Source organism: Azospirillum brasilense (genome assembly GCF_005222205.1).
In the GTDB taxonomy this organism is placed as follows: domain Bacteria; phylum Pseudomonadota; class Alphaproteobacteria; order Azospirillales; family Azospirillaceae; genus Azospirillum; species Azospirillum brasilense_G.
In genome coordinates this window covers 57,672-115,342 of the sequence record NZ_CP032350.1, presented here as the reverse complement: position 1 = coordinate 115,342, position 57,671 = coordinate 57,672, and the positions used below count along the sequence as shown (strand labels likewise).

Here is a 57,671-nt window from a genome sequence, read left to right as displayed (position 1 = left end):
GGCTACATCAAGGCGGGCGGTCCGCTGGGCACCGGTGACAACATCCGCGTGGTCGAACGCTTCGTCGAGAAGCCCGACCTGGCGACGGCCCAGACCTATCTCGCGGACGGCCGCTATCTTTGGAACAGCGGCATCTTCCTGTTCTCCGCCGCGGCCTACGTCGCCGAGCTGGAGAAGTCCAACCCGGCGATCGTCGAGGCCTGCCGCCAGGCGCGGTCGCGCGCAGCGCGCGACCTCACCTTCTGCCGTCTGGAGAAGGAGGCCTTTGCCGCCTCGCCGTCGGATTCCGTCGACTACGCGGTGATGGAGAAGACCGACCAGGCCGCCGTCGTCGCCGTCGACATGGGCTGGAACGACGTCGGCGCTTGGTCGGCCCTGTGGGACATCGCCGAGAAGGACGAGAGCGGCAATGTCGTCCATGGCGACGTGGTGCTGCACAACGCCCGCAACAGCTACGTCCGCTCCGAGGAACAGCTCGTCGCCGTCGCCGGCCTGGACGACGTGGTGGTGATCGCCACCGACGACGCGGTCCTGGTTGCCGACCGCAAGCATGTGCAGGACGTCAAGCTCATCGTCGAGCGGCTGAAGGCCGAGAAGCGCGACGAGCACGCGCTCCACACGACCGTTTACCGCCCCTGGGGCAGCTACCGCGGCATCGACATCGGCGACCGCTTCCAGGTGAAGCGCATCACCGTGAAGCCGGGCGAGCGCCTGTCGCTTCAGATGCATCACCACCGGGCCGAGCATTGGATCGTCGTGCAGGGGACCGCGCTCGTCACCTGTGGCGAGAAGCAGGAGCTGCTGTTCGAAAACCAGTCCGTCTACATCCCGATGGGGACGACGCACCGGCTGGAGAATCCGGGCAAGGTGCCGCTGCACCTCATCGAGGTCCAGTCCGGTTCCTACCTCGGCGAAGATGACATCGTGCGTTTCGAAGACGGCTACGGCCGCGTGGCCGGCAAGTAACGTCAAGCCAGAAAACCCGGTTCGCAAGAACCTGAGAGAGACATGGGCGAAGCAGGAATTCCCTCCTGCTTCGCCCATTTCTTTTCAAAGCGCGCAACGGCGCTAGGCGACCGATGGATTGATGGGGCCCGTCGCGGAGGGGCTCCTGGCGTCCACAAGGATCGGCCTCCGGGTCGGGATGGCGTTGCCCATCGGCTTTTCCGGTGTCGGGGAGGCTCATGACCCGGACAAAAACTATTGTTGGTTTAGCGATTCGGTGATAGGTCATCCATCAAATTGTGCTGATTGCGTGCTCACAAGGCGTGCCACAATGCCAATGGCGCGTGGATTCCCATCCAAGGCCATGCAGAGCGCCTTGCGGCTACCGTTTATCAAAACTGGTTCGTTGAGAGCCTCTCCTCAACTGGGCAAAGAAGAACCCGGATCATCTCTTTATTTTGCGATAGTGCGGCGGAGAAATTTTTTGTCATAACTTTTCCCGTAATTTTATCATGATGTTTTTCGCTTTTCGAGTATAGCGAAGGAAAGAAAATTGGTTACTGATTAGTGCATTGGCTTGTTTTTCTCTTGAGGTTGCGAGACGGCGTATGAAGATCCTGGTGGACCACATTCGGAAAACGGCTGGAACATCTGTCGGCGACTTCTTCAGGGGGCTCTCGGGAAGCGAGCGCGTTACGCCGCTTCTTATGGACGAAAGCATTCTGATATCTGAGCATTTGTTCAGAGACCATGACGTCGTTATTGGGCACTTCGTTCTTAGTCATGATTATCATTGGCCGAAGTCCGTCTACCATACGACCATCCTGCGCGACCCGATTGAGCGGTTCATTTCTCACTACTCCTACGTTCGTGAGAGAAAAGAAGCCTCCGAGCCGTTTGCCCGGCTGGCGCAGACGCGCAGCCTTCCTGAGCTTCTTGACGAGTGCGATTTCCACGTCCGCGAAGCCAGCCAAAACTATTATTGCAATCACTTCATGGGTGGCATGTACGCAAAGGAAGAACTTGAATCGATATCCAGTTCTGGAAAGATAAACGCCGAAGACATATTTGAATTCATGAAGGAGAGCTATCAGTTTGTCGGCATCAGCGAGTTCCTGAAGCTGAGCCTGGGAGCGATCTGCTTCGGAAACGCGGTCAATGCGAACCTCGTGGACATTCGTTCACGGGTGACCGGGGATCGCCTATCGGTGGACAGCTTGGATCGCGCGACTCTTCGCAAGCTTCAGGATCTTACAGCCAACGACATGGACCTCTATCGGCTGTGCCGCGAGAGGTTCTTCAAGCATCTGGAGCGGGTGACGCAGTTCGCGCTGCATCGCATGCCGGCCCCGCATCGGAACGCCGAGGATATCACGCCGCGGATGGGCGTTCCGAACGCGTCCATGACCTTCGTTGGCGCCGAACTCATGTGTCCCGAGCGGCCGCGCAACGACGTCGGCGTTTCGTCGCAGGAATGCTGGCTTGCGACCAAGTTCCGCATGGAGAATTTCCCGCAAGACTGCTGCGTGTCCATCACGATCCGCAACAGCGTGAAGCAGGTCATGTACCGGGAGCGACGCCCCTTTGCCTTCACTCTGAAGGATGGCGGCTTCGTGGAGTTCCTGTGGTTCTTCAACTGCACGCTGGGGGCCGACACTTATGATGTTTCGCTGGACGTGCGAAGCATGGTGAACGGGCTGCCCGAGACCCTCATCGCATCCAGCGACAATTTCTATCAGTTCCAGATCGTTGCCGACGGCGGCCACGACGCCACGGGCCTGTGCAACCTCCAGCCCGAGTTCCGTGTCATCGAGCAGGCGTCGGCGTACGACGCGGCCCGCGGCTCGCTGTCCGTCGCCGCCGGCACGGTCACGGTGCGGCCGGGGGAGAGCGTCACGCTGCCGGTCCGCGTGAGGAACGAAGGGGCGGCGGCGTGGCAGCCCGCCGGATTCCATTGCGTCGCCGCCAGCTACTGGCTGGAAGGTGGACCGGCGGAGGGCCCGCGCGAAGGCCGCCGCACCTTCCTGCCGGAGGGGCTGCAGCCGGGTGAGGAGGCGCAGATCGCCCTGCGGGTCGATGCGCCGGGAGAGGAAGGGGTCTGGCTGCTCCGTCCCGCCCTGGTGCAAGAGCGGATCGCCTGGTTCTTCCGCTGCCCCGAACCGGTCACCTTGATCGTGACGTCGGCGGGCGTGGCGCCGGCCGGGGACGCGGAAACCCCGGCTTCCTGACGAACCGCCGCAGGAAAGGCGCCGGTGCCGGTTACGGCCGGCGCCGGGACCGGCCTTCCAAGATCCGCATCGTCCGGCGCTTGGCGGCGCAGAGGCGGATGAAGGAGACGGCGGCCCGCCGCAGATGCGGCAGCCAGCTGTCCGGCGACTGATGGCGCAGCTTCATCACGTCGCCGATGAAGCGCGTCCGCCGTTCGTGAAGGGCGATGTAGAGCGCCTCCAGCTCAGCGTCGCTCACGGGCGCCGTGGCGACCGTCTTCTTGAGATCGTCAGGCCGCATGGTGGACACCATTCTCGAGGAGGCGGGATTCAATCTTGCTTCGATGATCGAGGTGGCTGACGCCGAGATAGAGTTGGCAGCCGGGCGCGACCTCCAGGGACGAGCCGACCATGCCGGTGCTGTGCGGGAAGCGCAGCGCGTCCATGACGACCTGGGCGTTGATGCCGGTGACGCATTCCGTGGTCAGGCAGCCGTTCACCAGCCGGGCGCTGTATTGGCAGCAGGGCGAGCAGTCCAGGTTCATCGTCAGCAGCCGTGCCCAGGTCCCGAAGGGCGCGTAGCGCCGGAACGGGCTGGGACCGAAGACCGACAGGGTCGGGCAGACCAGCGAGCACAGGTGACCGGTTCCGCCGTCCGAAGCGACGACCCAGTCCAACTCATCGACCCGGCCCAGAAAATCCGCGAAATCCTTCCCGCCGAGGATCAGGTCGCGGACCGGGTCCAGCCCGATCTGCCGGAGCAGGAAGCGGGCCAGACCCGCCTCCGCGGGACCGCTGATCACGCTCACCCCGATGCCGGCGTCGCGCAGCTTGCGGCCAAGCGCGATCCAATGGCCGGGCGGCCAGGAATTCGCGTGGAAGCCGGAGCCGATGGAGAAGCCGACCTTTCCGGGAAAACGCGAGGCCTTCGCCCGCACGCGCTCCAGCCGGTCGGCGTAGAAGGCCTCTTCGATGTCGTAGTGGCCGACCAGGGCGGACGCGACCCCGAAATCGATGATGCTCTGGTGATCGTCGTGCGTGTCGACGGGCAGGACGAAGCGCCGGCATCGCAAGGACGCCCATTGCGTGTTGAGGATTCCGTCGGATCGCAGGAAGGCCACCATGTCGAAGCCGCGCAGATCCGGGTAGCCGCCCTGGGAGGTGTCGGCCTTGGTCAGATGGGGGAAATCGATGGTTTCGATGGCCACGTCGCCGAACAGATGCCGGGCCAGCGAGCGGTTTTTCCCCGCGATGAACAGCGTCGCGTTCGGATGGCGGCGCATGATGGCCCGGATGGCCGCCGACGACAGCACCAGGTCGCCGATGTGATCCGGCTTGATGATCGCAACGTTCATTGGTCTTTACCTTCAAGCCGGGCGAGCAGGAGGCGTTCGATCGCCAGGGCGGATTGCGTTTCCCTTTGCACGATCTGGAGCATTCTCTCGAACGGATGCGCGGTCTTGGCGAGCCGGGGCGCCTCGCCCTTCGCGAGCGCCAGCAGGACGTAATCGACGCTGGCGCCGTCGGGGCATTTCGGCTCCGACGGGTCGAGTTCGTGAATCGTCTTGGGGAACAGGACCGCGCCCGGATGTTCGAACAGCCGGCGGTTGGAGTGCGCCAGGAGCCATTCACCGAACAGATGGATGAACGCGTTCATCGCGGAGCGTTGAAAACCGAGCATGTTCCTTACCCCAGAACGGCGTCGCGGATGTTGGCGGCGAAGGCGTCGAAGCTGAACCGGTCGTTGACCCAGCCGCGCATGTTCGCGGCCAGGGCGGCGCGGGCTTGCGGGCCCATGGCGGCGATGTGCAGCATCGCTTCCGCCATGCCCTCATGATCGTCGGGATCGCAGTAGGCCACATGCGGCCCGCCGACCTCCGGGCAGGCGCCGGTCGTCGAGGCGATGCTCGGCACGCCGTACATCATGGCCTCCAGCAGCGGCACGCCGAACCCTTCCAGATAGGAGGGGTACAGGAAACCGGTCGCCCCCGCGTAGATCGAGCACAGGTCCTCGTTCGAGGCGTAGCCGTACAGGGTGACCCCCGGCGTGTTCTCGGCCAGCTGGGTGATCTCCGGAGCGCCGTGCCCCCGCCCGCCGACGACCAGGAGCTGGTAGCCGCGCTCATGCAGGCCGCTGCAACGGAAGGCGTGCATGGCGCCCAGGATGTTCTTGCGCGCTTCGAGGCTGCCGACGAACAGGAAGTAAGGCTTCACCGCATGGAGCGGCGGTGCCCCCAGCCCATCCCGCAGATGGCCCGGCGAGTACAGGTGGACCGTCCGCATCCGGTCGAGTGGGAAGCCGTAGTTGGCGTAGAAGGTGTAGGCGGTGTTGTCGCTGATGGTGATGACCTTGGGCTGGACCTGGCACAGCTTCTCGAACGCCTTCGCGTAGAGCGCCGCCACGGCGGGCGAATGCCATTCCGGCTGCGTGACGGTCGACACGTCCAGCACCGTGACGATGTCGGTCGGGTAGAGGTCGGAGAACAGGATGTAGAGCGGGTCGATGAAGAAGCGCCGTTCACCGTTCTTGCGGCTGGGGCGCAGGACATTCCCGAAATTCAGGCGGCTCTCGTCGAAACGCCCTTCGCCCGCCATGGACAGCGCCTGGAACAGGATGCCCTTCAGCGTGTCCGCCTCCTCCGCCACCGGGGCCTGCTTCACGGTCACGCCGAAGTAGTAGAGCCAGGGATCGACATCCGCGAAGATCCGGGCGATGTCGTTGCAGATGTTGAAGACGGCCGTCCGGTTGATGAGCGTCGGGCTCATGTCGAGGGTCAGGGTCATGATGGTCTTCCAGATTTCCGTCGCGATCGATCCGATGATTCCCGAAGGACAATCCGGTCAGGACAACATGGCGGGCTCCTGCGCCGGCTGCGTGGCCACGGGCGGCGAGGTCGGTGCGCGAAGGCGGGCGATCTCGTCGCCGAGGATGGCGATCAACCGCCAGGACGAGCAGAAGTCGATGGCGTGCTGCCGGGCCGTCCGGACCACCGCGGCGCGCCGGGAGGCGTCCATCGCGGCGAAGTCGCGCAGCCGGCCGGCGATCTCGCCGGGCAGGGGCAGATACCAGCTCGACGAGTAGGGATAGGCCGAAACGTTGCCCTTGAGGCCCACGCACTTGCGGACGGAGTTCACCGTCAGGGGATGGTCGGGGGGCAGCAGGTCGGCGATGCCCGTGTGGCGGGGGGCGATCACCGGGCGATGCGCGGAGATCGCCTCGATGATCGGCCCGCCGAAGCCCTCGCCGTAGGAGGCCGAGACGTAGGAGTCGCACGCTCCGTACAAGGCCGACAGCTGCGGGTCGGGCAGGTGGTCGTGGATGACGGCGATGCGCGGGTCGACCCCATCGAAGCCGATGGTTTTCAGGATGGCTTCGAAATGCTCCGCCGGGGCGGCGTTGATCCCATGCGCGTGCCGGAAGGCGAGGCGCAGGACCAGAATGTCCTGGCAGGACGGATCGTCGATGTGGTTGCGCCATTCCCGCAGCAGGATCGGCAGCCCCTTGCGCGGCGCCAGAGACTGCACCGAGACGAACAGGTTGCGGGCCTCGCTGCGGATCTTGCGCAACGACACCGTCTGCGTCGCGAAGCGTCCGGACGGCCCGGAACGGCCGAAATACAGGGCCTGGATCCCCTCCAGGGTGCCCGGCCTCACGGCGGGCGGCTGGTCCGGAAACTCGTGGGGCCAGGGCACGACTGTGACGTCGCCTGTGAAGCCCGAGGCGCGCGCGTAGGTGCCGAGGAACGACGTCGGCGCCCAGATCCGGTCCATGCCGGCAAGCCGCAGCGGCCAGTGGCGCTGGTGCACGAGCGTGTCCGTTTCCCAGTAGAAGGCGCCGATGTTGATGGCGCCGGGCACCTGGATGAAATCGTCGATCCCGGTGTAGTGCAGGACGATCGGCGTCTGCGTCGATTGGCGAACCACCTGCCACATCTGGGAGTCGTTGATCAGCGTGTGGGCGAAGTCGCCCCCGCAATCCGCCGGGTTGGGGTGCAGGTCGATGCCGAAGACGGCGATGTCCGGGAAGCGGGCGACCAGATTTGTCAGGGCGCGTGCGGCGCGTGCATACCCCGTTTCGCTGCGCAGGTCGCCCCGGACGATGAAGGGAACGGCGTGAGTGATGGAAGTGCTCATGGTCGCTCTCACAGCGGCGTTGGGTAAGCGGGGCGGCGTCGCAGGGATCAGGTGAGCCGGACGAGCAGGCTGCGCACCGCGACGCCCAGCATCCGGGTGTCATGGCTGCCGAACTCGCTTGGCGAGAACACGCGGTCCAGCCCGATCCCGAGAACGTGCACGCCCGGCCGGTACGGCAGGGTGGCCCTGACGGTCGAATAATGTTCGGGGGTCTGGATGGTCTGCAGTTCGATGTGCTCGAACACCATGCCGTCCAGCGTCAGGGTCATGCAGGTGCCGAACTGCTGGGACGAAACCTGCTCGTAGTGGAACTCCAGCTCGATCTCGAGGTGGCTGGCCGCCGCGGGCAGGGCGACCGCGCCGGGGTCCAGGGCGAAGCCGATGGTCGAGATCGGCTTGCTGGACCAGGTGTGGAACTGCTCAGGCAGGTTCCAGCCGCCGCTGATCAGCAGGGAGACCGCGCTGCTGCCGGTCACGAAATGGACGCGCTGTCCGTTCGCGATGCGGTAGCGGCTGGCGCTCAGATAGCCTTCCGGCCTGGCCGTCGTGGGACGCGGCGTCGCGCCGTTCTTGACGCGGTTCGGGAAGACGATCGCCTCGGCTCCTTGCGGCCCGAGCAGTTCGGGCCAGAATCCCCGCCTGCGGTGAAGGGCGGCGGCACGCTCCGTGACGGAGGAGGCGTCCTGATCGACCCCCTTTATGACGCCCTTCAGGAACTCCGGCAGGTTGGAGACGTCGGGCTTCGCCAGCTCCTGGCGGATCAGGCCGAGTTCGTCGGGGGTCAGGAGATAGGTGAGGTCATGTTCCCACAAGCCGTATTGCAGGAACCAGGACTCCAGGCGCTGCCCGCTCTCCGGCGTCTTGAGCGCGAAGGCCTCGCTGACGTCGGAACGCAGGGAGCGCAGCCACGCGGCGGCCAGGCAGGTCCAGACCCCGTCGTCGCCCGCCTGGACCGGCTGGCGCATCCTGGCCTTCTGCTCCCTGGTCAAACGGCTGGTCAGCCCGAGTTGAAGGACACCCTGGAGACAGAACCAGCGCAGAAGCTCATCGGCGTACCATGTGATCAGCGCATCGCAGGTCCTGACGCCCTGGAGATTGATCGGCTGATCCTCGGAGGCGAAGCAGGCGACCAGCATCAGCGCCGTCACCGGCAGTTCCTTGACCGAGGTCGGCCCGACCACGCTGTTGGTCAGGGCTCCCAGGATCGCCTCGATGTCTTGGATATCGGCCCAGCGCATGAGGTTCTTCGGCTGCGAGAGGCAGTACCAGCCGAGGAAGCGGAACTGTTCGGCCTCGGTCGTCTTGGCGATGGCCGAGGCGCTCCACCCGCGCGACAGCCACCGCGCCGTGGCCAGCGGGGTGAAGAAGGGGGCGGCCCGCGTTCCCGAGGCCGCGATCATCCGGCATGTGGCCAGGGCGTCGGCCGCATCGACCTCCGGAATCCATTGGGCCAGAAGATTCGCCTGCGGGAGGTCCTCCGAAACCACGATATGCTTCATCTTGTCTTCGAGCCTTGATGTCCGGAGATCGGCGGGGGAGGGCGACCGGCGCCCGGCCAGTGCGCGGCAACCCGCATCGCCTGCTTCAGGATGACGCCCTGGCCTTCAAAGGAATGCCGGCTTGATGGCGAGGCGGATGGTGATGATGGCGTCCTGCTTTCCGGGGAGGGGCACCCTCGCTGGCGAGACGGCCGCCATGGTTATTCCTTTCGTTCATTTCGCCCGAGACGCCCGAAGGGGGCGACGTCATAGGCCAAAATTGACTCTACTATATCTAAAAGGGGCGGAAGCCATTAAAAAAATATGAACATTCTTAGGATGAAGGATCTTCCGTGAAGGAATTTCAATGGTTGCGGGGTGTCTTTTCTTAATATTTTTCCGATATTTGGCCGATGGATTGACGATTACGGCAAATTTTTCCAATTTCACTTTTGAAATATTCTGATTGGGTGCAGGTTTTAATAAATAAACAGTCGGCGCTGGGTTCTTCTTGTATTTTTCAGAAATTCTGCACCGCAAAAAATCCGGCAAGGATCACTGCGTTTGGCTTAAGGCTTCCGGTGACGGCGCCGACAATGATTTCGGCCCTAAGGATAATAGGCCGAAAGGCTATGTCCAAAAGCCCCTGCGGTCCCAAGACGGATCGTCCTGGGACCGCTCAACCCCCTTGGCCGGAGGCTGCGGATCAGGATGTCGCGGCGACCAGATGGGCGACGGGGACGACGGCCAGGTCTGGGGCCCCCGCGAGGTGAGTCGTGTAGACGACCATGCGGTCATCGCATTGGAAGCTGGGATGCGGGTGCGGGTGATAGGGGTCGAGGCTGGGCGAGGCGACCGGCATCGCCGTGACGATGGGGACCGCCCGCTTCGTCTCCCGGTTCAGGAACAGCACGGAGGTGGATGGCCCGCGGTCCTGGGTGGTTCCGGGCAGCGTGTCGGCGACGAGATAGCGGCCGCAGCGGCTCGCACTGGCGTGCCAGTTGCCGGCCGGCCAGACGCATTCGGGGGCTTGTCCGTCCAGGCCGACCCGCATGGTGCCCCGCTCGAAATCGACATACCAGATGGCCCTGCCCGAACGGTCCCACCATTCGTGCCCCACCGTTGCGCCCAGCACGAGCGGGCGTGGCGGGTCTTCCCGCCGGCACAGCGCTATGCGGACCCGGGGTGGCGTGACGCGACCGGTCAGGGGGTCGATCCACTCCTCCTCGGCCAGAAGGATCAGGTCGGGATCGGTGGGCGAGAACTGGGCGTGGTGCCAGCCCCGGTCCAGCCGCTGCCAGATCCGGAGGTCGCCGCCTTCGGAGGGAATGCCGCCCAGGAGACGGTCGTTGCCGACGGTGATGTCGAGAAGGAACCAGGCGCCGTCGGCGCTTCGGGTCAGATGGGTCGCCAAACGCCAGACGGGGCGCTTGCGCAGCAGATCGTCCGGGATCTGTGTCAGGCAGATCGGCCGGTCTCCGGTCTCCCGGCCGCGCCGCCACACCGCGTTCCGTGTCGCCCAGACGACCGAGCCGTCGTGGGTGTCCACCCAAGGGGAGGCATCCGTGAATTGGGTTTCCGGGAAATTGGTGAGAGTTCCCGCCTGGAAATCCACCACGGCCAGCGTGCGCCCGTCGCGGGCCGAGCCTGACGGCGGATGGGCGCAGTACAGCCAGAGGAAGCGGCCGTCCCGGCTCCAGCAGGGCTGCGTGAAATAGAAGGATTGCTGCAGCGGCGCCGCCGACCGGCGCAGGAGATAGGAGGTCACGCCGCTGGTCGGGTCGGTCGACGGCACGAACAGCCCGTTCAGCCCGTCCCGCAGAAGCTCCGGCAGGTGCTCCGCCAAAGGGGTCCGCCCGTCGTGCGCTCGTCCGGCGGCGGGCGAAGGCTGTGCGCCCTCGGGCGACAAGGCAAGCTTCAGGTTGCCGTTGATGAATTCCTGCGACGTCATGAAGCGCCGGCGAAGGCCGGACAAGGTCTGGGCCGCCGTCAAATGGCCTGCCACCTGCCGGGGGCTTTCCGGCGAACGGCCGAGCAGGATGCGGTAGGCCGCATGGACGTCCAGCGCGTCGATGCTTTCGAAGTTGGCGGGGCGATCGGCTTGGAAGGATTGATAAAGCCGCAGCGACGCAGGCAGAGCGGCGTTTCCGTCGACCCGGATCGTCCAGCGCTCCTCGGTCTCGAAGGTTCGCAGCACGTCACCGCTGGCCGAGATCAGGACCAAGCGGGCGCTCACCTGATGGGTGCCGGGAGGCAACGGGCCAAGGAGGACGGAAAGCTGCGCCGTGACCGGCTGATCGGGCGCAAGACATTTGGGCAGCGGAAGCAGCGCGCCCGATGTCTCTCCTTGCTCGGTATGCACATGGACGGAAACATGCGCGGTCGCCGGCGCTCCGGAGCCGTCCATCCAAGGGTGACGGCTTTCGTTGCAGGCGTAGACATCGATCGGCATGACGCCGCCAGGTGAGACGGTGTCCGGCTTGTTGCGCAGTTGGAATGTGTGGGCGTACGGCCGGGTCAAGGCATCCGCCCGAGCCTCGGCGGCGAGCGCCAGCAATGTCTCGCGCACGGCCTTCGCGGCTGGAACCTCCGAGACCGGCGGCAGCAGGCACCAGAGCGTGTCGACGACAAGGATCTCCCGTTCCAGGCGCCGTGCGAGCCTGTCGACGCCGTTCCTCACATCGGGAAAGCGGGGTCGGTAATCATGCCCGCATGCGATCCCGGTCGGGGGCAGATGCCGGCTCCAGAACTCCAGATTCCGAGACAGGATGGGGTCGGTGTGGACCGAATCCTCGAAGAACAGATCCACCGGACGGTCCCAGTCCTGGAAATTGTCCGGGCTGTACCCTTGCAAGGCTTTCGCGTTCGGGCAGTCCGCCAGATAGGCCCGGAACTGGTCGATCCCATAGGTGATCCCGAGGGCTTGTTCCATCGGCCGGATGCCGTGATTCTCTTCCCAGGGGTCGATGCAGTGGACGGTGACGCTGGGATCGGCGCTTTTCGCCCAGGCCCAGCTCGATCGACCGAACAGAGAACCGATCTCGACGATGGTGCCGCCGGGTGGAACAAGCGCTGCGACAGCTTCGATTGCCTGCAGTTCCCATTCAGACATCTGGCCTGGAATGGAAAGATCGTAAGGCATGATCAGCACTCCAGTTTCAATTTATGCAGGGATGTTTTATTTATTGATCCGCCACATGATTGATCGATCATGCGCTGTTCATGGTGAGCCAATGATTTATCTTGGCTGTATTTTCCAATATATCTTCACACTCTTGCATATTCGTGGTTCTGTTGGTGCTATTGCAACGGTTTGTGTATGTGAATAGAAGTTATCCCAACGCCTATTGGCCGCTCGTCATTGTTGATACCACGCTGGGCCGGGCTCAAGACATGGCTTGCTGCGATTGTGATATCGAGAGAGGGGAGGTTAGCAATTTCTTTGCCTATGGGGATAGAGACCAAAAAATTACCAAAATGAGAAAATTCGCTTGTCACGGTTTCCGAGGCGCTTGTTGTGACAGAGACAGAAACACTGAATTCGCTTTTTAAACCTCTCAACGCTATATCGGCGGTGGCTCCATTTAGGAAGTTGTCGGTATTTGGCAAGGATATTTTTGCTTCTTTGTCTTTTGACCAGCAACCCCAATATTCTTGAAGGTGCCATCCCTTGGTTAGGTAAGTTGATCCAACTGCATATTGTCCAAAAAAGATGCGATCACCCAGGCGAGGAGGACTAACATTGTTATAATCCATACCTTGGATAAACTTGCATGGAGCATTATGACAGAGCGGATGAATCCGGTCTTGCCCGATGTAGCGGCGTAATTCTCTTATTGCTTCACCATTCCATATGTCTTCAATAGAATTATTTTGTAGACTCCCTATGTTTCTCTTTGAAAAACAGCATGGGCGAACAGATCCGTCTGTCATGATCTGAAGCCAAGTCCATGGAGCTGTACATTGACGCAGAGATGGCATGGGTTTACTCCAGATGCAGCTTTTTATTTCCACTAATGCTAAAACCTATCCTGAGTATTTCTGCATGAGACTTTGCTTCTTGGAGGTTCTTGGTTACATCGTCTATGATGTCTCCAATCATCTGCTCGGAGTACTTGAAAGTAAAATCTCCTTTTGTGACCGCCCAGCTTGCTAGAGCCTCAGGGTCAAAATCGTTTAGATCATTAAAGTGCGTATGATCAGCTCCAATGGCTTTCGCGAAATGTACAAAATGAACTATTTCTTTGTAATTCTCCTTCATGATTGTCATGTTTAGCCATACTTTAAGTTTTGAGTCTGGCCTCTCATTTCTTTTTTCGCACAATCTCTTAATGTTTTTTGCTACTTTTTCAAAGCTTTCCCCTCGTATCTTTTTATACATCTCACGGGAGCAACCATCTAGTGAAATGTTTATTGTTGAAAGGTTTGAATTAAGTATTTTTTCAATAGCAGTATCTGTAAGAAGTACAGCGTTGCTGTTTACCTCGATATGGGCTTGGTGGTTGTCTTTTATCGCCGACAAGAATTGCCAAAACGCTGGACTAAGAAGTGGCTCTCCAATGCCGTGCAGTTGAACATTCTTAGCACTCTTAAGGAAATTTTCTAGTTTCCCAGCAATCTCTTGGTCCATGTGCTTCGGTCGATGGACGGCACCAATTGCATGGGGGCACATTACACATCTGAGGTTACATACAGAAGTCGACTCTATTGATAATAGTACAGGGTTATTGGTGACGACTTCTTTTCCTTGCTCCCAAGCAAGAATTGCTTCTTTTTCATTGTCAAATGGAGAGGAAGCCACGCTGTTTTTTAAAGCGTACATATTTCTCTCCTTATTGGGGAAGCTATCTCATTGAAAATCCCTTTCAAATACCACAAAAGGGTTTTGGTGTCACTCTTAATTTTATTATATTTAATAGTTCTGCTACCTATGCAGGCAATGGGCGCCTGTGTTCCTTTGAGAAAAAGGATGCGGCAAGGCCGCATCCTGTCTGAATCCTGGTTTTACCCGTCCATCGCGCCGGTGAGCACCGCCGCCGGGCTGTTCGGATCGTTGGCGGCAACCTTGATCGCGGCGTAAAGGTCGGTGTAGCGGATGCCTTCCTCGGTTCCGGGGAAAAGAGGACCGGCCAAATCCAGCGTGATGGTGGCGAGTGGCCGGCAGCCGGCCGCGCGGGTGGCGGCATCCACATAGCCGGCCAGAACGGTGCGGGCGGCCCCCTGGGGGCGGTTGGCCTCGAAGGCCAGGATGTGCCAGTAGGCGGCGTCGGGGCCGAAGGGTGTGGGAATGGATTTGATGAGCGCCATGGTGAATGCTCCTCTTGAGCGTGGGGCGTCAGGCGATCACGGCGAGTTTTCGCAACGCGCCCGAACTGTCTCTGATCTCGATGAAGCCGGTGACGGGAGCATCGCTGCCGGCCGTGAAGGTCCCGAAACGGATGCGTCCGGCGCTGCCCTTTGCATACAGCGCCAAGTCGATGCTGGCGTCGTTCCCTTCGGCGTAGAGCTGCACCGGCTGTCCGGATGATTGGGCGCGGACGAGCAGGGAATTGACAATGGTTCCGCCGTTCCCTCCGAAGCGGGCGAGCGATCGGCCGGCCCCGTTCAGCAGCAGGATATCGGAGGAGTCCTGCATGCTTCCCTTGCTCATCAGGCGCAGACCAATGTTGGCGTCCGCGCCTTCCGCCGCGATGACCGGAGGAAGGCCGGACGCTCCGGAGAACACGGCCAGATTGTTCACCTGACCGGTAACGGCGGCGGCTCGGAGCACCGCTCCTCCGCCGGCGACCAACGTCATCTGGTCGTTGGCTGGCCGGCAGAGGCCGGTGTCGGCATCGCCGGAAAAGCTGAGAGCGGGGGCGGCGATACTGCCGGCCGCCAATTGCACGCTGCCTGCGAAGGTCGCCGTGCCGGTGAAGCTCGGGTCGGCTTTGGCGGCGTAGGGGGCAAGATTGACCGGCGGCGTGCTGATCAGGCTGAGCGTATAGGGCGCGGTCATGGCATCACCCGAAGAAGGTCAGGGAGACGGTGCAGTCGGACGGGGCGACCAGCCCCAGCAATGTCGTTCCGTCCAGTCTGCGCGCTGCCGGGGCCAGTTCGGGCGCCGCGCCGCTCACGTCGTCCGTCACCGGCAGAACCGCGGCGGCTCCATACTGCACCCAGAAGGGGCCGGTGGAGGCAAATAGGACTGTCTTCGCATCGTTGGGCACTGGCACCGTCTTCCCCATCCCAGCAGCGAGCATCAGGGCGTAGCGGGAATCGGAGACGCTGAGCACGGCGCTCGGTGTGCCCATGGCGTCCCTGTGAGTCAGCAAGTCCCTCATGGAAATCTCCTTTTTCGCGTGGCTTGGGCACGAAAAAGCCCGCCTCGGCGATGCCGGGCGGGCGTATCTCTTCTCTTTGCGGCGCTATCCTAAGCCATTCGCAATTCCGGTTTCAAGAATTTTTTCCTGCTTCCTGTTTTCCATAAATTTTGTTTCCCTGTGATATTTTTTGATTCACGGCTTAATTTGAAAAGTTGTTTACCGTCTGCATCGTCGAATGGTATGGAATGAATTGGACGGCATTTGTTTTTTTGTCGTCTTAAAGTCGATGAACCTTTGAAATTTGCCAGAAGAGAGTGTGATGAACCGCCTCGTTCACATCGTTTTGTCGGACCGTGGATGGATTCTGGAGCGCCTGGCAAATGAAATCGCGAAGAGACTTTCTTATGTTCGCTTTGATACTCTGCCTGATGCCTCGTCCCCTATTCAATATTACATAACTTATGGATGCCGTAAGGAGCGCGTCTCTCCAGTAGAGGTGGCGCTTTTCACGCACCAGGAACAGGACGCGGTTACGGCCGGGCGGTTCTTGGCCGCGGCGCGTGACGTCGACGCGGCCATTGCCATGTCGAAGGCGACCGGGCGAATCCTGGCGGACGCCGGCATTGCGAACACGGTGATTTCGCCGGGTGTCGATCTTGACCGCTTCGCCCCCACCCTGAAGATCGCCGTCGTCGGCCGCACCTATCACACGGGGCGCAAGGGAGAGGCGCTCGTCAACGCGGTCATGGACATTCCCGGGATCGAGTGGCACTTCACCGGCGAAGGCTGGCCCGGACCGGCGCTGAAGCTGACCGACGAGGAACTGCCGGCCTTCTACCGCTCCATGGACTATATTCTGGTGCCGGCCACCAACGAAGGCGGCCCGATGTGTGTCCTGGAGGCCCTGGCTTCCGGCGTTCCGGTGATCGGCTCCAACACCGGATGGGTTCAGGATTTTCCGCACATCCCCTTCGACAACGGCGATGCGCAGTCGCTGCGCGCGGTTCTATGCAACCTGCGCGAGAAAAAATTCGCCCTGCGCGGGGCCGTGTCCGGCATGACCTGGGACGCTTGGGCCGAAGGGCATGACGCGCTGTTCCGCCGTCTTGCGACGGAACGGAACCTCGTGCCGACCAGCGCTCCGGTCTCGTGCCGCCGGGTCCGTTCCGTCGCCCTGCTGAGCCATGGGCTGGAGAGCACCGTCATCGGGGGCCCCAGCGTCCGTATTCCGCGCACCGCCCAGGCCCTGCGGCAGAAGGACATCGAGGCGGCGGCGCTTCGCTATCCGACGGTCGACCTGCCCCGCTACGATCTGGTCCACGCCTACAATGTGTGGCCGCCGGTTTCGGCCGTCCGGATCGCCCGCCGGGCAGCGACGCTTGGCAAGCCGTTCGTCTTCTCTCCCATCATGCTCGACCTGTCCGAGGCCGGCCTCTGGCAGGCCGACATCCTGCGCGTCTTCCGCGGCGCAACCTCGCCGGAGCATGCGGAAGCGGCGATGGCCTGGGCCAGGGCCCGCCAGGCCATGCGGGCGGAGGACGGCCTGCGCGGGGAGCCGGAGCCCGGTTACCTCGACGCCCTGCGCGAATTGGCGGAGACGGCGGACGCCTTCGTCTTCCTTGGCGAGCGGGAACGCGCGCTGACGGCGACGCTGGTGCCCTCCCTGCCCGAGGTCAGCCGGATCGTCCGCAACCCGGTCGATGCCGCGCTCTTCTCCTGCGGCGACCCGGACCTGTTCCGCTCGGCTTACGGGCTGAAGGACTATGTGCTGTGCGTCGCCCGGATCGAGCACCGCAAGAACCAGCTCCTGCTCGCCCTGGCGCTGCGCGACACCGGCATTCCGCTCGTCCTCATCGGCCATCCCGGCGACGAGGAGTATCTGCGGCTGGTGAAGTCCTTCGGCGGACCGAACCTCCTCATCATCGATCGCCTGGAGCCGGGTTCGGAGATGCTGCGCTCGGCCATCGCCGGAGCCCGCGTCTTCACCCTGCCGAGCTGGGCGGAGGGGGCCCCGCTCGCCGCGCTTGAGGCCGGCGCGGCCGGTGCGCGGATGGTGCTGAGCGACCGGTCGTCGGAGCGGGAGTATTTCGGCGACCGCGCCCTTTACTGCGATCCCGCCGACCCGGCCTCCATCCGCCAGGCCGTTCTGGAAGCCTGGGAAGGCGGTTGGTCGGACGGCGACCGTGAATCCCTCAAGGATCATGTCGCCCGTTCCTTCTCCTGGGACGTCCACACGGCCGCCGTGACCGACGTCTACGAGGAGGTCGCCGCGCGCCGCGCGGCCGGAATTCGTCCGCCCGGCGTCGCGCGCGTCGCGCCGCTGCCCGTGCCGGTCCATGACGAAAAGGCCGCCGCAGAGACGGGCGAGGTCCAGGACCCCATCGAGATCGTCTTCGATCTGACCACCCTGGCCAACAACGCCAACACCCGGTCCGGCATCGTGCGGGTGGAGCGTTCGATGGCCACGGCTCTGCTCGCCACCAAGGGGGTGCGTGTTCGTTTCGTGGTGTGGAGATCGGTCGAGGTCGGCTTCGTCGAAATTCCCCAATCGATCGTCGCCCGCGACCTGCTGTCCGCCTATCTCCAGGCGACGACGGTGTTCCCGATCGAGAAGGGGACCTTCCGTCCGGGCTCGCGGTTCGTCGTGGTCGGCAGCAGCTGGATGCAGAACGCCTCCTACGTCCATTTCCTGTCGACCTTCGCCATTGAGCACCGGCTCGAACTGTCGGTGCTGATGCACGATCTGACCCCGGTGCTGTTCCCGCATTGGTTCCTGGACGGCTATTCCGGCCGCTTCACGGCGAACCTGAACACGCTGCTTCAGACGACGGATCGCCTGCTCGCCTATTCCGACAACACGCGTTCGGACCTTGAGGCGCTTGCGCTCGAAACGGATCTCGACCTGTGCTCGATCGGCAAGTTCCGGCTGGCCGACGCCATCGGCATCTTCGCCATGGAGATGTCCGAGAAAGGCCGGGCGATCCAGGCGAAATTCTCCAAGGTTCCCTTCATCCTCGCCACCGGCGGCATCCACGCGCGGAAGAACTACGGGCTTCTGTACGACGTCTGGACCATGCTCCGGACGACGATGGGCGATCGCTGCCCGCATCTGGTGATCGCCGGCGGGGTGTTGTGGAACGGCGGCGAGATGGCCCGGACGATCCAGGAGGATCGCCTGGTCAACCGGCACATCCATATTCTGAACGACGTCGACGACGCCCTTCTCGACTGGCTCTACCGGACCTGCCTGTTCACGGTCTACCCGTCGCTTTACGAAGGCTGGGGGCTGCCCGTCGGTGAAAGCCTCAGCTACGGCAAGATCTGCGTGGCGTCGAACCGCTCCTCGGTTCCGGAAATCGCCCCCACGCTCACCGATCTGCTCGACCCTCTGGATCGCAAGCTCTGGGCGGCGGTCATCCAGCACTACGCGACGTCGAAGAGCGCCCGCGACGCGAAGGAAGCCCGCATCCGCGACGAGTATGTTCCGACCTCGTGGATGGACACGGTGGCGGGGATGCTGAAGGCTCTGGCCAAGCCTCTGGTTCCGGCCCGGCGCGACCTTTACACGCTCGGCGATCTCGTGCTGTTCACCGCGGATGAGCCGGTGCCGCGCTACCGGCATGGCGGCTGGTTCCAGCGCGAAAGCTGGGGGACCTGGGCAAGCTCGCGCACGGCGAGGATTCGCGTCGTCCTGACGGCGAAGCCGGACGAGGATCTGATCCTGACGGTGATCGCCAAGCATTTCAGCAAGGCGAACAGGACCGACCGGTGCAGCGTCGTCGCCAACGGCGTGAAAGTCGCCGACTGGGATTTCCGGTCCGCGACCGGGCGGGGCGGCTGGCCCTACGCCGCCGGCAAGGCGCTGATTCCGAAGGGATTGGTCGACGACGACGGACAGATCGTCATCGAATTGACCGCGATGGAAAGGTACAAGGTCAGCGAGGTCGTCGCGAACTCCGAAGACCATCGTCTCCTCGGTCTCGGCGTGACCGGTTTCAGCCTGCAAGCGGTGTCGGCGACGACGAACAGCCTCGACCTGCTGGCGACGCGCAGCGAGCTTCGCCGTGCGCTCGGCGCCCCGCCCACCATGAATCTCGCGCAGACTTTCCGGCTCAGCGCGGTGCGTCCCGCCTACCCGGTGAACCGCAGCTGGATGGCGGTGGCGGTGAATGATGCGCAGCTCGCGGTCGACGCCGCGACCGTCCATTTCGACGGTTTCCGGTCCCAGCGGGGCAGCCTCCGCCTGCGGGGGGGCACCATTGATCTGTCCGCGCAAAGCGACGCGGTGTTGGAGGCGGCCATCGTCGCGGACGTTTCCGCTGGCGAAAGCATCGTGATCTCGGTGCTGGTGAACGACGAGTTTGTCGACAGCTGGACCATCGAGACCGACGCGCCGAGCTCCCGGCGCATGGTTCTGCCGATGGCGGCCCTGTTGAAGAGGGATCCCGCCGAGATCGTCTTCCTGTCCACCCGGATGATCGGCAATCAGGAGGCTGGGCCGGGCGAATTCGTGATCGCCCAGATCCGGTTGGACCAGCCCGTTCCGAAGGCCCAGCGCAACATCCCCGAGCTGCCGAGCGGGCGGAGCGTCGTGTTGTCCTCGGCCAACGCGGCGGTCCAGCAGGCGTTCATGCCCTGGGGCTGGTACGCGGCGGAGGAGCAGGGCGTCTGGTCGATCGGCGACCTTGGGCGTTTCGATTGCACCGTGACCATCGGCGAAGACCGGAACGAGATCCTGCTGCTGAATGTCGCGGCGCTGTCGACGGGCAAGCCGGACGACACGGCCACAATCGCCATCGAAGGCACCGACATCGCGGTTCCGGTCGATCTGACCGCTCCGAACGCCTGTCTGGTCTCACGGATCGTGCCCCTCGATCTCGGCTCCGCGCTGCCACAGGGGAGCAAGGAGATCACGATCGCGTTCCGCCGGAACGTGGCCACCAGCCCGCAGCGCCTGGGCATATCCGGCGACCGCCGCCTGCTTGGCCTTCGGGTCGCCGAGATGGAGCTGAAACGCTTGGGCACCCTGCCGGAAAAGGCCTTCCTGCCCGCGTCCGACGAGGCGCTGGAGCGGGTCGCCCTGTTCCCCAACTGGCATGTCAGGGAGGCGCTCGGCCGTTGGACCAGCGGGGAGCGTGGGGACATCTGGATCGCGATGCCCACGGACATGCACCCGGGCTCCCGCATGACGCTGCATTGCGCCGCGGTCGCTCCCGGCCAGCAGGGCCAGGCGCGGGTCGATGTCCTGATCGACGACGACGTCGTGACCAGCCGGACGATGTCGCACATGGACGTGCAGGCCGTGCCCGTCGAGTTGCCGCCCGGAACGGGGCGGGCCGGGGGCCTCATGAAGGTGTCCCTGGTTACGGACAGCACGCTGGTTCCGCAGGATGCCGGGCTTGGCTCGGACTTCCGGTGCCTCGGTGTTCTTCTCGTCGGCATCGAATGGCATCAGCCCGCCGCCGGGGCCCAGCACAACGGAGTCCACCACAACGGGACGCAGCCGAAGCCGGAATCCGAAGCTGTGCTCGAGGCTCTTTCCGAAATCCGCTCCGAGGCCAACGGGGAGGATTCGGAGAAGGATGGCATGATGGGCGTCCAATCGGCCAGGAAGCCACGGGCCGCCGGCTGGAAAGCGGCCCCGTCGCCCGCGAAGCGGCCTTCGGTCTCGGAAGCCGGCCGGACGACCTGAGAGTCGGCAAACCCAAGGGAGCGGCCGGCGGTGTCCCCCTGCGTCCGATGGATGCACGGGCAGGGGACACCGCCGTCGCCGGCAGCCCGTCGGGGAGAGCCGGGCAGGGGGTTCTTCAATTAACGAAGTGTCAACAGTGCGTTGGCGGTATGGAGCGCGCCGATCCGGTTGCCGTGCGGCAGCCGGATGCGGTCGGGGCGTGGCGGAAAAGGACGTTTGATGCGACCTTTTTCCCGTTTGGCGGGTGAATTCGGGCGGCGATGCTGCAAAGCCAGAAGACGGGCGGCCAACCAGATGGTATATGAAGTTCCTCCCCACAAAGGCTGCCACGGCACCTCAAGCGGGGGCGCCGGCCGGTCACCCTGGGCAACATCCCCGGTATCTATGGTCCGTTCATGACTGACATCATCATCGTCACCGGGGGAGCCGGCTTCATCGGCTCGAACATCGCCGCCGCCCTGCACGGCTGGAACGACTGTGAGATCGTGGTCTGCGACCGGCTGCGCACCGGCCAGAAGTGGCGGAATCTCGCCAAGCATCTGGTGACGGATTTCGTGGCGCCGGCGGAGCTTCCGGCTTTCCTTGACCGTACGGCGGGCACCGTGCGCGCGGTGGTCCATATGGGGGCGATTTCCGCGACGACCGCCACCGACGTCGATCTGATCGTCGACACGAACATCAAATTCTCGGCCCATCTCTGGGAATGGTGCGCCGCCGCCGGCGTGCCGCTGATCTACGCCTCCTCGGCGGCCACCTACGGCGATGGCGCGCGGGGGTTCGTGGACGACAACGACCCGGCCGCCCTGGCCGAGCTTCGTCCGCTCAACGCCTATGGCTGGTCCAAGCATGCCTTCGACCGCCGGATCATCGATCTGGTGCGCCGCGGCCGGCCGCGGCCGCCGCAGTGGGTCGGGCTGAAGTTCTTCAACGTCTATGGCCCGAACGAATACCACAAGGGCGACATGATGAGCGTGGTGGCCAAGAACCACGCGGCGGCGGCGGCGGGGGACACCGTGCGCCTGTTCAAGTCGCACCGTCCGGACTACGCGCATGGCGGACAGCTGCGCGACTTCGTCTATGTGCGGGACTGCGTGTCGGTCGTGCGCTGGTTCCTGGATCATCCCGAAGCGAGCGGCATCTTCAACGTCGGCAGCGGCGAGGCGCGTTCCTTCCGCGACCTGATCGAGGCGCTCTACCGCGCCGCCGGCCGCGAACCGTCGATCGAATACGTCGACATGCCCGAGATTCTGCGCGACCGCTATCAATACTACACGCAGGCCGATCTCAGCCGGCTGCGGGCCATCGGCTACGACCGGCCCATGACCCCGCTGGAGGAGGGCGTGACGGACTACGTGCAGAGCTTCCTATCCCAGCCCGATCCGTACCGGTGACGAACGGACAGTGCGGCGCGGACCCGAGATTGGGGAAATCATGACGGCATACCTTACGGACATCGTCGACGGCCTGGGTGCGGCGCGCGTCGCCGTGGTCGGGGATGTGATGTTGGACCGCTTCGTTTACGGCGACATCGAGCGGATCTCCCCCGAAGCCCCGGTTCCCGTGGTCAAGCTCGACCGCACCGAGGAGATGCTGGGCGGGGCTGGCAACGTCGCGGCGAACGTCGCCTCGCTCGGCGGTTCGGCCCTGCTCGTCGGGCTGATCGGCGCGGATGGTGCCGGGGCCTGCGTGCGGCGGCTCGTGTCCGGCCTGGGCGGGATGGACCGTCTGGTCGAGTCCGGGGATCGCCCGACCATTCTCAAGACCCGCATCACCGCCCGCCAGCAGCAGGTCGTCCGCCTGGACGAGGAGCGGGTCGGCCCGCCGTCGGCGCGTGAGCGGGAGGGCCTGCTGGAGGCCGCCACGGCCGCGCTCGGCGAGGCCGATGTGCTCCTGCTGTCCGACTACGCCAAGGGCGTTCTGGCGGGCGACATGCCGACGCGGCTGATCGCCCTGGCGCGCGCGGCCGGCCGGACCGTGATCGTCGATCCCAAGGGGCGCGACTACGGGCGTTATGAGGGGGCCGACGTGGTGACGCCGAACCTGCGCGAACTGCGCGAGGCCACCGGCATGCCGTGCGACGGCGACGAGGCGGTGGTCGCCGCCGGACGGACCCTGATCGCCCGCCACCGGCTGAAGGCGGTGGTGGCGACCCGCAGCGAGCAGGGCATGACCGTGATCACCGCGGACGACCATGTGCATCTGCCGACCATCGCGCACGAGGTGTTCGACGTCTCCGGCGCCGGCGACACGGTGGTGGCCACGCTCGCCTGCGCCTTGGCGCGGGGCGTCGCCCTGCCGGACGCCGCCCGTCTGGCGAACGCCGCGGCCGGCATCGTGGTGGGCAAGCTGGGGACTTCCCAGGTGACCCGGGACGAGCTGGCCGCCATCACCCGCCGGCAGGAGATGGACGAGAGCGACCGCAAGATCGTCCTGCGCCACGAGGCCGCCGCGGTGGCCGGACGCTGGCGCCGCCAGGGGCTGAAGGTCGGCTTCACCAACGGCTGCTTCGACCTGCTGCACCCCGGCCACCTGTCCCTGCTGCGGCAGGCGCGGGGCGGCTGCGACCGGCTCGTCGTCGGCATCAACACGGACGAGTCCGTGCAGCGGCTGAAGGGGCCGACCCGGCCGGTTCAGTCCGAGTTGGCGCGGGCCGCGGTGCTGGCCTCGCTGGGAATGGTGGATCTGGTCGTTCTGTTCGGTGAGGACACGCCGATGGAGCTGATCGACGCCATCCGCCCGGATGTTCTGGTGAAGGGGGCCGATTATCGCGTAGACCAGGTGGTCGGTGCCGATCTGGTCCAATCCTACGGCGGCACGGTGCTGCTGGCCGACCTCAAGGACGGCTTCAGCACCACCCGCACCGTCGAACGCATCCGCCTCGTTTCCTGACCTCACCGCTTGCGATAAGGCCGATCCCGTGACCCTTTCCGCCTATCTTGACGAAACCATCGCCCTCCTGCGCGCCACCCAGGAGCATGGGCTGGACGGCGCGCTCGACCGCGCGGTCGATCTCACCGCCGCGGCGCTGACCGAGGGCCTGCCGGTGCTGGTGTGCGGCAACGGCGGTTCGGCCAGCGATGCCATGCACATCGCCGGCGAACTGGTCGGCCGTTTCCGGCGCGAGCGGCGCGGCCTCAACGTGGTCGCCCTCTCGGCCAACCCCGCGGTGCTGACCGCCTGGGCCAACGATTACGACTACGAGACCGTCTTCTCCCGCCAGGTCGAGGCGCATGGCCGCCAGGGCGGAGTCTTCATCGGCATCTCGACGAGCGGCAACTCGAAGAACGTCATCGCGGCGCTGCATGTGGCGCGCGAGATGGGCATGGCCACGGTCGGCCTGACCGGCCAGGGCGGCGGCGCCATGGCCGAGCTGTGCGACGTCCTGCTCGACGTTCCCTCGCGCGTGACGCCGCACATTCAGGAAGCCCACATCTGCCTCTACCATCTGCTGTGCGACAAGGTAGAAGAAGTCGTTGCGAGGAAAGAATGAAGAAGATTTCGATTTACTTATAAAAGCCTTATTAGCAAATATGGCTTTTTGAGCCTTTTATCTGCGGCGCTTTCTTTCCCAGCAACAGATCATTAGTCTTTCAGACTAAAGATTTGTTCATAATGGAATATAGAAGCGTGTCCAGACGATAAGGGGCCAAAAGAAAATAGTTTTTTTGAAAGGTAATGCCTATGAAAAATACCACGGGTAGCTTTCTGAGCAAGTGCGCTACAGAGGAGGATGTTCAAGAAATCTTCCGTGTTATGCTCGGCCGGTCTGTCAGCTCCGAGCATGCAGAAAGTCTTATTAAGACTAACGCTACTTGTCGAGACGTCATTGGAATTATTATGAACTCCAATGAAATGAAACGACGCATAGTTGGTAATTTTGAGGGGGCGTATGACGGCAGTGTTGAGGGGCATATTTATCGTGTCCCTCAAGATCTCTCATTGAACGAGACGCGCCTGAAAAAAGTACTTTTGGTAGGATCATGCCTTTTGGATAGCTGGCGCAATGTGCTTGCTAAGCAATATGACTCGCTTCATATGGAGTACATTATTTTTAATAATGCATCGATTCTCCCAGATCAAGATATTGATATTAAAAGTCAGTACGACTTCCAAATACTTCAAATACCATTGCGGTCGGTTATTCCTGAGGCGACATATTTCTCTCTGCGCTACTCAGATGAGGAGGGCTACGAAAAGCTATTTTCCGAGTCTTGCGAAAGGCTTTCCCGCAACCTTGATGCCATTTTGCGGTATAACACCGAGCATGGGCTCTTGAGCTTTGTCTTGAATTTCCACAATGTACAGCAAGACCCAATTGGCCGCATGCAGGATCGATATAAATTGACCAGCATGGTCCACTTTATTGATAAGCTGAATGGCTTCCTCTACGAGGAGCTAAAATCACGCAATAACGTTTACATGATCGACTTTGACCAAATTTGCAGTATGTTTGGGAAAAAGTATGTAAATGAAGACTTGGTGTCTGTGACTAGCCATGGTGCGATTCTGGCAGATATTGAAAGTAGGTTTGACGAGCCTCGTCTTGAACCTCTTGGGAGCGTAACAGCTCTATATGGACCTAAAACTGAGAAGTATATTGTCGCGGCTTTTGAGGAAGCCCGTGCTATGTATAGGACTATTCAACAAACAGACGCTATTAAGCTGGTAATTTTTGATTTGGATGATACTCTTTGGCGAGGCGTTCCTGCAGAGCGTGAAAACATCAGTGAAGAACTGACCGAGGGCTGGCCGATCGGAATTGTAGAAGCGGCTTCATATTTGTGGCGCCGTGGAATTATGCTGGCCATTGTTAGTAAAAATGATGTCAACAATGTTAAAAAAATTTGGGGGGAACTATACGAATCTCGTTTCAGCCTTGGTAACTTTGTCAGCGTTGTGGCGAATTGGCGGCCGAAGGCTGAAAATATTTCTAAGATATTGGAGGATGTTAATCTTCTGCCGAACAGCGTCCTCTTTGTCGATGACAATCCGGTCGAGCGCGCTGCGGTTAAGGCTGCGCTCCCAGGCATTCGCGTCTTGGATGCCCCTGTTGCGAGTTGGCGCCGTATCCTGCTGTGGTCTTCTGAGACGCAGCGAGCCGTTCTGACCGATGAGGCCATCAGAAGAACGGATATGGTTCAAGCCCAGATTCGCCGTGAGAGCGAGAAGTCAGTCGTATCTCACGAAGATTTTATTGCCAATCTTGGTGTTCAGGTTGGAGTCACTAAAATCGCATCCCAAAGTGATAGAAGGTTTGATCGGTGCTTCGAACTTATCAATAAGACCAATCAATTTAATACAACGGGGGTGCGCTGGAGCATTCCTGATACACAGATTTTTCTCGAAAATGGCGGATATTTTTTAGCTTTTGAGGTAAAGGACAAGTATACGAACTATGGCCTTACAGGTGTTGTTGCTATCGCAGAAAATATAATACAACAATTTGTATTGAGCTGTCGCGTATTTGGCATGGAAGTTGAGAACTTTGGAATTTCTGCCGCTGTGAAATACATTTCTGATTGTGGGTTTCGTGAAATCCAAGGAAAAATCTGCCCAACGGAGAAAAATAAAGTATCGCAAAATATCTTTCACAATAACGGATTTAATGAGGTTGAAAATGGGATTTGGCATAAAAAGGTTGAAAGGGGAGTGGGCTATCCTGCCCATGTAAGAATAATGGATATTGCTATTTAAAAATGGCGGCGCTTGGAAACAACAAGGAATAATAAAAAGGCCTTCATGCTTTTAGCTCCCTCCTGGTTTAAATTCAGGAGGGAGCCGGGAGACTCACAAGATTAATTGAGCTAAATATTGCATAGATCATTCCACGTAAATTTGGCTGGAGAAAAACTTCTTAGGCGTCCAGAGCTGGCATGCCGTTTAAATGATTCGACAAAATTTTTAGGGTCTTTAAACCCAAATTCGTACAGGTAGGATGGGTCATAGTTCCACCACTGGCATTCCAGCAAATCTTTACAAATTTCTTGAGTGAAGCGCATCTTAATTATTTTTGCCGGAACGCCCCCGACAATTGTATATGGCGGCACATCTTTTGTGACTACTGCTCCAGCAGCAATAACGGCGCCGTCGCCGACAGTAATTCCCTGGGCCATCTGTACGTTTTGCCCTATCCAAACATCGTTTCCGATAGATGCGCCCGAATGATTGTTACCTTCAGGTACAGAGAGATTGTCTGGATCGGAGAGCAAATCCCTTCGGCCAACCGCAATCGCTGGATATCCTGTGTTGTACAGGAAATTTGACTGCGTTACCCATTCTGTGGGGTGCCTTTCACCAAACAAATGAAACCCAGAAGCTATAGATGTAAAGCGACCAACTCTTAAATTAATAATATGATGTTGGCTCTCAGAATAAGAAAATGCTCCATTAGTGTATAGTCTATGAGACGCGGGAAAATGTGCGTATTGTTCGATGGTAATGGATTTTGGAAATATAATATGACGGTATTTTGGAAGGCTATTTGGTCTAAGAAAAATTTTTTTCTCAATAAAAATTTTTTCCAGATGATCATTTAGGAGGAGTGTCGCGTGATGTTCGTCTTCGTTCACAATGTCCAGCATGGAGGGGCTCGTAGATAATGACTTTTTATTTCCATACGCTCCCAAAGCGCGGGATGCAATGTATTTTATTTTTTTGCTCTTAATAGTATTTAACATATGTATCGATTTTTCATGAACTATTAATTTAGGAAATTAATCTATTACGCAGATAAATGGTGGTAATTTTTTCTAATTATAAAGAAAACTCTAATTTTTTTATTTCTACTCGCTATCAATAAAGAAAATAAGTGGATAAAATTATTAATGATACATCGAGTTAGTGCTGATAATTTGGTGCTTGCAGTATTTTTCTTTCTTAGTGAAATAAAAACTGATATTCTTCCATTTTTACCTTCTCTTATATTTGATAGTTTGCGTCGCTACATGATAGGCACGAATTTCCGGTCATCAACAGATGCTAGTGGATTTGAAGAGCGTGTTTGAGGAAGATACCCCGGAATTGCGACCCGCTCCGTGTTCCGGGTGTTCCAGAGGAGGCAATCTTCCATAGGGAGGATTCCCAAACTATCCTTCGGAGCGCTCGCCTCCGGCTCGACGTCCACGCTCTGTATCACGGTATCCGTCCTGTCCTTGCTGGAAAAAGCACCGCCCGCGGCCATGCGCATCCTCCTGCTGTCACGCTACGGTCTTCGGGGACCCAGCAGCCGCCTGCGGCATTATCAGTTCCTGCCGGCGCTGGAGCGTGCCGGCATGTCCGTCGAAACGATGCCGCTGCTGTCCGACTCGTACCTGGAAGCGCTCTACGCCGGCCGGCCGAGGCCTTTTCGCAGCGTCGCTCAGGGGTACTTGGACCGCGTCCGCCGCTTCTGCGACACGCGTTCCTTCGATCTGCTGTGGATCGAGAAGGAGATCCTGCCCTGGCTGCCCTATGGCGGTGAGCGCGCCCTGCTCGACGCGGCCCCGCCCTATGTGCTGGATTTCGACGACGCCTGGTTCCACCGCTATGACCTCAGCCGCTGGTGGCCGGTGCGCCGCCTGCTCGGCGACAAGCTCGACCGGCTCATGCGGCGGGCGGCGCTGGTCACCGTTGGCAACGGCTATCTGGCCGGGCGGGCGGAGTCGGCGGGCGCCCGCCATGTGGAGATCCTGCCGACCGTGGTCGACCTCGACCATTACCCGGTTCCGTCGCCGTCGGAGCCCGATCGGCCCATGGTGGTCGGCTGGATCGGCTCCCCCATCACGGAGCATTACCTGGACCTGATCGCCGCTCCCCTGCGCGACGTGAAGGAGGGCAAGGGCGTGGGAATCAGCCTGGTGGGGGCTTCGCCCGCGGCACTGGGGGCTCTGCGTCCCGACCGTTATCCTTGGGAGGAGGAAACGGAAAGCCGGCGCATCGCCGGATTCGACGTCGGCGTCATGCCGCTGTCGGACACGCCGTGGGAGCGTGGCAAGTGCGGCTACAAGCTCATCCAGTACATGGCCTGCGGCAAGCCGGTGGTGGCGTCCCCCGTGGGCATGAACCGCGACATCGTGGAACACGGCGTCAACGGCTTCCTGGCGACGACGCCGGAGGACTGGACGATGGCGCTGGGCCGGCTTGCCGCCGATCCGGACCTGCGCCGCCGCATGGGGGCCGCCGGGCGCGCGCGGGTGGAGGCGCTCTACTCTCTCGACCGCATGGCGCCGCGCCTCGTGGAGCTTCTCCAGGCGGCGCGGCGCGGTTGAGCCCGCTTCGGGCCGCGGCGTCAGCTCAGTCCGGCTGCGGGCGCAGCAGCCCGTAGGTGGGGCCCAGCGGTTCGAAATGGGGGTTGTAGAAGGGATCGGCGCTCAGGCCGCCCCAGCGGGCGCGCAGCCGTCCGGCCTCGACCGCCAGCCGGGCCGCCTTCTCCGCCGTGTCGTCGGCGCCGCGGGTCTGGGTTTCCAGGTGGAGCAGCCGGGCGTAAGGCGTCCACAGCACGCGCAACCCCGCCTGCTGGATCTTCAGGCAGTAATCCACGTCGGCGTAGGCCACCGGCAGGTGCACCATGTCGAAGCCGCCCACCGCCTGGAAGGCGGTGCGCGACGTGACGAGGCAGGCGCCGGTCACCGCCGACACCGTGCGCGGCAGGATCGCCTGGCCGAGATGCCCGGGCGCGTCGCCGGGCAGCCCGGCGAAGGCATGATCGGCGGTTCCGCCCGCCCCCAGGACCACGCCGGCGTGCTGCACCGTGCCGTTGGGGTAGAGCAGCTTCGCGCCGACCGCTCCGACCCCCGGCTGGGCCAGACGCGCCACCATCTCGGACAACCAGTCGGGTTCGGTCACCACGATGTCGTTGTTGAGGAAGCACAGGACATCGCCGCGGCACCCCGCCGCCGCCGCGTTGTTGATCGCCGCCCAGTTGAAGGGGCCATGGAAATCCGCGACGCGGACCCGCGGGTCGCGGGCGAGCGTGTTGAAGAAGGGACGGGACTGCGGCTCGGCGCTGTCGTGGTCGACCAGAACGACCTCGAAATTCGGGTACATGGTCCGGGACAGCAGGCTGCCGACGCAGTCGCGCACGAGATCCACCGCGTCCTTGGTCGGCACGACGATGGACACCATCGGCGCCGGGCTGGGCAGGGCAGGGCGCACGCGGGCGTGGAACAGCCCGCCCGACGCCCGGAACGTCTCAAGATCGGCGGTGACCGTGGCCCGCCGGCCGAGCCGGGCCAGATGCTCGCGCACGCAACGCCCGATGCCGTCCAGGATGGCCGCGTCGTTGCCGCCCTGGCCGGACAGCGACGACGGGTTGATGCGCCAGTGATAGAGCACCCGCGGCACATGGCGGATGCCGGCGGCCCCCACCCGCTCCAGCAGCCGCAGAACGAGGTCGTGATCCTGCACGCCCTCGAATCCCGGACGCAGACCGCCGAGCTCGCCCAGCAGGGCGCGCTTCACCACCAGAAGGTGGCAGACGTGGTTGACCGACTGGAGAAGCTCCGGATCGAGGTCCGGCTTCAGCGCCGGGTCGACATGGCGGCCATCCGGGGCGATGCGGTCCTCGTCGCTGTACAGCACGGGGGCGCGGCTTTCCCCGATGGCCTCCGCCATGCGCAGCAGGGCGTCGAAGGACAGGCGGTCATCGTGGTCGAGGAAGGCGACGTAATCGCCGCCGGCCAGCCCGATCGCCCGGTTGGTGGCGGCGCACACGCCCTGCCGCGCGGCCGCGAAGGACACCCGGATGCGGGGATCGCGGGCCGCCTCGTCGCGCAGCAGGGCGCGCACGGCGTCGCTGCGCGAGGCGTCGTCGGCGATGCACAGCTCCCACCGGCCATAGAGCTGGCGGCGCACGGACTCGATGGCCTCGGCGAGCATCCACAGCGGCGGGTCGCAGACCGGCATCACCACCGAGAACAGGGGGCCGTCCTGGCCCAAGGCCGCCGCCCGCGGGGCAAGCCGGGCCCGCCGGCCGGCGGTTTCCGCCCCGTGCTCGCGGTGATAGGCGGCGTAATCGGCGATCGGATAGGCGGCCAAGCGCCGTTGGCGGGGCAGGTCGGTCCGGATCTCCTCCAGCAGCGCGGCCAGCCCGTCCAGCCGGTCGGCCAAGGCGCCGCTGCGGCTGGCCCGCACCTCGTCCAGGACGATCGGGATGGGACCGAAGACGACGGCGCCGCTGCGCCGGTCGCGCAGGCTCAGCTCCGTTCCCGACAGACCCGGCACGGCGGATTCGAAGCCATGGTCGCAGGTGGTGAAGCGGGCCAGCAGGTCCCGGCGCTGCTGGTTGGCGACGATGCGGGCGATCGGGTGCCCGTCCACCAGGACCTCGACCTCGACCGCCTCGCCCTCATCCTGCGTGTTGACCGCCCAGCCCAGGATGCGCTGCCCCTCCATCCGGTCCACATGGGCGACCACCGCGCGGGGCCCGGCAACCGTCTGCGGCGCGTTTTCCAGCAGCTGCCCGCTTTCGGCCACCCGCACGGAGACCGGCAGGCCGGTCAGATCCACCCCGGGGAACAGCGCGGCCAGATCCACGGCGAAGCGGCAGCGCACCGGCTGTCCCAGCAGGCGGCTCAAGGCCGGCGCCTCGCGGTCCGGAAGGATCGTCGCCTCGGCCCGGCCGGCGGCGACGCGCAACGCCACCGGGGCGTGCGGGGAGGCCGTCGACAGGACCCAGCCGGACAGAAGCGTCCCCGCGATCGCCTCCAGCCGTCCATGGAAGGGCCACGCGTGCGCCGGTGAGCCCGCCCCCAGGTCTCCCGACAGGGTGTCGCCGAGGGGCTGTCCATCGAAAGGCCGGGGGATGATGTCGGTCATGGAGGGCGCGAATCCAAATCGAGGATGACCATGAGGCAATGGTGCGAAGCGTGCCAGGGCAAGAACCGGATCGTCGCAGGGCTGTTCATAGCAGAAGTACGGCCGTTTGACTGTCCGTATTGCGCCACGCCCTGCTTCACGCCCTTCCAGGCCGGGGCACTGGGAGCTTGGCCGGCATGGCCGGCGACGGGCGCCGCGCCCCGCCAACTTGACTATCCACGGCCTTCCCTGGTATGCCTTCGCCGAAACGTCGTTTCCCTGGCGGCTGGATTTTCAGGCAATGTGCCGCCCCGGAATTTAAAGGTCTCAAGAGGAATACCATATGAGCGCCATGTTGCTGGGTGCGTGGCAATATCGTTATTTTATTTTCTCCTCAATAAAAACTGACTTTTCCACCAAGTTTATTCGCAGCCGTCTTGGTGGCGCCTGGATGATATTGAACCCGTTGGTTCAGGTTGCGATCTTTGCCTTCGTTCTTTCGGCCGTTCTTGCTTCCAAAATCCCCGGAATCGACAGCCAGTACGCTTACCCGATCTATCTGATGTCCGGCATACTGGCATGGTCGCTTTTCACGGAAGTCGTGACCCGCTGCCTGACGCTGTTCATCGACAATGGCAACCTGCTCAAGAAACTGGCCTTTCCAAAGATCACGCTGCCCCTGATCGTGGCCGGCAGCGCGCTGTTCAACAACATCCTGCTGTTCCTGGCCATCGTCGTGATCTTCGGCGTTCTGGGCAATCTCCCCGGAGCGGCACTGCTCTGGATGCCTCTGCTCATCGCCGTGAACATTGCCCTGGCGCTCGGCATCGGGTTGATCTGCGGGGTCCTGAACGTGTTTCTGCGCGACATCGGTCAGGTCGTTCCGGTGTTCCTGCAGCTCTTCTTCTGGTTCACGCCGATCGTTTACATGGCGAACATCATACCGTCGGAGTTCAGGGCGTGGCTTCCCTTCAACCCCCTGTTCCACATCATCACCGCGTATCATGATGTCCTGCTGTACAACCGCAGCCCCGATTGGCAGCAGCTCGGCGTCGTCGCCGTGATCGCGTTCGCCCTTCTGGGGCTCTCGCTCTTCATGTTCCGGAAGGCCAGTGCCGAGATGGTGGACGTCCTATGAGCGGGGAACTCCACGTCCACAACCTCGGCAAGGCGTACCGGCAGTACGGCAGCGAACTGCGCCGCATCCTGTCGTGGTTCTCGGTGCCGGTCAGGCCGCGCGCCGAACACTGGGCGCTGCGCGGCGTGTCCTTCTCGGTCGGGCGGGGCGAGGCGGTCGGGATCATCGGCCAGAACGGGGCCGGCAAAAGCACCCTGCTGAAGCTGATCACCGGGACGATCCGGCCCACCGAAGGGGGCATCCATTCGCAGGGCCGGGTCGCCGCGATCCTCGAACTGGGCATGGGCTTCAACCCGGACCTGACCGGCCGGCAGAACGTCTACCACGCCGCCGGCCTGGTCGGTTTCAGCCACGGCGACATTGATGGGATGATCGGCGAGATCGAGGATTTCGCGGAGATCGGCGACTATTTCGACCAGCCGACCCGCACCTACTCCAGCGGCATGCAGATGCGCGTGGCCTTCGCGGTGGCGACGGCCGTGCGGCCCGACCTCCTGATCGTCGACGAAGCCCTGTCGGTGGGCGACGCCTATTTCCAGCACAAGAGCTTCGACCGGATACGGGCCTTCCAGAAGCAGGGCACGAGCCTGCTTCTGGTCTCCCACGACAAGGAGGCGGTCCGCTCGATCTGCGACCGCGCCATCCTTCTGGAGAAGGGCCGGATGCTGCGCGACGGAACGCCGGAGGAAATCAGCGACCTCTACAACGCCCTGATCGCGGAACGCGAATCCGGCACCGTCACCCAGCAGGCCGCGGAGGATGGCCGGGTGAGGACCGTTTCGGGCACCGGCGAGGCGACGGTCGAAGACATCGCCCTCCTCGATGCCGAGGGCAATCCGGTCGACATCGTGAATGTCGGAGCCACCGTGACCTTGCGGGTCCGCGTCCGCATCCACGCGCCGATCCCGCGTCTGGTCCTGGGCTACATGATCAAGGACCGGCTGGGCCAGGTCATGTTCGGAACCAACACCCACCTGCAGGACATGCCGTTGGCCGACATGACCCCCGGTGAGTGCGCCGAGTATTCCTTCACCTTTCCTCTCAACTTCGGGGTCGGGAGCTATTCCGTCTCGACGGCGCTGGTCAGCACGGACACGCATCTGGTGAACAATTATGAGTGGAAGGACCTTGCGCTCATATTCAACGTGTCGAATCTGAACCGCCGCCATTTCGCTGGGTGCAATTGGATGGAACCCGAGATCGGGATACGCCGGCTATGACCTTCGTCTCGTACGCACAGAATTATGAAGACGTGATGCTTTTCCGCGCCCTCAAGGGCGTCGAGAAAGGCTTCTACATCGATGTCGGCGCGAACGACCCCATCGAGTACTCGATGACCAAGGCGTTCTACGACCGGGGTTGGCGCGGGATCAACATCGAGCCCATCGATTCGTGGTACGAGCGTCTGTGCGCGGATCGGCCCGAAGACATCAACCTGAAGGTCGCGGTGAGCGACCAGCCGGGCATCCTGAAGCTTTTCGAGGTTCTGGGGTCGGGGCTGTCGACCGCCAGCAGCGGCGTCGCCGACCGGCACCGCGAAAGCGGCTTCGAGACGCGCGAATGTTTCGTGCCGGCGCTGACGCTGGAATCGATCTGCCGGGACTATGGGGTCGGCGACATCCACTTCCTGAAGGTGGACGTCGAGGGGGCCGAGCCGCAGGTTCTGGCCAGCATCGCGCTCGAAACCTTCCGTCCCTGGATCATCGTGGTCGAGGCGACCGCCCCCATGTCGGAGGAGGAGAACCACCATCTGTGGTCTTCGCTGCTGACCGACCGGGGATACGACCAAGTCTATTTCGACGGGCTGAACCAGTTCTATGTGGCGCGTGAACACGCCGAGCTGGGCGAAGCGTTCCGCAAGCCGCCGAACGTCTTCGACCGTTTCGTTCCCCATGAGCTGGTGATCGCCCGCGACCACTGTGCCCGGGTCGCGGCCGAGCTGGATCATTTCCGCAAACTCGCGGAGGACCGCGGCGAGCAGAGCGCCCGGCTTGCGGGCGAGCTGGACCATTTCCGCAGGCTTGCCGAGGAGCGCGGCGAGCACGGCACGCGCATCGAAGCCGAACTGGATCGCTTCCGCAGGCGCGCGGAGGAGCTGGAGCCCTATGTGCCCCAGCTTGAACAGGCCCAGGAACGGGTGACCGTTCTGGAAGCCGAGTTGGCCAGGGTGAGCAGCGAAAGCCGGCATTGGTGGACGCTTGCCACCGAGCTGACCGACAACATGAACGCGCTCCGTTCCAGCCTTTCCTGGCGCTTGACCAAACCGCTTCGTTTCCTTCGCCGCATCCTGTCGGGAGGACGCGCCCGGATACGCAGGGGGCTGATCCGGACCCTGGGCGCCCTGGCGCGCCGGGCCGCGGCGGTCGTGCGGTGGTGGATGCCGGGCCTGTTCCGCGTCATGGTCAAGAGCAGCCTGGTCCGACGCATCTATGCACGGGCGAACCGGCCGATTCCGACCGAGCTGGCGACGGATGGCGTGGCGGCGGTTTCCCCGTCCCGTTCCGAACTGGCGGTCACGGCGCCTGACAACGCAAACACGCTGACTTTGCTGACCCACGCCATGCGGGGTTGGGAGTTGGGGAGACGCATCGATGGGTGAGGTTGAGCGGCGCACCACGCGCATCCTGGTGGATCTTCAGGCCTGCCAGACCGCGGGTTCGGCACACCGGGGAGTGGGGCGCTATTCGAAGGCCCTGTTCGAGACGATGGCGGAGCTGCGCGGGGACCGCGAACTGTTCGGCTGCGTGGCGTCCCACCATCCACACAAGATGGACACGGACGCCGTTCCGCAGTCGCGCCTCGTGCAGACCGGCTCTCTGCCCGACTGGATGGGAGGGCGGGACTTTCAGGGCGGGGAGACGGATTCCCTGGACGCTCTTCTGCATGGGGCAACCCTGAACGTCGCGCGGCCCGATGTCGTGCATGTTTCCCATGTCTTCGAAGGGCTGGGGGAGCGTGTTCCGCTGCCGTCCATTTCGGCGCGCCCAGCCGGACAGGTCATGTCCGCGACGCTCTACGACCTCATCCCGCTGCGCTTTCCAGAGCACTATTTTCAGAATCTCGGGCTCGAGCGCTGGTACAGGAATCGTTTGAAGTGGCTTCGCCAAGCGGACCTCCTGTTGGCCATTTCCGAGGCCAGCCGCCGCGACGCCATCGATCTTCTGGGCATCGACCCATCGCGGGTCGTGTCCATTCACGGCGGCATCTCCAAGCATTTCAAACCCGTCGCCGACCAGGGGGAGGCGCGGCGAGGGTTGCGCGCGCGTTACGGGATCAACCGAGACGGCTTCGTGCTGTACACGGGCGGCGACGATCACCGCAAGAACCTGCAGGGCGCCATCCTCGCTTTCGCAAATCTGCCCTCCGAGGTGCGGCAGACGCTGCAGTTGGCAATTGTCTGTTCGATCGAAGCGAAGCGCAAGGCAACCCTCGTCGACATGGCCCGGAAGGCGGGCTTGCTGGGCGACGACATCCTGTTCCTGGGTTTCGTTCCGGAAGATGATCTGGTCGCCCTCTATTCGACCTGCACGGCCTTTTTCTTCCCTTCACTGTACGAAGGGTTGGGCCTTCCGGTTCTGGAGGCGATGGCCTGCGGCGCTCCGGTGATCGGCGGCGACAATTCGAGCATTCGTGAATTGATTGTCCGTCAGGACGCCCTGTTCGACGCCTCGTCCACCACGGCGATCACCGACAGCCTGCTCAGGGTCGTCAAGGAGCCCGGCTTCGCCGAGGATCTGCGCAAGACCGGCCTCGCGCGGGCCAAGGATTACACCTGGGAGAACACCACCCGTCTGGCGCTCGACGCCTTTGACGAGGCGCTGCGTCGCAAGCGGGAGAACGGCATAGCCGCCGCGCAGCAGGGTTGGCTGCCGCGCCGGCGGATGGCGATGCTGACGCCGTTGCCGCCCTGCCGTTCGGGGATCGCGGATTACAACGCCTATTTCCTTCCCTACCTTGCCCGCTACTTCGACATCGATCTGTACGTCGATGGTTACACGGTGACGGATACGGCGATCAATTCGGCGTTCCGGATCTACGACGCCCGTGATCTCCCGGCCAACGCGTCCTCCTATGACGTTGTCCATTACGAGTTCGGGAATTCCGATTTCCACGCCCACATGCTGCCCTTGCTCGAACGCATTCCCGGAGTCGTGGGGCTGCACGATGCCTTTCTGAGCGGGCTGATGGGGTACATGGAATTCAACCGCCAGGAAAAGGACCGCTTTGCCCGGGAGATGCTGTACTCCCACGCGGGGCAGGCGCGGCACTATCTGGCTCCGGTGCAGGCTCGCACGAACGCCATTGAAGCCGCCATGATCGGGCTGCCCGGCAGCAAGCGGGTGCTTGATCACGCCATCGGCGTCATCGCCCATTCGCCTTTCAGCTTGAGCACGGTGCGCCGTTTCCATCCGGAGGGCTGGCGGGCCCCGTACCGGATCAGCCCGCAGATGGTCGCGCTGCCCCGTTCCGGGACGGCGGTGGACCGGCAGAAGGCTCGTGCCGACCTGGGCTTCGGGCCGGACGACGTGATCATCGCCACCTTCGGTCATGTCGCCTGGACGAAGTGCGGCGATCGCCTGCTGGAGGCCTTTCTGTCTCCCAGCCTTCGCGACGACGCGCGCTGCCATCTGGTGTTCGTGGGCGAGCTTTCGCGCGACGACTTCGGCGTTGCGTTGCGGGACCGCATCGCCAAAGCGGAGCTGGGGCGGCGGGTCCAGGTCACGGGCTTCCTGTCGGATGCCGACTATGAGCGCTATCTGTGGGCCACCGACATTGCCGTCCAGCTGCGCACGAACTGCCGGGGAAGCACTTCGAAGGGCGTTCTGGACGGGCTGGCCTATGGGCTGCCGATGGTCCTCAACGCGGAGTCGAGCTTTAGGGACTATGACGACGACATCGTCATAAAGCTGTCTGCGGACCCGGCGCCCGAGGAAATCGCCAGCACCCTGCGGGAACTGGTCCAGGACCCGGAGCGGCGTGCCGGCTTCGCCCGGCGCGGTCATGAGTATGTGCGCGCCCAGCATGACCCGAACCTGAGCGCCGCGCAGTATGCCGCCACCATCCACGAGTTCATCGAGCGCGACGCCGCCACGCGGTCGTCGCGCTACGTTCGGCTGCTGGCACCGCATCTGGCGGCCTGCCCCGACCAGACGGGAGCTGCGATGCGTGCCGCGGAATTCCTGGACCGCCGGGTCATGCCGGTCTTCACCAAGCCGCGCGTCCTCATCGATATCAGCCACATCGTCAAGGATGACCACGGCACCGGGATTCCACGGGTGATCCGTGAGACCATCCGGGCGACCTACTGCACGGAGCGCGCCGATTTCGAAGCGGTCGCGGTGGAGCGTGTGGGGGACCAGCTCGTTCTGGCGCGGGAATGGCTGGCCCGGCAGGGCGTGCTGCTCCCGTGCGAGGCGGAGGAGGGCCGGCTGGAGCCGGTGGTGTTCCGGCCGGGCGACCAGCTCTTGATGCTCGACTCCTCCTGGGCGCAGTACGAGGCGTTCGAGCCGATCTTCGAGCGGGCGCGGCAGGCGCGGGTGCCCGTCGTCACCGCCGTGTACGACCTGCTGCCGATCACCTTGCCGCCCGGCAACATCGTCGACGGCGGCAAGGAGTGGTTCGAGGGGTGGGTCCGCTCCGCCATCAAGCAGAGCGACGGGCTCGTTTGCATCTCCAAGGCCGTCGCCGACGACCTGATCGCCTACATGGCCAAGCATGGTCTGGGGCGCGAGGGGCTGAAGGTCGGCTACTGGCATCTGGGCTCGACCTTCCCGGCCCAGGCCGACGCTCCGGCGAACAGCGCGGCGCGAAACGGGGCGATGACGCCCTACGCGCTGATGGTCGGGACGATCGAACCGCGCAAGTCGCACGCGCTCGCCCTGGACGCCTTCGAGCGGCTGTGGGCGCAGGGATCGGACCTGTCGCTGGTCATCGCCGGCCGGGCGGGCTGGATGGTGGACGACCTGATGAGTCGCATGCGCCGCCACAAGATGCTGAACCGGAAGCTGTTCCTGTTCGAAGGCGCCGACGACACGGAGATCGCCCATCTCTACCGCAACGCGGCCGCCCTGCTGTTCCTCAGCAAGGGGGAGGGCTTCGGGTTGCCGCTGGTCGAGGCGGCGCATTACGGCACGCCGATCGTCTGCTCCGACCTGCCGGTCTTCCATGAGATCGCGGGCGACCACGCGACCTATGTGGAGATCACCGATCCCGATCGCCTGGCGCAGGAGATCGCGGCCTGGCGGGACCGCTTCGCCGCGGGGACCGTGCCGGGAAGCGCCGGCATGACCCGCCTGACCTGGAAGGAAAGCGCCGACTCCCTGATCGACATCCTGGTCAAGAACGCCTGGTACTGGGTCAAGTAAGGGCGAGGGGGGTCACTGGCCGTTGATGGGAAGCCGGCGGAACTGCGTCCGCCGGCTTTCCTGGACGCCCCAGCGGAGCCAATGCTCCAGGGCGCGGCCCGCCGGAGCGCCCTGGAGCGCGGCGCGGATGTCGGGGTTGTGCGCCAGATAGGCCTCCTCGTCGAAGCCGTCCGGGCGCAGGGCCACGCCCCGGGCCACCGCGTCCAGAACCAGCCGGGCGATCTGCCGGTCGCGATTCTCCACCCCGGCGCCCAGTTCGGCCAGCCGCCGGGACGTCTCGGCCGCCTCCCGCTCCAACGCGTCGATCCTCTGGAACAGGCGGCCGACGTTGTCCTCGGCCTGGGCCAGCGTGACCAGATGCCGGCCAAGGGCCTGGGCCAACTCCTCGTTCCGCGCTTCCAGTTCCTGGATGGTGTCCGCCTGCTCGCGCCGCTGGGCGTGGGGATCGTCCTCACCACCGGGACCGGTTGGCGGCGGTGGCGGATCGTCAGTCCTGCGCGCGCCGGGGGCGGGCAGGCCGCCGGTCTCGGGCGGGGTCGGGGACGGCGGGGGAAGGGGGAGAGGGGCCTCGCGCCCGAGGAGGCGGGCCGACAGCTCCCGGATGCGGTCGTCGATCGCCGCCAGGCGGCGGGCGGCGCCGTCGCGTTCCGCAAGTGCGCGCAGCAGGTCTTCAAGCAAACCGGCGCTACCGTCGGCCGTCATGGGCGCCATCCGGACTCAAGGCCCGCCTCACGGATGGACCATGATGGCCGGGGCCACCATGGTCCGTCCGTATCAGTGGGCGGCGTTGCCGCCGTTTTCGAAGGAGGGGGCCTCGAGCCCGGAGGCTTCGAGCTGGGCGACGACCATGCTCTTGAGGCGCTCCAGGCCCTCCTGGGTGGAGGACTCCGCGCGAGCGACCAGGACGTCCTGGGTGTTGGAGGCGCGCAGCAGCCACCAGCCGTCGGGGGTCTGGACGCGCACGCCGTCGATGTCGTTGACCTGGGCGCCCTCGGCCTTGAGGCGCTCCTTGACCTCGCGGACGACCTGGAACTTGCGCTCCTCGTCGGCCTGGAAGCGGGTCTCCGGGGTGTTGATCACCTCGGGCAGGCGGTCGCGCAGCGCCGCCAGCGGGCCGCCGGAGCGGCTGACCTGGCCGATCAGGCGCACCGCGCAGTAGAGCGCGTCGTCGAAGCCGTACCATTTGTCGGCGAAGAAGATGTGCCCGGACATCTCGCCGGCCAGCGGCGAGCCGGTCTCGGCCATCTTGGCCTTGAGCAGGGAGTGGCCGGTCTTCCACATCAGCGGCTGGCCGCCGAGGCGGGCGATCTCGTCGAACAGCGTCTGGCTGGCCTTGACGTCGGCGATGATGGTGGCGCCGGGGTGGCTCTTCAGCACGTCGGCGGCGTAGATCGCCACCAGCTGGTCGCCCCACACGACGCGGCCGAGATGGTCGATGGCGCCGATGCGGTCGCCGTCGCCGTCGAAGCCGATGCCGATGTCGCAGCCGTGCTCGGCGACCGCCTTCTTGAGGTCGACGAGGTTCTTCTCGACGGTGGGGTCGGGGTGGTGGTTGGGGAAGTCGCCGTCGATGGCGTCGAACAGCAGGATGTGCTCGCCGGGCAGCTTGGCGGTCAGGCGGCGCAGGATCTCGCCGGTGGCGCCGTTGCCGGCGTCCCAGGCGATCTTGAGGTCGCGCACGCCGTCGTAATCTTTGAGCAGGCGGGCGACGTAGGCGTCCTGGACGTCGACGCGCTCGGCGCTGCCGGGGCCGGTGGCGTAGTCGCCGGCGGCGGCGATGGCGCCGAGCTCCTGGATCATCGCGCCGTAGACCGGCCCCTTGCCGAGCATCATCTTGATGCCGTTGTACTCCGGCGGGTTGTGCGAGCCGGTGATCATGATGCCGCCGTCGGCCGCGCGGTCGCGGGTGGCGAAGTAGAGCATGGGGGTGGGGCCGAGCCCGATGCGCGTCACCCGCAGGCCGGTGGAGACCAGCCCGTCGACCAGCGCCTCCTCCAGCGCCGGCGAGCTGTGGCGCCCGTCGTAGCCGATGCAGGCGGTCGTGCCGCCCTTGCGCACGATCATCGTCCCGAAGGCGCGGCCCACCGCGCGCGCGTCCTCGGTCGTGAGCGTCGTGCCGACGATGCCGCGGATGTCGTACTCGCGCAGCAGAGTCGGATGGAAGGTGTGGGCCAGGGACATGCGGTTGCTCTCTCCGAAGGCTTCAAGCCGGACGTGTCCCGACATGCCACATCTGCACGCTCCGGGCAAGGAAGGCGTCGGCGCCGCCGGGGTGGCCGTGACGCCCCGTATCTGTTGACGGATTCGCGGGTGAGGCTGTAGGTTTCACCACCTTTGAAGCCCCAAGGCGTAGAGCGCGGCGGCGCGATGTTTGCCGGTTGGTCCTGCCGGTCGGCTGATGGGGGCTGGCGGCGGGGACGGGAGAGAGCATTGAGCAGGGTTGTTGTGACCGTCCGCGTTGTGACCGTCCGCGTTGTGACCGTCAGGGCGCCGGGGATCGCGCGATGACGCGGACGGCGCTGATTTTCGGGGTGTGCGGGCAGGACGGCAGCTATCTTGCGCGCTTTCTTCTGGAGCGGGGTTACGCCGTGCACGGCACGACGCGGGACCTCGCGGGTGCCTCCTATTCCACGCTGGACGCCCTTGGAATCCGGGAGCGGGTGACGATCCACGCCGTGGCGCCCCAGGACGCGGTGGCGGTGGAGCGGGTGATCGGGGCGGTCTCGCCCAGGGAAATCTATCATCTGGCCGCACAGTCGTCGGTGGGGCTGTCCTTCGCGCAGCCGGCGGCGGCGTTCGGCAGCATCCTGACCTCGACGCTGAACATCCTGGAGGCGATCCGCCGACAGGCGCCCTCGGCGCGGCTGTTCCACGCCTCCTCGTCGGAGATGTTCGGCGACACCAGCGCGGTCCCGGCGACGGAGGACGCGCCGCTGCGCCCGAGCAGCCCCTACGCGGTGGCCAAGGCGGCGGCCCACGGGCTGATCGCCACCTACCGGCAGGCCTATGGGCTGCACGCGGGGTCGGGCATCCTGTACAGCCATGAATCGCCCCTGCGGCCCGAGCGCTTCGTGACGCGCAAGATCATCCGGGGCGCCGTCGCGGTGGCCCGCGGCGAGGCGGAGCGGCTGGAGCTGGGCAACCTGTCGGTGGCGCGCGACTGGGGCTGGGCGCCGGAATATGTCGACGCGATGTGGCGCATGCTGCAGCAGGACGCGGCGGACGACTACATCCTGGCGACCGGAGTCACGACGACTCTGGAGGAGTTCGTCCGGCTGGCCTTCGCGCATTTCGACCTGGATTGGCGCGACCATGTGGTGCAGACCGAGGCCCATTGCCGTCCGACCGACGTGGCGTGCAGCCGCGGCAACCCGGCCAAGGCCCGCGAGCGGCTGGGCTGGAGCACCCGGATCGCGATGCCGGAACTGGTCACCCGTCTGATCCAGGTCGAACTGGAGGGTGGTCATCCCGGCGTTCCGCCGTTGACCTGAACGGATGAGGCCGGCAACGCCGAACCGGAAAAAGGCGCCGCACCGTGGATTGTCCGGACCGGTTTCCCGCCATTGATCGGCTGCTGCGTCTCGCCAGCCAGGATGATCCGGAGGACGGGCTTTCGCCCGTCCAGGCCGAAGGGTTCGACGAACACGGCTATCTCGCCCTGAACCCGGACGTGCGGGCCGCCGTGGAGACCGGACAGCTTCCATCCGGCTTTCATCACTACGCGGCCTATGGCTGGCGGGAGGGGCGGGCGGCTCCGGGCCTCACCCCCTACGCCGGGCGTCGTTGCGCGCCCGCGGCCTTCGCCGCCAAGCCCTGCGGGATCTCCCTCTTCGGACCGCTGTCCGCCCCAACCGGGCTGGGGACGGCGGCGCGCGCCTATGCCGCGGCGGCGCGGGCCTCCGGCCTGCCGGTCTGGACGCAGGACGTGGACATCTCGGTCTATGGGCGGGCGGCCCAGGACGACTATGCCCGGATGCTGCGCGGGAACCGGCGCTGGTCACGCTCGCCCTACCGGCTGACGCTGCTGGCGCAGAACGCGGACATGCTGCCCTATTTCTTCCGCGGGCACGACCGGGCGCTGCTCGACGACGCCTACACGGTCGGCCTGTGGGTGTGGGAGCTGGCCAATTTCCGCAGCGAGTGGATGGGCGGCTTCGGGGCGGTGGACGAGGTGTGGGCACCCAGCACCTTCTGCCGCGACGCCTTCGCGGCGCTGTCGCCGGTTCCGGTGACTGTCATGCCCTATGCGGTGGCGCCGGACATCCGGCGCGCGGTGCACGGACGGGCGCACTTCGGCATTCCGGACGAGGTGTTCACCTTCCTCTACGTCTTCGACGTGTCCAGCTACATGGAGCGCAAGAATCCCTTCGCCCTGATCCGGGCCTTCAAGCAGGCTTTCGGCGAGGACCCCGGCGTTCTGCTGCTGCTGAAGCATCATTCCGGTGCCCACGATCCGGAGCGGCTGCGCCGCCTGCGCGACGAGGCGCGGGCGCCGAACATCCGCCTGTTGCCGGGCCTGCTCGACGAGGCGGAAACGCTCTCGCTGAAGAGGGTGAGCGACTGCTTCGTTTCGCCGCACCGCTCGGAGGGCTTCGGCCTCAACATCGCGGAAGCCATGCACCTCGGCAAGCCGGTGATCGCGACCGACTACGCGGCCAGCACCGACTTCCTCAACGAGACGAACGGCTATCCCGTGGCCTGCCGGCTCGTGCCCGTCGGTCAGGACACCGGCCCCTACGCCGCCGGCGCGCTGTGGGCCGATCCCGACATCGACCATATGGCCGATCTGATGGCGCGCGTCCGCCGCGACCGCCGCGAGGCCGCGGCCAAGGGAAGACGGGCCGCCGCCGACATCCGCCGCACCCTGTCGCCCAAGGCCATCGGGCGCCGGATGCGCGACCGCATGGCGGAACTGGGGCTGGACCAGCCCGTTCCGCCGGTCACGGCGCGGGTCGCGTCCTCCCGGCGGGTGGCCTGGAGGCACCCGCTCGGCACGCTTCCCGACGCGGCGGCGCGGGGCCGGGTCGCCGCCCTGGACAGCCATCCGACCCTCAGCCTCGTCGTTCCGGTCGGCCCGGTCTCGCCCGAGGCTCTGCGGCGCTGCGTGCAGTCCGTGTCCGGCCAGAGCTATCCCTTCTGGGAGCTGTGCTTGTGCGGCGACGGCACGACGACGCCGGAAACATGGGCCATCGCCAACGGATTCCGCGGGACGGACGCGCGCATCCGCGTGCGTCCGCAGGCCCCGGTGCCCGGCCTCGCCGGGGCGGCCAACACGGCGGTGGAGATGTCGTCCGGCGGTTGGGTGGCTCTCCTCGGCCCCGCCGACGCGCTGGAGCCGGAGGCGCTGATGGAGGTCGCGTGGGCGATCGGCCGCCATCCCGACGCCGACGCCTTCTACACGGACGGGACCGGCCCCGGCGGGGAGCCCGTCGCCAAGCCCGGCTGGTCGCCGGAGCATCTGGAATCCTCTCCCTATGTCGGCCGTCTGATGCCGGTCCGCAAAAGCCTGTTTGTCGGGCTTGGCGGCTTTCGTCAGGGCTTCGGCACGGCCACGGAGCACGACCTCGCTTTGCGGATCGCGCGGGTCACCGACCGGGTCCATCACATCCCGATCGCCCTGCACCGTCGGGGGGAAGAGTCGCCGGATGGGCATCCGACCCCCGCAGGCGCCGGGGACGGCGTCCGCAAGGCCCTGGCCGACCATGCGGCCGCCCGCTACGGCGCCGATGCCGATCTGCTGCCCGGCGGCCGGCCCGGCCTGTTCCGCGTCCGCCGCGGGCGCCTGGGTCAGCCGCCGGCCACGCTGATCCTGCGCGGGCGCACCGCCGCGCTCCTGGACCGGACGAGCCATCCGGATCTTCACGTCCTGCCGATCGACGGGAGCGGTTCGGACGGCAATGGAGCGGTGGCGGCCTGGAACGCGGCCATCGCGCAGTCCCGCACGGACCTGCTGGTCCTTCTGGACGAGGCGGTGGAGCCCGCGGCCCCGGACTGGCTGAGCGCGCTGGTCGACCTGGCCCGGTCGCCCGACATCGGCGTGGCGGGAGCGGTGCTGCGCGCGCCCGACGGAAGGATCGTCCGGGCCGGTCTCGGCATCGCTGCGGACGGCGCCGTGGCCCCGCTGGGCGGGGAAACGGACTGCGTGCGCAACTGCGCGGCGGTGCCCGGCGCCGTCCTGGCGGTGCGCCGGACCGTGCTGAAGGAGCTGGGAGGCTTCGATGCCCGGTTCTCGCCGGGCCGCGCCGTGTCCGACCTTTGCCTGTCGGCCCTGATCCACGGCTACCGCAACGTCTGCACGCCCTTCGCCATCCTTCGCCACGCCGGGCCCGCGGCGCTGGGGGCTCCCGCGAACACGCCCGGCGGCGGGCTGGAGGAGGAGGCCCTGTTCCGCCGCAAATGGGACGCCGCCCTCGGCACGGGAGCGCTGTCCGGCCTGCGCGCCCGCTTCCCCGCTCCGGGTGGGGGGGCTGCTAAGCGGCGCGTTGCCCGGTTGGCGAGGCCCCGCTACTCTCCCGGTTCATCGACCATCGCTTTTGCCATTTTCCGGAAAGCCCGCCGCCCGTGTCCAACGCCGCCATCTATTTCCATCCCGAAGGTTACGAGACCGCGCGGACCGACCTGAAGGGGCGCCATGTCGCGGGGGAATCCTTTCTGATCGGCTTCTTCCGGCATTCCGGGCTGGACCGTTTCGCCTGCCACGTCGATGGCCCGCCACTGGCGCGGCTGTTCATGGACCTTGCGGACAGACACGCGCCGGGCCGCAAGGTGGAGCTGTATTTGACCGGGGAACCGTCGCGCCTCGCCAACGTGGGATGCCTGTTCCTGCCGGGACCGGGCATCGACCAGTTCGCCTGGCGCCGCCGGTCCCGAGACCAGCGGGCCTACAGCCTGTGCGGCATCACCCACACCACGTCGGAGTCCCCGCAGACCCTGGGCGCCCTGGCCACCGCGCCGATCCAGCCGTGGGACGCGGTGATCTGCACCTCCTGGGCGGCCCGCTCCTCGGTCGAGGCGGTCCTTCAGCCTTATGCGGAGTATCTGCGCGACCGGCTGGGGGCCGCCGAGGTGCCGATGCCGAACCTGCCGGTGATCCCGCTCGGCGTCGACACGGACGCCTTCCGCTTCGATCCGTCCGTCCGCGCGGCGGAGCGCGCGGCGCTCGGCATCGGCGAGGAGGATGTGGCGGTTCTGTTCGTGGGGCGTCTCAGCTTCCACGCCAAGGCGCACCCCATCCCGATGTATCAGGCCCTGGAACGGGCCGCCCAGCGGACCGGCAAGCGGCTGCACCTGATCCAGGCCGGCTGGTTCGGCAACGACTCCATCGCCGCCGCCTTTATCGAGGGAGCCCGGCGCTATTGCCCCAGCGTCAACGCCATCTTCCTGGACGGCCGCAAGCCGGATGTGCGGACCCGGATCTGGGCGGTCGCCGACCTGTTCACGTCGCTGGTGGACAATGTTCAGGAAACCTTCGGAATCACCCCGGTGGAGGCGATGGCCGCCGGGCTGCCCTGCGTCGTCACCGACTGGAACGGCTACCGCGAGACGGTGCGCCACGGCGTGGACGGCTTCCGTGTGCCGACCGTCCTGCCGCCACCGGGCTTCGCGCCCGACCTGGCCGACCGCTACGACGCCGGCCTGGACAGCTACGACCATTTCATCGCCCGCGCCTCGCAGATCACCGCGGTGGACGTGGAGGCCGCGGCCCAAGCCTACGCACTGCTGGCCGTCGACCCCGGCCTGCGCCGCCGCATGGGAGAGGCGGGACGCGCCCGCGCCGCCGCCGTCTTCGACTGGAAGGCGATTATCCCGCAATATCTGGACGTCTGGCGCCAGCTCGCCGACATCCGCCGCCATGCCCAGGAACGCGCGCCGCGCCGCGACGGCGACGGCAACCCGCTGCGCCCCGACCCGCTGCGCATGTTCCAGGCCTATCCCTCGCGCACGCTGGAGCCGGGGATGCGGCTGGTCCGCGCCCCGGGCGTCACGCGGGCCGCGGCGATGGAGGCCCTGGCGACGCTCCTTGGCGACCCGATGAATTCGCCGGCGCGCAGCCTGCTGCTCTCCCCGACCGCCGACATCGCCCTGGCGATCGATGCGCTGGACCCGCCGGGATGCCGGGTGGCGGACCTGGCGGGTCTGGTTCCGACGGAGCGCCAGATCCTGCTGGTGCGCAGCCTCGTCCATCTGATGAAGTACGACATCGTGCGTCCGGTCGAGCCGCTCGGGGCACGGGAGGCGTGAACGGGCCGGCGGGGCGGGAAAGCCTTTCGCCCGCACAAAGCGCTTGAAAAGCCCTTCTAGCCCGTCATAACAGGCTGACTCCTTCAAAAGATTCCGGCTCCGCCATGCAGGTCACCCCCACAGCTTTGCCCGATGTCCAGCGGATCGTTCCGAAACGGTTCGGTGACGCCCGGGGCTACTTCGTCGAGACTTGGAGCGCCCGGACCTTTGCCGGTCACGGATTGGAGCGGGTCTGGGTTCAGGACAATCAGTCCCTGTCGGCCGTGCCGGGCACGGTGCGCGGCCTGCATTACCAGTTGGAGCCGCAGGCCCAGACCAAGCTGGTCCGCGTCCTGCGCGGCCGCATCCTCGACGTCGCGGTGGACATCCGCCGCGGTTCCCCGACCTTCGGGCGGCATGTGGCGGTGGAGCTGAGCGCCGACGGGCTGGAGCAGCTGCTGGTTCCGGTGGGGTTCGCCCACGGTTTCTGCACGCTGGAGCCCGACACGATCGTCGCCTACAAGGTCGACGCCTTTTATTCTCACGAGTGCGAGCGGGCGATCCTGTGGAACGATCCCGCGCTTGGCATCGCCTGGCCGTCCGTGGCCGGGGCCGTGGTCTCGGACAAGGACATGGTGGCGCCGCCCCTGGCTGCGGCCGTCGATCTGTTTTGAAGGCGACCTGTTTTGAGGGCGATCTGTTCTGAAGGGCGCGCCGCGCGGCGCTGCAAAGGGGAAATGGGATGCGCATACTGGTGACGGGAGGGGCCGGCTTCATCGGCTCGGCCTTCATCCGCTGGGTCCTGGCGAACACGCGGGCGTCGGTCGTCAACCTCGACAAGCTCACCTACGCCGCGGATCTGGAAAGCCTCGCCCGTTTCGCCGAGGACCCGCGCTATGCCTTCGAGCGGGTGGACATCTGCGACGAGGGGGAACTGCGCCGGGTCTTCGCCGCCCACCGTCCGGCGGCGGTCGTGCATCTGGCGGCGGAAACCCATGTGGACCGCTCCATCGACGGGCCGATGGCCTTCGTGCAGACCAACGTGGTCGGCACCGTGACGCTGCTGCGCGTGGCGCTCGATCACTGGCGCGGGCTGGAGGGGGCGGAGAAGGACGGCTTCCGGTTCCACCACGTCTCCACCGACGAGGTGTTCGGCACGCTGGACGACGAAGGGCGCTTCTCCGAAACCACGCCCTACGCGCCGAATTCCCCCTATTCAGCCAGCAAGGCGGCGTCCGACCATTTCGTGCGCGCGTGGCACGAGACCTACGGTCTGCCGACGGTCGCCAGCAACTGCTCGAACAACTACGGCCCCTGGCAGTTTCCCGAGAAGCTGATCCCGCTGATGACGCTGAAGGCGCTGCAGGGGCAGCGGCTTCCGGTCTACGGCAGCGGACTGAACGTGCGCGACTGGCTCTATGTGGACGACCACGCCTCGGCCCTCTGGACCATTCTGACCAAGGGACGGCTGGGCGAGAGCTACAACGTCGGCGGCGACAGCGAACGGCGCAACATCGACGTGGTCAACACCATCTGCGACCTCGTGGACGAGATGGCCGGTCCGCTTCCCGGCGGTCCGCGGCGGACCCTCGTCACCCATGTCACCGACCGGCCCGGCCACGACCACCGCTACGCCATCGACGCCACCAAGCTGCAGACCGAGCTGGGCTGGCGGCCGTCGGAGACCTTCGAGACCGGCATCCGCCGCACCGTTGCCTGGTATCTCGAGAACCGCGCCTGGTGGGAGCGGCTGTCGGCGAACGGCTACAGCGGCCAGCGTCTCGGCGTGGCCGCCGCTCCTGCGGCCGAGCCCGCCCATGGCTGAGGCGGCGCTCCCCATCCGCACCGTCCTCGTCTTCGGGGCCGGCGGGCAGGTCGGCTTCGAGCTGCTGCGCGCCGCCTGGGCGCCGGGGCTGCGGCCGGTCGGGTTGACCCGCGCGGACGGCGACGTGACCGACCCGGCAGCGGTGGCCGCGGCCGTGGCCGCCCACCGTCCGGCCCTGGTCGTCAACGCTTCGGCCTACACCGCGGTGGACAAGGCGGAAAGCGAGCCGGAGCCGGCCTTCGCGGTCAACCGGCACGGACCGGCCAATCTGGCGCGGGCCTGCGCCGACGCCGGGGTGCCGCTGATTCACATCTCCACCGACTATGTCTTCGACGGCGCCAGCAAGACCACCCCCTGGCGCGAGGACGACCCCGTCGCCCCGCAGGGCGTCTATGCCGCCAGCAAGCTGGCCGGCGAGGAGGCGGTGCGCGACCTTCTGCCCGCCGACCACGTGATCCTGCGCACCGCCTGGGTGTTCGGGGCGCATGGGCACAATTTCGTGAAGACCATGCTGCGGCTGGCCCGTGAGCGCGACGAGCTGCGCGTGGTCGCCGACCAGCGCGGTTGCCCGACGCCGGCAGCCGGAATCGCCGACGCGATCGCCGCCATAGCGCGTCTGCGCCTCGCCCCGGCCCCCGCGGAGGCCCGCCGCTGGACGCCCGGCACCTTCCATTACGCCGGTGCGCCGGCCACGAGCTGGCACGGCTTCGCGGAGCGCATCGTCGACCGCGCCGCCGAGCGCATCGGCCGCCGCCCGCCCGTGCGGGCCATCGCGACCGCGGATTTCCCCACTCCGGCCAAGCGGCCCGCCAATTCCGTCCTGGACACCGCGCTCATCACCCGGACCTACGGCATCGCGCCGGCGGACTGGGAGGCGGCGCTGGACCGGATGCTGGACGAGATCCTCGACCATTCCCAGACCGTGAGGGCGGGCGCATGAAAGGCATCATCCTGGCCGGCGGTTCCGGCACGCGGCTCTACCCGCTGACGCAGGTGACGAGCAAGCAGCTTCTGCCCGTGTTCGACAAGCCGATGATCTACTACCCGCTGTCCACGCTGATGCTGGCCGGCATCCGGGACATCCTGATCATCACCACGCCGGACGACCAGCCGCAGTTCCGCCGCCTGCTGGGCGACGGCAGCCAGTGGGGCATCGCGCTGAGCTACGCCGAGCAGCCGAAGCCCGAGGGGCTGGCGCAGGCCTTCCTCATCGGGCGCGAGTTCGTCGGCCGCGACGATGTCTGCCTGATCCTGGGCGACAACATCTTCTTCGGCCACGACCTGGAGCCGGCCCTGCTGCGCGCCGCCGGCCGGGCGGAGGGGGCGACGGTGTTCGGCTACCATGTCCGCGATCCGGAACGCTACGGCGTGATCAGCTTCGACGCCGAGGGAGTGCCGGTCGCCATCGAGGAAAAGCCGACGGTGCCGAAGTCCAACTACGCGGTGACCGGTCTTTATTTCTACGACAACGCCGTGCTCGACATCGCCGCGACGATCCGCCCGTCGGCCCGCGGCGAGCTGGAGATCACCGACGTCAACAACGTCTATCTGGAACGCCGCCGGCTTGCCGTGGAGCGTTTGGGCCGCGGCTACGCCTGGTTCGACACCGGGACGCATGAGTCGCTTCTGCAGGCGGCGGAGTTCGTCCAGACGATCGAGGCCCGGCAGGGGCTGAAGGTCTGTTCCCCGGAGGAGATCGCCTGGCGCAAGGGCTTCATCGACGGCGAGCAGCTTGCCCGCATCGCCCGCCCCCTGGCCAAGAGCGGCTACGGCAACTACCTGCTCAACCTCCTGACCGATTAGCCGCCCGATGCACGCCCGGCCCGGCGAGCCCGAGGGGCGCCTTCAAGGACGCGCGGAAGGGTACCTGGAGGGCGTCGGGGAGACGGTGACCGGCTGGGCATGGCTGCCGGACCATCCCGGCCGGCGGCTGCGCGTCACCGTTCTGTTCGATGGACATCCGATCACGACGATCGCCGACCGGCACCGCGACGACCTGAAGGCCGCCGGCAAGGGGGATGGCCGCTTCGGCTTCGCCGTGGCGGCTCCCGACGCCTTCGCCGGGCGCGAGCATCGGGTGGACGTGCGGCTTCCGGATTTCCCCGATCTGCGGCTGCGGGGAGCGCCGCGCACGGCGATTTCCGCGCTCGGCCCGGTGATCCTGCGCCGTGTCCCGCCCGAGGAGGCGGTCCGCCTGCACGCCTTCCTGGCCGGCCTTGCCAAGCTGCACGGGGCCGGCGAGGCCGCGGTTCCCGACATGGCCGCGGTCCAGGCGTGGCTTGCCGCGCCCGATCGTTTCTGGCTGACCGCTGAGCGGGCCGGGGCGATCGTCGGTCACTGCCGGGTCGGTCCGGACTGGCCGGCGGAGCCGGGGGAGGGGGCGCTCGCTCTGGGGATCGAGCTGCATCCGGACGTCCACGGATTCGGGCTTGGCCGCCACCTCATGCAGGCGGCGCACCGCTGGGCCGCCGGATGGTGCGCGCGGGTGGAGCTGGCGGTGCTGCCCCACAACGACCGTGCCCGGCGTCTCTATCGGAGCCTGGGCTATGCCGACCTCGGGACGGTCCGGCTGCCCGTGACGGGCGAACCGCACCGCCACATGGCCATCGCGCTGCCAGCGATCGTGCCGGCAGCGCGGTGCCCGTCCGTCGGGTGCGTTCTGGTGGTTTGAGCGAAACGGGGGCCGGCTCCCCCCGTCAGGCTTCTCCGGCCGCTGCGCGGTGCTGGCCGCCGTCCTGCCCGGAAGCGGGAGGCGGCGGCGGGAGGCGTTCCAGAAGCGACTTCGCCCGCGGTTCGCCGAGGGCCGCGGCGCGCTCCAGCCAGGAGCGGGCGCGCACGAGGTCCTTCTCGTCGCTCCAATGGCCGTACAGCTCGCCAAGCGCGGTCATCGCCGCGGCTTCCTTCTGCTCCGCCGCGGCGCTCAACCAGCGAAGCGCCTCGGCGGTGTCACGCTCCACGCCCAACCCCTGCATGGAGAAGCGGCCGATGTTGACCATGGCGCCGACATGCCCCTGCTCGGCGGCCTTGCGCGACCAGAGGGCGGCGCCGGGATAGTCCTGGGGCACGCCGTCGCCGGAGGCGAGCATGGCGCCGAGGCGGAACTGGGCGAGCACGCTCCCCTGCTCGGCGGCACGCTGGTACCAGGAGAGCGCACCGGCCGGATCGCGCGGAACACCGAGGCCCAGGCTGTGCAGCATGCCGATGTTGTAGACGGCGTCGCTGTTGCCCTGATCCGCGGCGCGGCGGAACCAGTCGAGCGCCCGGTCGTAGTCGCGCGCCACACCGCGCCCTTCGGCGTAGAGGGCGCCGATGCGAAGCTGGGCCTGCGGGTCGCCCTGGCCGGCGGCGCGTTCCAGCCAGCGGACCGCCTCGACCTCGTCGCGCGGCACGCCGGACCCGGCGAAATACATCTGGGCGAGGATCTTCTGCGCCTCGCGGTGGCCGAGTTCGGCGGCGGCGCGATACCAGATCGCCGCGTCGAACAGATTCGGCTGGAACCCCGCGCCCCGGCTGTTCAGGTGGCCAAGCTGCACCATCGCCTCGGCGTCGCCCTGGACCGCCGCCTTGCGCAGCCACGTCTCCGCCTTGTGCGGGTCGTTCGGCACGCCGAGGCCGCGCGTGTACAGCAGGCCGAGCGCGCGCTGCGCCGCGGCGGCGCCGGCATCGGCGGCCTTGCGGAACCAGGTGACCGCCTCGGCATGGTCCTGCCCGACGCCAAGCCCCGAGGCGTACTGGGTGCCGAGATAGTACCAGGCCATGACGTTGTTCTGCTCGGCGGCCTTGCGGAACCACTCGTGCGCCGCCTCGGGGTTGGGCGTGCCGCCATAGCCGCCGGCCAGCAGCGTGCCGAGCCCGAGCTGGGCGGCCGCGTTGCCCTTCGCGGCGGCGATGCGGTACCAGCGCTCCGCCTCCGCGTAGTCGGGCTCGATGCCGAAGCCGGAGGCGTGCATGTAGCCGAGAAGGGCCTGGGCGCCGGCGACGCCCTGTTCGGCGGCGGCGCGCGCCCAGCGCAGCGCCGTCGGGTAATCCTGCTCGATCTTCAGGCCGTTGGGGAAGAGAACCGACAGGGCCTCGTCGGTCGGGACAACGCCCTTCGGCTGCTCGCAGCCGTAATAATAGATCTCGGCGAGCCGGGCCTGCGCCTCGCCGTGCCCCTGGTCGGCGGCCCGGCGATACCAGCCGACCGCGTCGACGATGTTGCGCACCACGCCCTTGCCCTGATCGTACAGGCGGCCAAGGGAATACTGGGCATCGGCATGACCTTCGCGGGCGGCGGCCAGCCAGGCTTCCAGAGCGGTCTTGTAATCCCCGCGATCGTTGGCTTTCAGGCCACGGGCGTGTTCGTCGTCCGGCGATGCGGACCCGAACAGCCGCCCGGCGGCCTTGATAAGCTTGCGCATCGGCCTCAACACCCTTTCCTTGGAACCGGCCCCGTCGACGGGCCGGTCCGGCTGCGGTTCGTGCCCTTACGGTTCACGCATGCCTTCCAAGCTGTTCTTCAAGGCCCCTTCGACAAGGTAGGATATGATGGTCCGTTCACCGACCACGATGTCGGCCGTCAGCGGCATGCCGGGCACCAGCCGGAAATCGGCCGGCACGTCGCGCAGCTTCACCTCGGTCAGCTCGATGCGCGCGCGGTAGAAGGGGCGCGCCACCTGGGACTGGTCCTCACGCTTGGTGAAGGAGTCCTCGCTGATCGTCCGCACCACGCCCTTGGCCATGCCGTGCTTGACGTAGCGGTAGGCTTCGAACTTCACCTGCACCTCGTCGCCGGGCTTCACGAAGCCCTGGTCCATGCCGGCGATCTCCACCTCGACCTCCAGCTTCGAGCGCAGCGGCACCAGAGTGTAGATCGGCTGGGCCTGCTCGACCACCGAACCGACGGAGTACTTCCCAACCTCCAGGACGACCGCGTCCTCCACCGCGCGCAGCTCGACCAGGTCGCGGCGCTTCTGGGCCTTGGACAGCTCCTCGCGGGCGCGCTCCAGCTCGACCTGGCGGGTCGAGAGGTCGGTCAGCAGCGTGCTGCGCCACTGCTGGATGTAGACCTCGCGCTCGGCGCGCAGCGCCTCCAGCTCGTGGGACGCGGTGCGGATGGTGCTCTCGCTGTTGCTGAGGTTCCGCTCCGTCTCGACGCGGGTGTCGCTGGCGATCAGCGAGTTCAGGCGGCTGCCGGTCTGGTTCTTCTCCAGGGTCCGCCGCATCGTCTCGATCTCGCCGACGATCTTCAGGCGGGACCGGTAATGCTCGGCGTCCGTCTGGTTGTTCTTGATCGTCGCCTGCAGGGTGGCCATGCGCTGGTCGAAGTTCGCCAGCTTGGCGGTGTACTCCGCCTGGCGGTAGCGCCAGATGGATTCCTGCAGGAGCTTGTCCGGGTCCTTGCCGGCGACCGTGTAGCGCGTGTTGGCCGCCTCGGCGTTCATCCGTTCGATCTCAGCCGACAGCTTGGCGACCTGCCGCTCCAGCTGGGCGACGTCGGCCGCCGAGAAGGTCGCGTCGAGCGTCGCCAGAACGTCGCCCTGCCGCACGGTCTGGCCGGCGCGGACGTTGAGGGAGCGGATGAGCGAGATCTCCAGCGGCTGCACGACGATCGTCGGCTCCTGGGAGATGATCCGCCCGGAGGCGGTGACCACGCGGTCGAGCGTGGTCACCGAGGCCAGAATGATGAACAGGACCACCATGACGGCGAGCGTCCAGACCACCGACCTCGCGGTCGAGGGCTCGGGCTGACCGGTGATCTCCGCGGTTTCGCCCTGGAAATCGTTGATGGCCTGCTCGGCCGCCCGATCAAGTGTTTGCGGCCGGCGTAAGAGGAGCGCGGTCATGGGTGTTTCCCGGGGAAAGGTGGCGGTTCTGCTGGAACCAGAGGTGACGGTAGACGTCGCAGCGCTGGAGCAACTCGTCGTGCTTGCCCATGTCGTAGAGCTTGCCGCGCTCCATCACGATGATCTGGTCGCAGTTCACCAGGGAGGCGAGACGGTGCGAGATGACGATCATCGTGCGGCCCTGCGCGATGCGCGTCAGGTTGTTGTTGATGATCGCCTCGCTGTCCGGATCGAGGGCGCTGGTCGCCTCGTCCAGGATGAGGACGGACGGATCGACGAGCAGGGCGCGGGCGATGGCGATGCGCTGACGCTGGCCACCCGAGAGATTGCTCGAGCCTTCCTCGATCACCGTCTCATAGCCGCGGGGCAGGCGTTCGATGAACTCCTCCGCGCCGGCCAGCCGGGCCGCCCGCATCACCTCCTCCAGGGAGGCGCTGCGGTTGGCGGCCATGATGTTCTCGCGGATCGTGCCGTTGAACAGGAAGTTGTCCTGCAGCACCACGCCCAGGTTGGAGCGCAGGTGGTTCAGGTCGATCTCGCGCAGGTCGACGCCGTCGATCTTGATCAGGCCGTCGTAGTTCTGGTGCAGTCCCTGCAGGACGCGCGTCACCGTGGTCTTGCCCGAACCGGACCGGCCCATGATGCCGATGACGTTGCCCGCCTTGATGGAGAAGGAAATGTCGTCGAGCGCCGGATTCTGCGCGCCGGGATAGCGGAAGCGAACCTCCGAGAAGGAGATGTCGCCATGGATCACCGGGCGGACGCCGTTGCGGCCGAGCCCGTATTCCGGCGCCTGATTGACCACCGAGGCGACCTGCATGACGGCGCCGCGGGCTTCCTGGAACTGCTGCATCAGGCTGGCGATCTGCACGAAGGGCTGCGTCGCGCGGCTGGCGATCATGCTGAAGGCGACCAGCGTACCGCCGTAGACGGACGCCCCTTCACCGATGGCGAGATAGGCGCCGACGGCCATGGTGCTGGCGTAGATGCCCTTTTCCAGAGGCTGCAGGATGGTCTGCGGCTGGTTGGACAGAAGCTGCATCGCCGTGTTGGCGCGCACCGCCTCGGCCACGCGGATGTCCCAGTCGTGGCGCTTGCGGCCTTCCAGCGCCAGCGACTTGACGGTGCGGATGCCGTGCAGCACCTCGATGAGAAAGGACCCCTTGCGCTGCTCGGCCTGGATGACCTTCTGATAGGCGCGGGCCAGCGGGCCGATGTAGAGGGCGACCACCAGGAACATGAGGGCCGCCACGCCCAGAACCAGGAAGGTGAGCGGCGTGCTCATGACGAACATGGCCGGGATGAGCACGAGCAGCGTCATGCTGTCGAGCATGGTCCCGAACAACTGCCCGGTCAGGAAGTTGCGGATGCGCCAGACTTCGTTGAGCTTGTAGGAGATGACGCCGGTCGGCGTGCGCTCGAAGAAGTCGATCGGCAGGCCGATCATGCGGTCGAAGATGTAGGTGCTGATCCGCGCATCCACCTTGGCCGTGCCGATCGCCACCAGATAGCGGCGCAGGTAGCCGAACATGGTGTCGAACACCAGCACGAAGGCGATCGCCCCGACCAGGACATAGAGGGTCGACAGGCGCTGCTGGACGAGCACGCGGTCCAGGATGACCATGAAGATCAGCGGCGGAACCAGAGCGAACAGGCTGAGGACCAGGGCGGAGACGGCGACGTCGCGGAAGATCCGCTTCTCGCGCACGATCTGCCCCATCAGCCAGGCGAAGCCGAACGGCCGCTCCTCGTCGCTGGCCTTGTAGCGCCGCTTCAGGAAGATCGTCTCGCCGTCCCAGACGGAGGCGAGGCGCAGCTCGTCCACGGCGACGCAGGCATGGTCGTTGCTCAGCGGATCCTGGAGCATCGCTGCCGGGGCCGCTCCGTCCTTGCGGAAGGACACCAGCACCATCACGCTGCCGTCGCGCAGGCGCAGCATCACCGGCAGGGCCTTGTCCAGCCGCGCGAGATGCTTCCAGCTCAACTTGGCGCGGCGGCCGGTCAGGCCGTTCTCCTCGGCGATCTTGAGCAGCAGCGCGGTGGACGGCTCTCCGGACTCGATGCCGTGGTCACGCCGGATCTGTTCGATCGAAAGATGCAGCCCATGGTGTCGCGCAACGACGGCAAGCGCATGGAGGCTGGTGGTCCGTGCTGCCTCGGAGGAGGAGCCCTGTGGATCGGTGGCGGTCTTGGTGTGCATCTGGCCCCTGTGTCCGGTCGCTCTTCCGGAGGTTCACCCGGCGGCGCGACTGTACTGCATACCCTTCATCGGATACAAGCATCGCACTTGGAGAGCTCAATTTGGGAGAGTTCAATGTGGCCCAGAGCGCATCCGAAGAGGAAGTGACTATTAAGGGGTGAAATACAGGCGTAACGCATACGGATCGGCTGCCGCCGCGTTTGCCGTCTCCGCAGAGACTCTCCGCGACCTTCGGCGGAGCATCCAAAGCCGCCGCACCTGCGGCGATCCACAGGCGGGCCGGACCACCGGGCCGTCCCGCGACCCGGTGGTCCGGCGGACCGCGTCAATGCGATCCGACCGTCAGTTTCGCGCGCGCCGGTTGTTGCGGCGTCAGGCCGCGCAAGGTCCCGGCGGCCAGATTCTCCACATACCAGCGGTAGGTCCGCTCGAACCCTTCGCGCAGCGTCGTCGGCGCGACCCAGCCCATGCCGGCGATCCGGCTTGAATCCATGATCTTGCGCGGCGTGCCGTTCGGCTTGGACGGATCGAAGCGGAATTCGCCTTCATAGCCGATGATGTCGG

At 65.2% G+C, this 57,671-nt stretch carries 40 protein-coding genes (2 of these 40 cut by a window edge); 20 read left to right on the top strand and 20 right to left on the bottom strand.

Going from position 1 to position 57,671, the window contains the following annotated elements:
- On the top strand, positions 1–966 hold the 3' portion of the coding sequence (locus D3869_RS32630; protein ID WP_137143746.1) for a mannose-1-phosphate guanylyltransferase/mannose-6-phosphate isomerase. 480 nt of this gene lie to the left of the window's left edge; only the last 966 of its 1,446 coding nucleotides appear in the window; its start codon lies beyond the left edge, outside the window; its stop codon occupies positions 964–966.
- Between the two features lie 587 nt (positions 967–1,553).
- Entirely contained in the window at positions 1,554–3,173 is a 1,620-nt protein-coding gene (locus D3869_RS32625) for a COG1470 family protein (protein WP_247896129.1), read from the top strand.
- A gap of 31 nt (positions 3,174–3,204) precedes the next feature.
- On the opposite strand, the gene D3869_RS32620 is transcribed toward D3869_RS32625, so the two are convergent.
- The 12 genes from D3869_RS32620 to D3869_RS32565 all read right to left on the bottom strand — a co-directional run bounded on the left by D3869_RS32620 (position 3,205) and on the right by D3869_RS32565 (position 15,087).
- On the bottom strand, positions 3,205–3,453 hold the full coding sequence (locus D3869_RS32620; RefSeq protein WP_247883433.1) for a hypothetical protein: 249 nt from the start codon (positions 3,451–3,453) through the stop codon (positions 3,205–3,207).
- Positions 3,443–4,507, bottom strand: coding sequence for a glycosyltransferase family 9 protein (locus D3869_RS32615; protein ID WP_137143744.1), 1,065 nt, complete (start codon positions 4,505–4,507; stop codon positions 3,443–3,445). The genes D3869_RS32620 and D3869_RS32615 overlap by 11 nt, the downstream gene beginning before the upstream one ends.
- Positions 4,504–4,833 (bottom strand): hypothetical protein, encoded by a 330-nt coding sequence (locus D3869_RS32610; protein WP_247896128.1) that lies wholly within the window; start codon positions 4,831–4,833, stop codon positions 4,504–4,506. Before D3869_RS32610 ends, D3869_RS32615 begins: the two co-directional genes overlap by 4 nt.
- Before the next feature lie 5 nt (positions 4,834–4,838).
- A complete protein-coding gene (locus tag D3869_RS32605; RefSeq protein WP_137143743.1) occupies positions 4,839–5,936 on the bottom strand; it encodes a glycosyltransferase family 4 protein in 1,098 nt (365 codons plus the stop codon).
- 57 nt (positions 5,937–5,993) lie between these two features.
- Complete coding sequence (locus D3869_RS32600) at positions 5,994–7,286, bottom strand: glycosyltransferase (protein ID WP_137143742.1); 1,293 nt, start codon at positions 7,284–7,286, stop codon at positions 5,994–5,996.
- Between the two features lie 47 nt (positions 7,287–7,333).
- A complete protein-coding gene (locus D3869_RS32595) occupies positions 7,334–8,785 on the bottom strand; it encodes a hypothetical protein (protein ID WP_137143741.1) in 1,452 nt (483 codons plus the stop codon).
- A gap of 685 nt (positions 8,786–9,470) precedes the next feature.
- A complete protein-coding gene (locus tag D3869_RS32590; protein ID WP_247896127.1) occupies positions 9,471–11,906 on the bottom strand; it encodes a class I SAM-dependent methyltransferase in 2,436 nt (811 codons plus the stop codon).
- Between the two features lie 158 nt (positions 11,907–12,064).
- Positions 12,065–12,745 (bottom strand): SPASM domain-containing protein, encoded by a 681-nt coding sequence (locus D3869_RS32585; protein ID WP_137143740.1) that lies wholly within the window; start codon positions 12,743–12,745, stop codon positions 12,065–12,067.
- Between the two features lie 4 nt (positions 12,746–12,749).
- Positions 12,750–13,586 carry a radical SAM protein gene (locus D3869_RS32580; protein WP_137143739.1) on the bottom strand — a complete coding sequence of 279 codons (837 nt, stop codon included), beginning with the start codon at positions 13,584–13,586 and terminating at the stop codon, positions 12,750–12,752.
- 182 nt (positions 13,587–13,768) lie between these two features.
- Positions 13,769–14,071 (bottom strand): hypothetical protein, encoded by a 303-nt coding sequence (locus D3869_RS32575; protein WP_137143738.1) that lies wholly within the window; start codon positions 14,069–14,071, stop codon positions 13,769–13,771.
- A gap of 28 nt (positions 14,072–14,099) precedes the next feature.
- Positions 14,100–14,762, bottom strand: coding sequence for a hypothetical protein (locus D3869_RS32570; RefSeq protein WP_137143737.1), 663 nt, complete (start codon positions 14,760–14,762; stop codon positions 14,100–14,102).
- Positions 14,763–14,766: 4 nt separating this feature from the next.
- Positions 14,767–15,087, bottom strand: a complete 321-nt coding sequence (locus D3869_RS32565; protein WP_247896126.1) for an NAD/NADP transhydrogenase alpha subunit-like protein — start codon at positions 15,085–15,087, stop codon at positions 14,767–14,769.
- Positions 15,088–15,388: 301 nt separating this feature from the next.
- Between D3869_RS32565 and D3869_RS32560 the strand changes: the two genes are divergently transcribed.
- The 5 genes from D3869_RS32560 (at position 15,389) to D3869_RS32540 (ending at position 26,455) form a co-directional block, all read left to right on the top strand.
- Positions 15,389–20,761, top strand: coding sequence for a glycosyltransferase family 4 protein (locus D3869_RS32560; RefSeq protein WP_137143736.1), 5,373 nt, complete (start codon positions 15,389–15,391; stop codon positions 20,759–20,761).
- Between the two features lie 404 nt (positions 20,762–21,165).
- Positions 21,166–22,152: an ADP-glyceromanno-heptose 6-epimerase gene (gene rfaD / locus D3869_RS32555; RefSeq protein ID WP_175426719.1), complete on the top strand. Its 987-nt coding sequence runs from the start codon at positions 21,166–21,168 to the stop codon at positions 22,150–22,152.
- A 40-nt stretch (positions 22,153–22,192) separates the two neighbouring features.
- Complete coding sequence (gene hldE / locus D3869_RS32550; protein WP_137143734.1) at positions 22,193–23,650, top strand: bifunctional D-glycero-beta-D-manno-heptose-7-phosphate kinase/D-glycero-beta-D-manno-heptose 1-phosphate adenylyltransferase HldE; 1,458 nt, start codon at positions 22,193–22,195, stop codon at positions 23,648–23,650.
- Between the two features lie 28 nt (positions 23,651–23,678).
- Positions 23,679–24,251, top strand: a complete 573-nt coding sequence (locus D3869_RS32545) for a D-sedoheptulose-7-phosphate isomerase (RefSeq protein WP_137143733.1) — start codon at positions 23,679–23,681, stop codon at positions 24,249–24,251.
- 191 nt (positions 24,252–24,442) lie between these two features.
- Positions 24,443–26,455, top strand: a complete 2,013-nt coding sequence (locus tag D3869_RS32540) for an HAD-IIIC family phosphatase (RefSeq protein WP_175426715.1) — start codon at positions 24,443–24,445, stop codon at positions 26,453–26,455.
- A gap of 110 nt (positions 26,456–26,565) precedes the next feature.
- Here the strand turns inward: D3869_RS32540 and D3869_RS34595 are convergent, their stop codons facing one another.
- Positions 26,566–27,342, bottom strand: a complete 777-nt coding sequence (locus D3869_RS34595; protein ID WP_137143731.1) for a CatB-related O-acetyltransferase — start codon at positions 27,340–27,342, stop codon at positions 26,566–26,568.
- 597 nt (positions 27,343–27,939) lie between these two features.
- Here D3869_RS34595 and D3869_RS32530 point away from each other — a divergent pair.
- Positions 27,940–29,007 (top strand): glycosyltransferase family 4 protein, encoded by a 1,068-nt coding sequence (locus D3869_RS32530; RefSeq protein WP_137143730.1) that lies wholly within the window; start codon positions 27,940–27,942, stop codon positions 29,005–29,007.
- A 25-nt stretch (positions 29,008–29,032) separates the two neighbouring features.
- Here D3869_RS32530 and D3869_RS32525 read toward each other — a convergent pair whose 3' ends face one another.
- The gene (locus D3869_RS32525) at positions 29,033–31,555 is read right to left on the bottom strand and encodes a glycosyltransferase family 2 protein (RefSeq protein WP_137143729.1); all 2,523 of its coding nucleotides are present in this window, start codon (positions 31,553–31,555) and stop codon (positions 29,033–29,035) included.
- Positions 31,556–31,877: 322 nt separating this feature from the next.
- Here D3869_RS32525 and D3869_RS32515 point away from each other — a divergent pair, with 322 nt between their 5' ends.
- Genes D3869_RS32515 through D3869_RS32500 form a run of 4 tightly spaced genes read left to right on the top strand, consistent with a single transcriptional unit; the run spans position 31,878 to position 39,037 of the window.
- Positions 31,878–32,672, top strand: a complete 795-nt coding sequence (locus D3869_RS32515) for an ABC transporter permease (RefSeq protein ID WP_175426714.1) — start codon at positions 31,878–31,880, stop codon at positions 32,670–32,672.
- A complete protein-coding gene (locus tag D3869_RS32510) occupies positions 32,669–33,892 on the top strand; it encodes an ABC transporter ATP-binding protein (RefSeq protein WP_137143727.1) in 1,224 nt (407 codons plus the stop codon). Before D3869_RS32515 ends, D3869_RS32510 begins: the two co-directional genes overlap by 4 nt.
- Positions 33,889–35,271, top strand: coding sequence for an FkbM family methyltransferase (locus D3869_RS32505; protein ID WP_137143726.1), 1,383 nt, complete (start codon positions 33,889–33,891; stop codon positions 35,269–35,271). Before D3869_RS32510 ends, D3869_RS32505 begins: the two co-directional genes overlap by 4 nt.
- Complete coding sequence (locus D3869_RS32500) at positions 35,264–39,037, top strand: glycosyltransferase (protein ID WP_137143725.1); 3,774 nt, start codon at positions 35,264–35,266, stop codon at positions 39,035–39,037. The genes D3869_RS32505 and D3869_RS32500 overlap by 8 nt, the downstream gene beginning before the upstream one ends.
- A 12-nt stretch (positions 39,038–39,049) precedes the next feature.
- Here D3869_RS32500 and D3869_RS32495 read toward each other — a convergent pair whose 3' ends face one another.
- Both D3869_RS32495 and pgmG read right to left on the bottom strand, forming a co-directional pair.
- On the bottom strand, positions 39,050–39,739 hold the full coding sequence (locus tag D3869_RS32495; protein WP_137143724.1) for a hypothetical protein: 690 nt from the start codon (positions 39,737–39,739) through the stop codon (positions 39,050–39,052).
- Positions 39,740–39,811: 72 nt separating this feature from the next.
- Positions 39,812–41,218: a phosphoglucomutase/phosphomannomutase PgmG gene (gene pgmG, locus D3869_RS32490; RefSeq protein ID WP_137143723.1), complete on the bottom strand. Its 1,407-nt coding sequence runs from the start codon at positions 41,216–41,218 to the stop codon at positions 39,812–39,814.
- A gap of 323 nt (positions 41,219–41,541) precedes the next feature.
- On the opposite strand from pgmG, the gene D3869_RS32485 reads away from it, so the two are divergent.
- From D3869_RS32485 to D3869_RS32450, 8 genes are all read left to right on the top strand, one after another.
- A complete protein-coding gene (locus D3869_RS32485; protein WP_137143722.1) occupies positions 41,542–42,528 on the top strand; it encodes a GDP-mannose 4,6-dehydratase in 987 nt (328 codons plus the stop codon).
- Between the two features lie 44 nt (positions 42,529–42,572).
- Complete coding sequence (locus tag D3869_RS32480) at positions 42,573–45,659, top strand: glycosyltransferase (RefSeq protein ID WP_247896144.1); 3,087 nt, start codon at positions 42,573–42,575, stop codon at positions 45,657–45,659.
- Positions 45,599–47,278 (top strand): glycosyltransferase family 4 protein, encoded by a 1,680-nt coding sequence (locus D3869_RS32475; RefSeq protein WP_137143721.1) that lies wholly within the window; start codon positions 45,599–45,601, stop codon positions 47,276–47,278. Before D3869_RS32480 ends, D3869_RS32475 begins: the two co-directional genes overlap by 61 nt.
- A 104-nt stretch (positions 47,279–47,382) precedes the next feature.
- Complete coding sequence (rfbC, locus tag D3869_RS32470; RefSeq protein WP_137143720.1) at positions 47,383–47,931, top strand: dTDP-4-dehydrorhamnose 3,5-epimerase; 549 nt, start codon at positions 47,383–47,385, stop codon at positions 47,929–47,931.
- Between the two features lie 68 nt (positions 47,932–47,999).
- Complete coding sequence (gene rfbB / locus D3869_RS32465) at positions 48,000–49,082, top strand: dTDP-glucose 4,6-dehydratase (RefSeq protein ID WP_137143719.1); 1,083 nt, start codon at positions 48,000–48,002, stop codon at positions 49,080–49,082.
- Entirely contained in the window at positions 49,075–50,022 is a 948-nt protein-coding gene (rfbD, locus tag D3869_RS32460; RefSeq protein WP_137143718.1) for a dTDP-4-dehydrorhamnose reductase, read from the top strand. Before rfbB ends, rfbD begins: the two co-directional genes overlap by 8 nt.
- Positions 50,019–50,885: a glucose-1-phosphate thymidylyltransferase RfbA gene (rfbA, locus tag D3869_RS32455; protein WP_137143717.1), complete on the top strand. Its 867-nt coding sequence runs from the start codon at positions 50,019–50,021 to the stop codon at positions 50,883–50,885. The genes rfbD and rfbA overlap by 4 nt, the downstream gene beginning before the upstream one ends.
- Before the next feature lie 7 nt (positions 50,886–50,892).
- Positions 50,893–51,753, top strand: coding sequence for a GNAT family N-acetyltransferase (locus tag D3869_RS32450; RefSeq protein ID WP_137143716.1), 861 nt, complete (start codon positions 50,893–50,895; stop codon positions 51,751–51,753).
- 25 nt (positions 51,754–51,778) lie between these two features.
- On the opposite strand, the gene D3869_RS32445 is transcribed toward D3869_RS32450, so the two are convergent.
- From D3869_RS32445 to D3869_RS32430, 4 genes are all read right to left on the bottom strand, one after another.
- The gene (locus D3869_RS32445; protein WP_137143715.1) at positions 51,779–53,482 is read right to left on the bottom strand and encodes a tetratricopeptide repeat protein; all 1,704 of its coding nucleotides are present in this window, start codon (positions 53,480–53,482) and stop codon (positions 51,779–51,781) included.
- 66 nt (positions 53,483–53,548) lie between these two features.
- Positions 53,549–54,907: an HlyD family type I secretion periplasmic adaptor subunit gene (locus D3869_RS32440; RefSeq protein ID WP_137143714.1), complete on the bottom strand. Its 1,359-nt coding sequence runs from the start codon at positions 54,905–54,907 to the stop codon at positions 53,549–53,551.
- Positions 54,870–57,107 carry a peptidase domain-containing ABC transporter gene (locus D3869_RS32435; protein WP_137143713.1) on the bottom strand — a complete coding sequence of 746 codons (2,238 nt, stop codon included), beginning with the start codon at positions 57,105–57,107 and terminating at the stop codon, positions 54,870–54,872. Before D3869_RS32435 ends, D3869_RS32440 begins: the two co-directional genes overlap by 38 nt.
- 325 nt (positions 57,108–57,432) lie before the next feature.
- Positions 57,433–57,671, bottom strand: the final stretch of a protein-coding gene (locus D3869_RS32430) for a GDP-L-fucose synthase family protein (RefSeq protein WP_137143712.1). It continues 775 nt past the right edge of the window; only the last 239 of its 1,014 coding nucleotides appear in the window; its start codon lies off the right edge, out of view; the stop codon is at positions 57,433–57,435.

Bases quoted from the DNA above. Each gene is read 5' to 3' on its own strand.
- D3869_RS32530 (WP_137143730.1), top strand. From the start codon at position 27,940: ATGCGCATCCTCCTGCTGTCACGCTACGGTCTTCGGGGACCCAGCAGC.
- D3869_RS32515 (WP_175426714.1), top strand. From the start codon at position 31,878: ATGAGCGCCATGTTGCTGGGTGCGTGGCAATATCGTTATTTTATTTTC.
- D3869_RS32495 (WP_137143724.1), bottom strand. From the start codon at position 39,739: ATGACGGCCGACGGTAGCGCCGGTTTGCTTGAAGACCTGCTGCGCGCA.
- D3869_RS32570 (WP_137143737.1), bottom strand. From the start codon at position 14,762: ATGACCGCGCCCTATACGCTCAGCCTGATCAGCACGCCGCCGGTCAAT.
- D3869_RS32600 (WP_137143742.1), bottom strand. From the start codon at position 7,286: ATGAGCACTTCCATCACTCACGCCGTTCCCTTCATCGTCCGGGGCGAC.
- rfbC (WP_137143720.1), top strand. From the start codon at position 47,383: ATGCAGGTCACCCCCACAGCTTTGCCCGATGTCCAGCGGATCGTTCCG.
- D3869_RS32575 (WP_137143738.1), bottom strand. From the start codon at position 14,071: ATGGCGCTCATCAAATCCATTCCCACACCCTTCGGCCCCGACGCCGCC.
- D3869_RS32625 (WP_247896129.1), top strand. From the start codon at position 1,554: ATGAAGATCCTGGTGGACCACATTCGGAAAACGGCTGGAACATCTGTC.
- D3869_RS32540 (WP_175426715.1), top strand. From the start codon at position 24,443: ATGAAAAATACCACGGGTAGCTTTCTGAGCAAGTGCGCTACAGAGGAG.
- rfbB (WP_137143719.1), top strand. From the start codon at position 48,000: ATGCGCATACTGGTGACGGGAGGGGCCGGCTTCATCGGCTCGGCCTTC.
- rfbD (WP_137143718.1), top strand. From the start codon at position 49,075: ATGGCTGAGGCGGCGCTCCCCATCCGCACCGTCCTCGTCTTCGGGGCC.
- hldE (WP_137143734.1), top strand. From the start codon at position 22,193: ATGACGGCATACCTTACGGACATCGTCGACGGCCTGGGTGCGGCGCGC.
- D3869_RS32485 (WP_137143722.1), top strand. From the start codon at position 41,542: ATGACGCGGACGGCGCTGATTTTCGGGGTGTGCGGGCAGGACGGCAGC.
- rfbA (WP_137143717.1), top strand. From the start codon at position 50,019: ATGAAAGGCATCATCCTGGCCGGCGGTTCCGGCACGCGGCTCTACCCG.
- D3869_RS32445 (WP_137143715.1), bottom strand. From the start codon at position 53,482: ATGCGCAAGCTTATCAAGGCCGCCGGGCGGCTGTTCGGGTCCGCATCG.
- D3869_RS32595 (WP_137143741.1), bottom strand. From the start codon at position 8,785: ATGAAGCATATCGTGGTTTCGGAGGACCTCCCGCAGGCGAATCTTCTG.
- D3869_RS32450 (WP_137143716.1), top strand. From the start codon at position 50,893: ATGCACGCCCGGCCCGGCGAGCCCGAGGGGCGCCTTCAAGGACGCGCG.
- D3869_RS32525 (WP_137143729.1), bottom strand. From the start codon at position 31,555: ATGACCGACATCATCCCCCGGCCTTTCGATGGACAGCCCCTCGGCGAC.
- D3869_RS32440 (WP_137143714.1), bottom strand. From the start codon at position 54,907: ATGACCGCGCTCCTCTTACGCCGGCCGCAAACACTTGATCGGGCGGCC.
- D3869_RS32605 (WP_137143743.1), bottom strand. From the start codon at position 5,936: ATGACCCTGACCCTCGACATGAGCCCGACGCTCATCAACCGGACGGCC.
- D3869_RS32585 (WP_137143740.1), bottom strand. From the start codon at position 12,745: ATGCCATCTCTGCGTCAATGTACAGCTCCATGGACTTGGCTTCAGATC.
- D3869_RS32580 (WP_137143739.1), bottom strand. From the start codon at position 13,586: ATGTACGCTTTAAAAAACAGCGTGGCTTCCTCTCCATTTGACAATGAA.
- D3869_RS32560 (WP_137143736.1), top strand. From the start codon at position 15,389: ATGAACCGCCTCGTTCACATCGTTTTGTCGGACCGTGGATGGATTCTG.
- D3869_RS32435 (WP_137143713.1), bottom strand. From the start codon at position 57,107: ATGCACACCAAGACCGCCACCGATCCACAGGGCTCCTCCTCCGAGGCA.
- D3869_RS32500 (WP_137143725.1), top strand. From the start codon at position 35,264: ATGGGTGAGGTTGAGCGGCGCACCACGCGCATCCTGGTGGATCTTCAG.
- D3869_RS34595 (WP_137143731.1), bottom strand. From the start codon at position 27,342: ATGCTGGACATTGTGAACGAAGACGAACATCACGCGACACTCCTCCTA.
- D3869_RS32505 (WP_137143726.1), top strand. From the start codon at position 33,889: ATGACCTTCGTCTCGTACGCACAGAATTATGAAGACGTGATGCTTTTC.
- D3869_RS32610 (WP_247896128.1), bottom strand. From the start codon at position 4,833: ATGCTCGGTTTTCAACGCTCCGCGATGAACGCGTTCATCCATCTGTTC.
- D3869_RS32565 (WP_247896126.1), bottom strand. From the start codon at position 15,087: ATGAGGGACTTGCTGACTCACAGGGACGCCATGGGCACACCGAGCGCC.
- D3869_RS32510 (WP_137143727.1), top strand. From the start codon at position 32,669: ATGAGCGGGGAACTCCACGTCCACAACCTCGGCAAGGCGTACCGGCAG.
- pgmG (WP_137143723.1), bottom strand. From the start codon at position 41,218: ATGTCCCTGGCCCACACCTTCCATCCGACTCTGCTGCGCGAGTACGAC.
- D3869_RS32620 (WP_247883433.1), bottom strand. From the start codon at position 3,453: ATGCGGCCTGACGATCTCAAGAAGACGGTCGCCACGGCGCCCGTGAGC.
- D3869_RS32615 (WP_137143744.1), bottom strand. From the start codon at position 4,507: ATGAACGTTGCGATCATCAAGCCGGATCACATCGGCGACCTGGTGCTG.
- D3869_RS32590 (WP_247896127.1), bottom strand. From the start codon at position 11,906: ATGCCTTACGATCTTTCCATTCCAGGCCAGATGTCTGAATGGGAACTG.